The organism is Bacteroides rodentium JCM 16496, assembly GCF_000614125.1.
Lineage (GTDB): Bacteria > Bacteroidota > Bacteroidia > Bacteroidales > Bacteroidaceae > Bacteroides > Bacteroides rodentium.
On sequence record NZ_BAKJ01000005.1, the window covers coordinates 57,672 to 115,342 of the forward strand.

Consider the following 57,671-nt stretch of genomic DNA (forward strand, 5'->3'; position numbering starts at 1 on the left):
ACAAGCCAGGGGCCGGAGGTGAGTTGCTTCAGCAGTTCCCCTTCCGTATTGTATAGGTACAGATGGTTGAAGCCGTCACGCTGGCTTTGATAGATGAACTTGTGGCTGTCCCATGGCAGGAATAGAATGGGAGATTGCGGCTCCACATATTTGGGATGTCTCTCTTCGATGAGCACTTGTTGCAGCTCTCCGCTTTCGGCATCGTACCGGCACAGTTTGGAGTGGTTCTGGTCTCGGTTTAGCTCTATCAGATAGAGGCTTTTGCCATCCGGTGCCCAGGTGATGTTGGTGAAGTAGCGGTCTTTTGGGTCGCCCATGTCCAAGTAGATGGTCTTTTGAGTAGCCGGATTGTAGATACCTACCTTTACCTGATGGCTGAGCATGCCGGCCATGGGGTAGCGTATTTTATCCACCAGTGCTATTCTTGTCGTGATGTCAACCAATGGATAGGGGGTGACCATGCTTTCGTTCATTCGATAAAAGGCCAGCAGGTCTCCGGCAGGATTCCAGAAAGTGCCTTTTGAAATGCCGAATTCATTGCGGTGCACACTTTGTCCGCAGACGATACCTTCCGGTTCGTTGGTGACTTTCAGGGTTTGCCCGTCACTGGTCATCACATAGAGATTATTGCCGATAGTATAAGCCAAATGGCGGCTTACCTCGTTCCAATCCTCATTTGCGGCTTGGGCGGGGCAAGGCTGGCTCCAGATGACTTTTTTCTTCTTCCAGTCGACGAGGGCACGGTACTTGCCGGTGTTCAGCAGCAGGAGTGGGTCTATTTGGACTTGAATACCAGATGGACGCCTCGGGGTACGTTGACAGCCTTTGCAGCATGGAAGTGACTCAGTTTTCCAAGTTCTTTTTCTTCCAGCAGTGTATTGGCTTCTTCCAATGTGATGGCAGTGAATTTCTCTCCGGGCTTGGCACCTAATCCTTTGACAGCCCATGTACCTTCTATATTGTCGATGCCAAGTTCCAGACAAGCGGCATCGCCCCACCACTGGTACGATTTGTTTTCCGGTTTGTGGTAGGTCTCACCTCCGGGAATCAGATCTTCCAGGGTCGGCTTTTTCAGTTCTTGTGCCATAGCGTTTGTTGCAAGCAGAGCAGGTACTGTTATCAGCAGTGCAAGAATGCTCTTACTTATTTTCTTTGCATTCATTCTCCTTGTCATTGTTCGTGTTATTCTTCTTCCTTCTTTCCCGCCTCTCTTCTTTTTCTTTCCGGGTAAGACTCACCCGACCTTGTTCTGCGTTCTCCACCGAATTCACGTCTTTCCCTCGGCTTGAACTCCCGTTTTTCCCCGCCTTTGAACTCTCTTCTTTCACGCGGACGGAATTCGCGCTTTTCGCCGTCCTTGAATTCTCTTGGTCTGCGTTCGCCGTTGAACTCGCGTCTTTCGCCACCGAATTCACGTCTCTCTCCGCTGAATCGGGGACGGAATTCACGTCTTTCTCCGGGCTTGAACTCCTTCCGTTCTCCAGAAGCCGGACGAAACTCTTTGCGCTCCTTGCTCAACTCCTCGCCTTCGGCACGGAATTCCTTGTACTTTCCATCGAAGATTTCGTACTGGCGGAATTCGCATTCCAGCGCACCATTAAATAAAGGTATCTTGGAGGTGGCTTTTAGCCCGATTTGGTCGAAGCACTCTTCGCGGTAAGATAGAATCCATGCGGTGTTGCCCGTGAAAGCGTGTTTCAGACGCTCGCCAATCATGGAGTAAAGGCCCAGCAGGTCGTTGGTAGAGATACGTTCGCCGTAGGGAGGATTGGTGATGATGATGGATTTCTCCGCAGGTTGCTCGAATTGCTGGAAGGGTTGCAGCTTCAATACTACATCCTTGCTTACGCCGGCAGCCTTTATATTGTGTGTGGCAATTTCGTTTGCCTTCGGACTGTTGTCGTAACCGTATATCTTATGCGTAAATTCGCGTTCCTGGCTGTCGTCGTTGTATATCGTGTCGAACAGTTCCTGGTCAAAATCCACCCACTTCTCGAAAGCGAACTCCTTGCGGAATACGCCCGGAGCGATGTTGCGTGCAATCAGCGCCGCTTCGATGGGAATGGTCCCCGAACCACACATCGGGTCTATCAGGTCGCATTCGCCACGCCATCCGGTCATCAATATCATGCCGGCGGCCAGCACCTCGTTCAGCGGGGCCTCTACTGCTTCCTGGCGATAACCGCGGCGGTGCAGCGATTCGCCGCTGGAGTCGAGAGACAGTGTACATTTGGTTTCGGCAATGTGTATGTTCAGCAGCACGTCCGGTTTGTTGACACGCACGCCGGGACGTTCGCCGGTCTTCTCGCGGAAATAGTCCACGATGGCATCCTTCACCTTGTAGGAAACGAACTTGGAATGACGGAACTCCTCACTGAATACAACCGCGTCCACGGCAAAGGTCTTGTCCGTATCCAGATAGTCTTCCCATCGGATGGCTTTAATCTGTTCGTAAACCTCGTCGGCATCCTTGGCTGTGAAGTGTTTGATGGGTTTCAGTATCCGGATGGCTGTACGCAGGCAGAAGTTGGCCTTGTACATCATTTCCTTGTCACCGCTGAAAGATACCATGCGGCGGCCTATCTCGATGTCGTTGGCGCCCAGTGCGGTCAGTTCTTGTGCCAGTACCTCTTCCAGTCCTTGGAAGGTTTTGGCAATCATTTCAAAAGATTGTTCGCTCATCTGTTATTTGCTATATTGTTGTTTATCAGTTATTTCCTAAATTGCTTGCAGGGCGTTTGTCAGAGTCCGGTGTCTGACGGCTCAGAGTCCGGTGTTTGACGTGTCAAAGTCCGGTACCTGACACGTCAGAATCCGGTGTCTGACAAACGGGGTTTATTATCCTCAAATCATCCTTCTTTTTTCCCTCACCTCTTCGCTTTTGGTTGTACGATTCTTGCTCCTGCGGGCACATCCTCTGTCACCCAGATATTGCCGCCTACGGTGGCTCCTTGTCCGATGGTGATGCGTCCCAATATGGTGGCGTTGGAATAGACTATCACATTGTCTTCCAGAATAGGATGGCGGGGAATGCCCTTGATGGGCTTGCCGTCTTCGTCCAGCGGGAAGCTCTTGGCACCGAGGGTCACACCCTGGTACAGCTTCACGTTGTTGCCGATGATGCAGGTCTCGCCGATTACCACACCCGTACCGTGGTCGATGGTAAAATAACCACCTATTTCCGCTCCCGGATGGATATCGATTCCCGTTTCACTGTGCGCCATCTCGGTGATGATGCGGGGAATGAGGGGAACACCCAACCTGAGCAACTCGTGTGCGATGCGGTAGTTGCTGATGGCGCGGATGGCCGGATAGCAGCTGATGACTTCGCCGAACGACTGTGCGGCGGGGTCACCGTTGTAGGCGGCTTCCACATCAGTGGCGAGTGTACGTCTCATTGCCGGCAGGTTGCTGATGAACTTGGCAGCCAATAAGGCGGCTTCTTCCCGTTGGAGCTCGGTACAACAGTTGCATTCGCCGTCGCCTGCGAAGCAGAGGCCGGCAAGGATTTGCTCGGTCAGCAGGTCGAACAAGCGTTCGACATTGACACCGATATGGTAAGTCACCGTACGGCTGTTGACCGTAGAATTTCCGAAATATCCGGGGAAGATGATGGCTCGCGCCAGTTCGATGATGTCGTGCAGCACTTTTGCCGAAGGCAGCGGGTTGCCGTCCGTATGCTGGTGAAACAGTCCTTTGTATGATTCGCTTTCCGATAGCTCATCGACTGCTTGTGTCAAAATGTGGGTAAAGTTGAGTGGACTCATTATGATATCCTTAAGTTTAAAAGTGGCAACAAAGATAGGAAATACTCGTCAAATATCCTACATATCCCTCATTTATAGTACGTATTTACCATATTTGTGGTATTTTCTACGAACCAATTTTGCGTTACTTTTGTCTTGTAAGAAATAACATACCTCGTTCCACTCCGGATTGTCAGTCTTTTCCCTTAGGGGAATGAGGAATTAAAAAATATATGGATTATGAAGAAGATAGCAGAACGCCTTACCGACCTGGTAGGCAACACTCCCTTGCTGGAGTTGAATAATTATAACAAGAATAAGGGTCTGAAAGCCCGTGTTATTGCCAAATTGGAATATTTTAACCCTGCCGGCAGTGTGAAGGATCGCGTGGCGCTTGCCATGATAGAAGATGCCGAGGCAAAAGGGCTGTTGAAGCCCGGTGCCACCATCATCGAACCTACCAGTGGGAATACGGGCGTAGGGCTGGCTTTTGTGGCGGCCGCCAAAGGTTACAAGCTGATACTGACGATGCCCGACACAATGAGCCTGGAACGCCGCAACCTCTTGAAAGCCCTCGGTGCGGAATTGGTACTGACTCCGGGTGCCGACGGTATGAAAGGCGCCATAGCCCGTGCCGAAGAACTGAAAGCCGCCAACCCCGGCTCGCTGATTCTACAGCAATTTGACAATCCTGCCAATCCGGCAATGCACGAGCGTACTACCGGACAGGAAATCTGGCGTGATACAGACGGTCGGGTGGATATTTTCGTGGCCGGTGTAGGGACGGGAGGCACAGTGAGTGGTGTGGGTGCAGCCTTGAAAGCCAATAACCCGAAGGTAAAGATTGTGGCTGTGGAGCCCGAAGATTCTCCCGTACTTTCCGGTGGGAAGCCCGGTCCCCATAAAATACAAGGTATCGGTGCCGGATTTGTGCCGAAGAACTATAACAGTGCCGTAATAGACGAAGTTCTGCAGGTATCCAATGATGACGCCATACGTACGGGCCGCGAACTGGCGAAGTATGAGGGATTGCTGGTCGGCATCTCTTCGGGAGCTGCCGTTGCTGCAGCTACCCGCTTGGCACGGTTGCCCGAGAATGAAGGAAAGACGATTGTAGCGTTGCTGCCCGATACGGGAGAACGGTATCTTTCGACGCTGTTGTATGCGTTTGAGGAATATCCGTTGTAAAAGTAAATATTTCTGCCGGTTATCCGCTCCATCAATGTGGAGCAGGTAATCGGCAGATGGTATTTATAGTTCGCTGGGTCTTAACCCGAACGACCGGCAACTCATTTTCTCTACTTTCACTGCCCATATCTTGACATTGCGTACGGCTGGTTCGGCATATTTGCAGTCATTTTCCGTATATTGCTTCATCAGCATGTCGAGTACGCGTCGCTTCTCTTCCATGTCTTCCACGAAGTGTACTTTCCCACGACAAATAACACTGCGCGACTTCATGCTGTAGCTGCATGCCACTTGCCGGTGCATATAAACCAGCTCGTGTCCTTCGCAGAAGGTGATGCAAACTTGCGGGCACTTTGTTACCATCTCCACTTTACTGCCTTCCGGGCCGGAATGCAAGTATATTACTCCGTCTTGATAGGCAAAGTTCATGGGAACTGCATATGGGTTTCCTTCAAGGTCTGTGATGCCCACTATGCAGTATGGGCATTTACGGATAATTTCCTCAATCTGTGTAGGGTCTGTAATAGTAATTGTCTTCATGTGCAAAGTCTCGCTCCCGGCCCCTTTCTTCCAGAGAGGGACCGGGGATGGTTTTAAATTATAGGGTTGTTCTATACCAGTGCAAAATCCAACTGCTTCTTTTCCAAGTTAGCACGTGCCACCTTAATGGTAATGGCATCTCCCAGACTATAAATTTTATTTTTGCGGCGTCCGCGCAGGCAGTAGTTCTTTTCATCAAATTCGTAATAGTCATCGTCGAGGTCGCGGATGGGAATCATGCCTTCGCATTTGTTCTCATTCAACTCCACGTAGAGTCCCCATTCCGTTACGCCGGAGATGACGCCGTCGAAGGTCTGTCCCAGGCGTTCGGTCATGAATTCCACTTGCTTGTACTTGATGGAGGCGCGTTCCGCGTTGGAGGCTATCTGCTCCATGTTGCTGCTGTGCTCGCAGAGGGCTTCGTATTTCTGTTCGGACACGGTGCGGCCTCCCTGGTCCAAGTACTTGGTGAGCAGACGGTGCACCATCATATCCGGGTAGCGGCGGATGGGCGAGGTGAAGTGGGTGTAATAATCGAATGCCAAACCGTAGTGCCCCACGTTATGCACGGAGTAGCGTGCCTTCTGCATGGCGCGGATGGAGACGGTTTCAATCAAGTTCTCCTCCTTCTTGCCTTGGATGTCGTCCAGCAGGTGGTTGATGGACTTGGAGATGTCGGTCTTTGTGCCGCTGGTGCGCAACTTGTAGCCGAAGCGGGCGATGAACTGTGCCAGGTTGTCCAGCTTCTCCGGGTCGGGGAGGTCGTGAATACGGTATGGCAACACTTTGGCTTTCTTGCCTTTGGGCACGCGGCCTATCTTTTCGGCTACGGTGCGGTTGGCAAGCAACATGAACTCCTCTATCAGCTTGTTGGCATCTTTCGACTCCTTGAAGTAGACGCTGACGGGTTTGCCCTTCTCGTCAATTTCGAACTTCACTTCGTAGCGGTCGAAGTTGATGGCTCCTGCCTTGAAGCGGTTCTCACGCAGTATTTTGGCAAGCTTATCCAGTTGGAGCACCTCTTCCTTGAAGTCTCCTTTGCCGGTTTCTATAATCTCCTGGGCTTCTTCGTAGGTGAAGCGGCGATCGCTCTTGATGACGGTATGTACCACGCGTGAGTTCTTCACTTCGCCTTTTTCCGTCATTTCGAAGATGACGGAGTAGGCCAACTTTTCTTCGTCGGGGCGAAGTGAACAGATGAAATTACACAACCGTTCGGGGAGCATTGGGATGGTGCGGTCCACGAGGTAGACGGATGTGGCACGCTTCTCGGCTTCCTTGTCTATGATGCCGCCCTCCTTCACGTAGTGGGTCACGTCGGCAATGTGTACACCTACTTCCCAAAGTCCCCCTTTCAGTTTGCGGATGGAGAGAGCGTCGTCGAAGTCCTTGGCATCCTTGGGGTCGATGGTGAAGGTGGTCACACCCAGGAAGTCCTCACGTCGGGCTATTTCCTCGGCGGAGATTTCGGCGGGTATCTTGTCGGCGGCTTTCTCTACGGCAGCGGGGTAGACATAGGGCAGGCCGAATTCCGCCAGGATGGCGTGCATCTCGGTGGTATTGTCTCCTGCGCGCCCCAGGATGTCGATTACCTGGCCGATGGGGTTCTTGGCTTTGTCGGGCCATTCCACCACCTTTACGATGGCTTTGTCGCCCGTCTTGCCGCCTTTCAGTTTCTCTTTGGGGATGAAGATGTCGTTGGCAAGCGTACGGTTTTCCGTTACAAGGAAAGCGTATGACTTGGCAACTTCCAGGGTACCCACGAAGGTGTCGTTGGCACGTTCCAGTATCTCGATGACTTCTCCTTCGGCTTCGCGTCCGCGACGTTTGGCATAGAAGGCGATACGTACTTTATCATTGTTCATGGCGTGTGCGAGTTGCGTTCGGCGATGAATATCGGGTCGCCTCCGCCTTCGGGGATGAAGGAGTTCTTGCCGTTGCTTTTGCGCTGGAAGGTTCCGGACATCTCTACGCCATGGGTGTTCAGCTTATATTTGTGTTTGTCCACTTCTGTGATGTAGTCGTCCATCGACAGTTCGGACAAGATGTCCATGCACAGCATCTTCAGCGGATGTGTGGTGAGGCGGAGTTGTTCAAAGATGTATTTCAGGGAGAGTACTTCGTCTTGTTTTGTGTGGAAGAATTCCAGCAGTACTTTGACGAGCTCTTTCTTCTTCATGCGTTTGCCGGCTTTCTTTTCTTTCTTTTTGGCCATAATGTATAGGGTTAAGTTGTTGTAGGGTTCACCACAGAGGACACAGAGGCGCACAAAGTTTTTCTTTCTTCCTTGTGGATTCTAAGAGCTTTATCTCAGACAGAAGGACAAAAGAAACAAAAGAGAAAAATATGTTCTTATGTTCTTCTGTCTCCATATAAAAACTCTGTGCGCCTCTGTGTCCTCTGTGGTGAAGAACTCTTTTGCAAAGTAAACAAATAAATACGTTCCTTCGTTCACTCAGACTTCAAAATATTATCATTCTATTGAAAATAATGAAGGAACGACAGCTTGTAATGGATTTATGTACTATATTTGCACAAAAAGTGAAGATAGGCTGTACCTTAGACGAAAAGCAGATGGAAATGCAAACTCTGGATAAAAAAGCAGATGCCACACGGGAAAAAGACATTTACCGGGTGACGGTTGTGGGAAGTGTGGTAAACTTTCTCTTGCTTGTCTTCAAATTCTTTGCAGGTATTGTAGGCCACAGTGCCGCCATGTTGGCGGATGCGGTACATTCTTTGTCGGATTTCATTACAGATATTATTGTCATTGTTTTTGTGCGTATTTCGGCAAAGCCCGAAGATGAAGGACACGATTACGGTCATGGCAAGTACGAGACGCTGGCAACTGCCATTATCGGTATTTTTCTGTTGTTTGTGGGATTCGGCATTTTCTGGAACGGGGCTTCCTCCATTTACCGTTTCCTGCAAGGCGGCTCTCTGCAGGAACCCGGTATACTGGCACTGGTGGCTGCATTGGTATCCATCGTTTTCAAGGAAGTGCTTTATCAATATACCGTATTCAAGGGCAGGAAGTTGAATTCGCAGGCGGTTGTTGCCAATGCCTGGCATCACCGGAGTGATGCACTTTCGTCCATAGGCACGGCAGCGGGTATAGGTGGCGCCATTCTTTTGGGTGACCATTGGCGGGTGCTGGACCCGGTGGCAGCGGTTATTGTCAGCTTCTTCATTATGAAGGTGGCCGTGCAGTTGTTGGTACCGTGTGTAGACGAACTGTTGGAGAAATCATTGCCTGCCGAGGTGGAGGATGAGATACTGAAGACGATTCTCTCTTTTCCCGGTATCAGCTCGCCGCATCACCTTCGTACGCGCCGCATCGGCAGTTATTGTGCCATCGAGGTGCATGTGCGTATGAATGGCAGCATCTCGCTGGAGGAAGCCCACGAGACGGCAACGGCGGTGGAGAACAAGTTGAAAAGGCAGTTCGGCAAAGGAACGCTGGTCAGCATCCATGTGGAGCCGGTGAAGAAGAGTAACGAGGCGACAGAGTAACACAAGGAGCGTCAAGGTGACGGACCGGATGAAAAGTAATTAGTAATTTGTAACTGAAGAAGTGGAATCGATTTTAATTACAGGAGCAAGCGGATTTATCGGAAGTTTCATCGTGGAGGAGGCGTTGAAGCGTAAGTTCGGTGTGTGGGCGGGTGTACGTTCGTCCAGCAGCCGCGAGTATCTGCGTGACCGCAAGATACATTTCCTCGAACTGGACTTTGCGCACCCCAATGAACTGAGGGCACAGCTCTCGGGACATAAAGGGACCTACAATAAGTTTGATTATATTGTCCATTGTGCCGGTGTGACGAAGTGTGTGGACAAGAACGAATTCGATTTGGTGAATTATCTGCAGACCAAATACTTCATTGATACACTGAGGGAGCTGAACATGATTCCCAAGCAGTTTATCTTCATCAGTACGCTGAGTGTGTTCGGCCCGGTACGCGAGAGGACCTACGACCCGATTATGGAGAGTGACCCTCCTTCACCCAATACCGCCTACGGACTCAGTAAACTGAAAACAGAACTTTATTTGCAGAGTATTCCGGGTTTCCCCTACGTCATCTACCGGCCGACGGGTGTATACGGGCCGCGTGAGAAGGATTATTATCTTATGGCAAAGTCCATCCGGCAGCATACGGACTTTTCTGTGGCTTCCGCCGCCAGGACTTGACGTTTGTATATGTAAAGGATATCGTGCAGGCCGTCTTCCTCGGGATAGAGAAGCAGGTGTCCCGCCGCGCCTATTTCCTGGCTGACGGGAAGGTGTATAGCAGCCGTGCTTTTTCCGATTTGATAAGGAAAGAATTGGGCAATCCGTTTGTTATTCGCCTGAGATGTCCGTTAATTGTATTGAAAGTCGTATCTTTGCTCGCTGAATTCTGGGCGAAGCGGCAGAACAAGACCAGTACGCTCAATTCGGACAAGTATAGAATAATGAAACAACGCAACTGGCAGTGTGACATCACACCGGTCGTCGAGGAACTGGGCTTCAGTCCTGAGTACGACCTGGAACGGGGTGTAAAGGAAACCATTGCCTGGTATAAGGATAAGGGATGGCTTTAGATTTATTTAAAAGGGTAGAAACCCGTAAGGGGCTTTTTGCGGTAGAGAAGATTACGCTGATATACAATTTGCTGACTTCCATTCTCATTCTGTTTCTTTTTCAGGAAATGGATCATCCGGTGCAGATGCTTGCAGACCGTGTTGTCATTGCGGGTATGACGTTCCTGCTGATGTATCTTTACCGGCTGGCACCCTGCAAGTTCTCTGCCTTTGTGCGCATAGCCATCCAGATGTCACTGCTCTCCTATTGGTATCCCGACACCTTTGAGTTCAACCGGATATTCCCCAATCTCGACCACGTGTTCGCGTCGGTGGAGCAATGGATGTTTGGCGGACAGCCTGCTGTGTGGTTCTGTGAAAGGTTTCCGCAGATGTGGGTGAGCGAGCCGTTCAATATGGGATACTTCTTCTATTATCCGATGATTCTGCTGGTGGTGGTGTGGTATTTCCTTTATCGTTTCGACCTTTTCGAGAAGGTCTCGTTCGTCATCGTCACCGCTTTCTTCATCTATTACCTTATTTATATCTTCGTTCCCGTTGCCGGGCCGCAGTTCTACTTCCCCGCCATTGGAAGCGACCATGTGGCGCAAGGTATCTTCCCGTCCATCGGTGACTATTTCCATCACCATCAGGAACTTCTTCCCGGTCCGGGCTATGAGCACGGCTTCTTCTACAACCTGGTGGAGAGTTCCCAGCAGGTGGGTGAGCGTCCCACGGCTGCTTTTCCCAGTTCGCACGTCGGAATGTCTACGGTACTGATGATTATGGCATGGCGTGGCAGCAAGCGTCTGTTTGCCTGCTTGTTTCCTTTCTATCTGCTGCTGTGCGGGGCTACGGTCTATATCCAGGCACATTACCTGATAGACTCTATCGTGGGTTTCGTATCGGCTTTCGGCATTTATATCCTGGCCACGTGGATGTTCAAGCGATGGTTTGCGCAGCCGATGTTCCGCTGACGGTTATAAGGTTTCGTCCAGCATCCATCGCCATACGGGAAGCACCTGGATGGTGTAGTTATCATTTTTTATTTCTTCTTCTTCTTCCAGCGTGAGGATGAGCAGATTGTGGCATCCGGTGGCACGTGCGGCTTCAAGAATGCCTTCTATCTCGCGTGTACGTGTATCTTCATCGTGGAGAGAGTACGTGACTTGCAACAGGCGGATTACCTCTCCGCGTGAGGTCTGTACAAAATCACATTCTTTCTTGTTCTGATAATAGTGCAGACCTGCTTCGGCCGACAGGTTTCTGCGTAGATGCAGGTAGACGGCATTTTCCAATAGCTTTCCGTTATCTTCGCTTTGGGGATGGAGCAGGATGGAACGTAGTCCGTTGTCTATGCAATAATACTTTTTATCCCCGTTGTTTTCTTTGACAAGTGAGGGAGAGTATTTGGTCAGGGAGAAGAACAGGTAGATGGATTCTGTTTGTACTATCACATCGTATAGGGTGTTTTTGCCTATGCTGACTCCTTGGGATTTCAGTTCGTTGTAAATGCGGTTGATGGAAGTGGGTTTCGTCAGATTGCTCATTACCCGTTTGATAAAGTAACGTACAGGTTCCGGATTCTTTATCTCATACCGTTCCACCAGGTCTTTGTAAAGCATCACAAAGAAGTACTCCTGCAAAATACGTTCTTTTAGCAGAGGGGTACCGAGAACCACTTCGGGGAAGGCGCCTTGATGAAGGAATTCCTTAAAGGCATTGAGGATACGTGCCCGATTTTCGGGGAGATAGTATTGGGTGTCGATGTTCTTGAACAGGCAATATTCCTTGAAGGAAAGCGGAAACTCCTCGTATTGCAGGGTTCGTCCCCTTAGAGAGGTGGAGAGTTCGGACGAAAGCATGCGTGAGTTACTGCCGGTGAGGAAGATGTGCCTGCATTCTTGCTCGTAAACTCTGCGTACGAATTGCTCCCAGTCATCTGCCATCTGTATCTCGTCAAAAAAGATATAGGCGTCTTTTAGGGGGATGTCGGGGTATAGTTCGCGGTAGGCTTGCAATATTTCATCCAAGTTGTCGGCGTTGAATTGCAGGCGCTCGTCATCGAAGTTCAAGAATAGAATCTGTTCCTTGCGGATGTTGCTTTGTGTGAGCAGTTGGTTGATGACCAGCAGAAAAAGAGAGGATTTGCCGCAACGGCGTACGCCGGGCACGGTGATTATCTTTCCGCTGTCTGTGGGCAATACTAATGTACGCGGATAAACTTCTGCCGGAAGTGAATGCTGAAAGTTTACGATGAGCTGTTTGAGTAGTTCTTTCTTTTTCATAAAGACATATTTACGGGATTCTTTCTTTCTTGGAAAGACAAATATAGTGATTTGTTTCTTTCTGCCAAAGAACAATGGCTTTTTCTTCGTGGTTGTTTATTGCCAGGGTTTTGTCTCTATATTGGCAAGGGTGTGGCAATGGATTGGCAAAACTGAAGAAGTTTGAAAGTAGGTTGAATGCGGGAGAATACGCATGCGCTTCGGTTTATCTGTACGATGGGGATTTGCCTTCATTCTCCTTTTTTGTAATGAGTTGAGGGAGAAAAATCCGAATCTTCTGTTCTACTATAATTTGCCTTATTAATGGAGTGGTGCACCTTAAGTTTATGCAACTTCATTACTATACAGAAAATCTGAATTTTTCTTGAGAAGATAAATATAGGGATTCTTTTTCGTCAAAGAAATAACGGATAGCCTTCTAATTAGGTTAAAGTATGCGTTTTGCAATCCTTACAAATGAGGGACTGAAAATAGGGGGATTGTAAAGTGTTCCTATCTCCCTCACTGACTGAGGGGGCTTAGTCGTATACAGAGATAGCCTTAGTCGTATATTGAGGTAGCCTCAGTCGTATACTGAGTCTACCCCCTTTCAGAAGTTATTCTGGAGGGGGGTAGGAGAGTGATTGGTCAATGACACATATTGTCGGTAAAAATAAGTGATAATCCGGCTATGGCAGCAACGGCTCTATCTCTTCGAAGATGCGGTACAGTTCCTCCTTCGTCTCTGCCCGCAGCATGGCTATGCGCGTGTCGCGGAAATTGGGAATCCCTTTGAAGAGCGGGCTTGCTGCCAGGTGGCGGCGCACGTGCAGTATGCCCCGTCGTTCATCCAGCAGGTTGACGCTGTCTTCCACTTCCTGGCGGAGTACGTTCAGCCGCCATTCGGAACTCAGCGGAGGGAGTTCTTCGCCCGTCTCCAAATAATGCTTCACTTCCTTAAAGAACCACGGGCGGCCGAAGCTGGCACGGCCTATCATGATGGCGTCCACACCGTAGAGGTCAAAGCATTCTTTGGCCCGTTGGGGAGTGGTGATATCACCGTTGCCGATGATGGGAATGTGCATGCGTGGGTTCTTTTTCACCTCGCCGATAAGTGTCCAGTCCGCCTCGCCGGTATACATCTGGGCGCGGGTACGGCCGTGGATGGTGAGGGCGGCAATGCCGCAGTCCTGCAACTGCTCGGCAAGGTCTACGATGATTTTACTGTTGGCATCCCAGCCAGGCGGGTCTTCACGGTGACGGGAATCTTTACGGCATCTACCACGGCACGAGTGATTTCCAGCATCAGCGGAATGTTCTGTAGCATACCGGCACCGGCACCCTTGCCGGCAACGCGCTTCACGGGGCAGCCGAAGTTGATGTCCAGCGTGTCCGGATGTGCCTGCTCCACAATGCGGGCGGCTTCTACCATGGTGGCGGTGTCCCGTCCGTATATCTGTATGGCTACGGGCCGCTCTTCATCGCTGATGTTCAGTTTCTGCTGGGTCTTGCCTACGGAGCGTATCAAGGCATCGGCAGAAACGAACTCGGTATATACCATGTCTGCTCCGAAGTGCTTGCACATCAGGCGGAAAGCAGGATCGGTAACATCCTCCATCGGGGCGAGGAATACGGGGCGTGGACCCAGGTCTATATCTTTAATCTTCATAATCTAAGCGGATTTGTCCGCAAAAGTACAGAAAAAAGCCTACCTTTGCATACTCTAATTCAAAAAGAAATGATGAAACACTCAATCAGTGACTTCGAAATCATGGCACCGGTAGGCTCGCGCGAATCTCTTGCAGCAGCCATACAAGCTGGTGCCGACTCCATCTACTTCGGTATAGAGAACCTGAACATGCGTGCCCGTTCGGCAAATACCTTCACTATCGACGATTTGCGGGAAATAGCCCGGACGTGCGACGAACATGGCATGAAGAGCTACCTCACCGTCAATACCATTATATACGACCATGACATTCCGCTGATGCGTACCATTGTAGATGCGGCAAAGGCGGCAGGCATCTCGCAGTCATTGCCGCTGATGTGGCAGTGATGAGCTATGCCCGGCAGATAGGGCAGGAGGTACACCTCAGCACACAGCTCAACATCAGCAACGTGGAAGCCTTGCGCTTCTATGCGCAGTTTGCCGATGTGGTGGTGCTGGCGCGTGAGTTGAATCTGGAGCAGGTGGCAGAAATCTACCGCCATATCCGTGAGGAGAATATCTGCGGACCCAACGGAGAGCAGATACGTATAGAGATGTTCTGCCACGGTGCCCTTTGCATGGCAGTCAGCGGAAAGTGTTATCTCTCATTGCATGAAATGAACCACTCCGCCAACCGCGGTGCCTGCATGCAGGTATGCCGCCGCAGCTACACGGTGCGCGACAAGGAGACGGATGTGGAATTGGAGGTGGACAACCAGTACATCATGTCCCCCAAAGATTTAAAAACTATCCACTTCATGAACAAGATGCTGGATGCAGGTGTTCGTGTTTTCAAAATAGAAGGACGTGCCCGCGGACCCGAGTACGTGCGCACGGTAGTGGAGTGCTACAAAGAAGCCATCCGTTCCTATCTGGACGATACATTCACCGATGAGAAGATTGCCCGGTGGGACGAACGCTTAAAGACTGTCTTTAATCGTGGATTCTGGGACGGCTACTACCTGGGACAACGCTTGGGCGAATGGACCAAGAACTACGGCTCTGCCGCCACCGAGCGTAAAATCTACGTAGGCAAGGGCATCCGCTACTTCTCCAACATCGGTGTAGCAGAGTTCCTGGTAGAAGCAGCCGAAGTGAGCGTAGGCGACAAGTTGCTGATTACGGGTCCCACAACGGGTGCCGAATTCGTCACTTTGGATGAGGCACGCGTCGACCTGAAGCCCGTGCAGACCGTAAAGAAAGGCCAGCATTTCTCGATGAAATCGGTGAAAATACGTCCCAGTGACAAACTCTACAAGCTGGTCAGCGTAGAGGAACTGAAGAAGTTCAAAGGCTTGGATGTGGAGAAACAACGTGGCTAAGTATCAAATAGTAAATAGTCCAATAGTAAATATGAATTATATCTATGAACTCCCCATGAAGGTGCGCGACTATGAATGCGACCTGCAAGGCATCGTCAATAATGCCAATTATCAGCATTATCTGGAGCATACGCGCCATGAGTTTCTGTTGAGTGCCGGCGTCAGCTTTGCCGGACTGCACGAGCAGGGGGTAGACCCGGTAGTGGCACGTATCAATATGGCTTTCAAGACTCCCCTGAGGAGTGGTGACGAGTTTGTCTCCAAACTCTACATGAAGAAGGAGGGCATCAAGTACGTCTTTTACCAAGATATCTTCCGTGCTTCCGACGGCAAAGTCTGTCTCAAAGGCATAGTCGAAACCGTATGTGTGGTGAACGGACGGTTAAGCGACAGCGAACTGTTCGACCGTCTCTTTGCCCCTTATCTCAATCCGTGTGAATCTGTGTAATCTGTGGTGGAATGAACAGTGACGAACGGATTTGCAGCATAGCTCTCACACTTTGCCCCGGTATAGGACATATCGGGGCAAAGCGTTTAATAGAGGGTATGGGCAGTGCTGCCGAAGTATTCAGTCGGCGGAAGGAGCTCCCCGAAATCATGCCCGGTGTGAATCCGGGGGTAGTGACGGCCCTTGATTGTCCCGCTGCCTTTCTGCGTGCCGAGCAGGAGATGGAGTTTGTAGAGAAGAACCGTCTTTCCTGCCTGACGTTGAAGGATGAGGCTTACCCTTCGCGCTTGCGTGAATGTGAAGATGCGCCGATTGTACTTTTCTTTAAAGGAAACACCGATTTCAACCGCCTGCATGTCATCGATATGGTAGGTACACGCCGTGCTACCGATTACGGCAAGCAATTCTGTGCCGACTTCCTGCGCGATTTGGCCGTTCTTTGTCCTGATGTGCTGGTAGTAAGCGGACTGGCTTACGGGATAGATATCCATGCCCATCGGGCCGCTTTGGCAAATCATCTCCCTACCGTTGCCGTGCTTGCTCACGGACTGGACCGCATCTATCCGTATGTTCACCGGAAAACAGCCATTGACATGTTGGCACAAGGCGGACTGCTGACCGAATTCCTTACCGGGACGAATCCGGACAAGCATAATTTCGTCAGCCGCAACCGTATTGTGGCGGGTATGAGTGATGCTACCATTGTGGTGGAATCTGCCGCAAAGGGAGGTTCCCTTATCACTGCAGAGTTGGCGGAGGGATATCATCGTGACTGTTTTGCCGTTCCGGGGCGTGTTACGGATGAATCTTCCATCGGTTGCAACCGGTTGATACGCGACAACAAGGCCGCCCTTATCCAGAGTGCGGAAGAGTTTGTGCAGATTATGGGCTGGGCCGTAGCGGAGCAGCCTGCCCGGACAGAAGGTATTCAGCGTAATCTCTTCCCGGAACTGACGGAAGAGGAGGAGCTTGTTGTGCGCATCCTTATGCGGCAGGGAGACCTCCATATCAATGCGATGGTGGTGGAAGCGGACATACCCGTCAACCGGATGAGTGCCTTGCTTTTTGAACTGGAGATGAAGGGAGTGGTCAAGGCAATGGTGGGCGGTGTCTATCACTTGCTGGCCTGAGTGCGGCAGGTCTCTTGCCTTATATGGACGGTTTCCCGTATTTCATGATGAACTTTTCCGGATGGTCCGTCGCTATGATGTCTACCCCCAGGTCGACAGCCTTCTGGTTCTCTTCCGTCTTGTCGTCCGGTCCCAGGACGAGTGCCAGTACCTGCAGATTGTGCTCACGGCATCTCTTTACGAATTGCGGGGTAAGGGAGTCAATCCAGACGACAGCGATGTCGGGATGCAGTTCCTTTACGACATGCTCTATGTCCTTTTCACTTTTGATGTAGGCTTGCAGGGTTCTTACCTCGGGTGCCATCTTTCTGAAGCATTTGGCATGTTGCTCCTTGCTGAAGGTGAAGTTGCAGTTTTCCAGCATGCCTTCGTCCTTTATCAAGTTCAGTAATTGTTGCAGACTGCCGTTGCGGTAGTCGATGGTGATTCTTAAACCGTGCTCTTTGGCCTTGCGTAGCAGGTCGGTAAGGCGTAGTACCCGTTGTCCGGCAAATCGGGGTGCAAACCAAGAGCCGGCATCCAGGGTATCGATGTCGGTGGACAGCCATTGGGAGATGGCACCGGTACCGTTGGTGGTACGGTCGAGGGTGGAATCGTGCAGTATGTAGAAGACACTGTCCTTACTGATGCAGACATCGCATTCTATATTGCCTACACCGTATTTGATGCACGAATCTACGGATGCCATTGTGTTTTCGGGAGCGATGGTGGCTGCACACGGTGTGCGCTGGTCAGGGGTATCTTGGTGGTGGCGGCAGGCTGTTGGGAACATCCTGCGGTAAGTAGGATTATGGAAAGCAATGCGAGTACCGGTTTTTTCATAATGGGCTCAAGTGGTGATGTTTTCTTCTTTAACAGTTATAAAAGCCATCGAAGATAGCTATTTTTTGTCATTCGGAGAAGCGTATGGGCATAAAAAAAGGAGTACCGCTGTACTCCAACCTTTGTTAACCTTAAATCTAATACTATGAAAAAAATCACATTGCAAATGTAAGGTTCCCATTGTTATCTTCCAAATTTCAGGAGGTATCTGCTACTTCTTTTGTGTTTCTTTCACTGAATTTTACTGTTTCCGCACACGGATTGACTTTTTGGGATGCTATAAGGATTACTTTTGTCTATATGACACTCGCTTTGGGATTGTATCTGGTCTTGGAAAAATCCGTTGGTAGCATTCAGAAGAAAGTATAAGTTGCAAATCTGTTTCAATCGTTTCACAGAACCTTTCAACCTTTGAAAAGAGTGATGGAAAGTGGGTTTTATTCGGTAATTATCTTCTACTTTTGTTTGTATACAACGCGAAATTATGGGAAAACGCATTTTTATATATGTCCTCTGGCTACTCCTTTTTTGCATGATGTCGGGGCAGGTAATAGGGCAGAATAAGTCGGCAGAATCCCATAACCATACTTGTAAAACGGTGCTGGCGTTAAAAAATAATTTGCTTTACGACCTGGCCTTGGCTCCGAACATAGAAGTGGAGCTGCCATTGGGAAAGAGGTGGTCTTTGAATGTTGAGTACAAATGCCCTTGGTGGTCTGACAGCAGACGTGGTTTCTGCTATCAGCTCCTTTCGGGAGGGGCAGAGGCGCGTTACTGGTTGGGAAACCGCCATACGCACGGAAGATTGTCCGGACACTTCCTGGGAGCATATGCCGAAGGAGGTACCTATGATTTTCAGTTGAAAAAGGAGAAGGGATACCGGGGGAAGTATTACGCAGCTGCAGGAATAACTTATGGATACGTGCGTCCACTGGCTCGGCATCTGGCGATTGAATTCAGTGTGGGCATTGGATACTTGGATACGGAGTACCGGAAATATACTTCTTATGGAAATGACTTGGTTTGGGTCAGCAGTGGAAAGTATCACTTTATCGGGCCGACAAAAGCAAAAGTTTCTTTGGTGTGGCTTCTAACATCGGGGAGATGAGTGGTATGAAAGAAGCACGGCATATGATTCTCTGGCTGCTCTTCGGACTGTTGCCAATGCTGGGAAGCTGTGACTTCCGCGATATGCTGGATGATTATCCCGTTAGCGGAGTACAGATTAAATTGGATTGGAAAGGGGTGACGGATAAGCTGCCGCAGACCATGCGGATTGTCTTCTATCCGAAAGATACTCAGGGGAAAAAGGTTGAAAGCTATCTGCCTGCCGGAGGGGGTGAGGTGAAGGTACCGCCGGGAAAGTATGCGGTGGTGGCCTATAACTTCAATACGGAGAGTATACAGATACGGGGCGACGAGAGTTATGAGACGATTGAGGCTTTTACGGGACACTGTACGGGGCTGGATGTGCACGAAGATATGGTTTGGTCGCCCGACCCTTTGTATGTGGTGGCTTTGGACGAGGTGGAAATAAGGCAGAGTGATGTGGCGCTTCCGTTGGACTGGAAGCGGAAGCGGTAGTGGACCATTATTCCTTTGATATAAAGGTGGAAGGATGGGATAGAATATCGAGCATCATCTGCCATGTGGATGGTTTGAACGGAAGTTACTTTATAGGAAACCGTGCTTGCCATTTGAGCGAGGTACCTATATGTGTGGATACAAAGCGTGAAAACGGGCTTTTATGGGGGTATTTCTCCAGTTTTGTATTACTGAAAGATGCCAAGACCCGTGCGGATAGTCCTATGTTGCTGACACTGAAGATTGTGAAACGAGATAAAACGGTTCAAGAGGTGAAGGTGGACATCACGGAAGTGATTGAAACAGCTCCTCCCTCGGGAGGAGGCGAAGAAGAACCTGATGTGGACGTTCCTGGGTCGGAAATCCATATCGAGGTTCCCGTACCGGAGGACAAGGTTGTGGTGGATGATTTGGAACCGGGAACCGATGAAGGAGATGGAGGAATTGGTGGCGATGTGGATGATTGGGATGATGAGACGGATGTGGAGCTACCGGTGAATTGATAGCAAACAGACAAATAAATATATATATTAACTTTAATAACAGACAATTATGAAGAAGGTCTTATTTTTGGCTTTGGCTGCAGCAGCAGTAATGAGTTGCTCGGAAAGTGAGGAGATAGAGAATGCCGGACAAAAGGCGGAGATTAAATTGGGAACAGTAGTGGGTAACACTACGAAAGCCACAGTGACTGATTTGCCGGAATTGCAGAAGGTAGGGTTCACTGTGTATGCTTATAATACGGGAGCAACAGCAATGGCCTCCGTTGCGACTTTTGATGCGATGAAGGAATTCATGGCAGATGTTAAGGTAACCTATAGTGCTCCCGACTGGAGTTTGACTGGGGGGACATATTATTGGCCCATGACGGATAAATTGCAGTTCTTTGCTTACGGGAATCCGGGTACCGGAGCCTTGACGTACAATCAACCGGCTGCTGGTGCTATATATCCTTCCATTACTTATACGGTAGCAGATGTAGCTACCCAAACGGACTTGGTAGCCGCGAAAGTAACGGATGCAACCAAGGCATCAAATGCCAGTGGGGTATCTTTGAAATTCGGCCATATACTGACCCAAATAAATTTCACTGTCAAGGCAGCCGACGCTTTGACTTATAAACTGAAAACACTTACAATATCCGGCGTGCACAATAAGGGAACTTATGATTTTGATGGTTCAACATGGAAGTCACAAGAAGGAACAGCCACTTATGCGCATACGATTGCCGGCGGTGCATTGGAGGTGAATACAACGGCTGTGGAAGTGAATGCAGCCTGGATGTTGATGCCTCAGACGTTGGACGCGAATGCCAAAATCAATGTTGTCTATGATATAGAGAAGGATGGTACTCTTCTTGATACTGTAACTTCCGCCATTGACTTGAATGATACACAAGCCTGGGGTGAAGGTAAAAAGATACGTTATACGCTGACGCTGGCCAATAAGGCGGCAAAAGTAACCTTTGCACCTGAAGTTGGTGCATGGAGTACGACTGATGATACGAACGTGGAAAAATAAAACGGCACTGTTCGCAATAAAAACCTGAATTACTTCTATTTTATTCATTCCCCGAAACTTCTTTATGAAAGTTTTCGGGGAATGTTTCTTTTATGAGTATTATTTATCTATTTTTGTCACTGCAACAAACAAACAAATCTACTTGCCGATGCCCAACTCTTCTGCTTGCAGAGGTAAAAAACAATGCGCTCAATGTCCCAAGGCTGTGGACAATGCAATAATATATGCTTCTCATCCCAGGGGATTCCATCTGCCGGCACGGAAGTGTGAGGAAAATATTGTAATTTTCCTGCTGAAAGGAGAAGTGCTTGTCAACAGTAAGGAGTATGCGGGAACTGTGTTGCATGCAGGTGAGTTCATCCTTCAAGCCATTGGTTCCAAATACGAAATACTTGCCATGACGGATGTGGAATGCGTTTGTTACCGGTTCAGTAAGCCTGAATTCTTCTGTGAGGACCGGTATGACTATATTATGAAAGAGGTTACTCCTCCGTTGATATTCTATCCTTTGACCATTACTCCCGAGTTGCGGCTCTTTCTGGAAAGTTCCAAGGCCTATTTGTCCGAGGAGAAGATTTGCCGGGAAATGCTTTGTTTCAAACGGAAAGAACTTGCTTTCATTCTTGGAAATTACTACTCCGACTATGAGCTTTCCATGCTGATACATCCTCTTGCCCAGTATACTAATTCCTTCCACTACTTTGTCTTGCAGAATCATGCCAAAGTCAAGACAGTAGAGGAACTTGCCCAGTTGGGAGGATATACAGTAGCTACTTTCCGGCGTATATTCAATTCTGTTTTTCATCAACCGGTGTACGAGTGGATGATGGAACGGAGGAAGGAAAGCGTGGTTTATGAACTTCGCTATACGGATGCTTCCATATCAGAGATTTGCTATAAATATGGCTTTGAATCGCTGCCTCATTTTTCCAATTTCTGCAAAAAGAATTTCGGGGCTTCTCCCCGTAGCTTGCGTGCCGGCAATTTATCTGAAGTAAACGGCATGTCATAAAAAAACTCCTCCGGCGGTTTCCCGGCAGAGGAGTCTCTTGTGATATTAATCAAATATAGTGAAAGCTGAGTGATAAATCTGAGCTTGCTCAAAAGGTTTATCCGAAGCGCATCCTATATTATTTGCAGAAAGACCGGATTAGTCTTTCAGTTTCGCAATGATAAAGTCGCGGTTCAGGCGGGCAATGTTGCTGATGGAAACATTCTTCGGGCATTCAGCTTCGCACGCACGAGTGTTTGTACAGTTACCGAAACCGAGTTCGTCCATCTTGCTCAACATAGCCTTGGCACGGCGCAATGCTTCCGGTTTGCCTTGGGGCAGCAGGTTCAGCTGGCTCACCTTGGCAGAAACGAACAGCATGGCAGAACCGTTCTTACAAGCAGCCACACAAGCACCGCAACCGATACAGCTGGCAGCATCCATAGCCTCGTCAGCGATGGGCTTCGGAATCAGGATAGCGTTGGCATCCTGGGGAGCACCGGTACGTACGCTGACGTAGCCGCCTGCCTGCATAATCTTGTCGTAGGCCGTACGGTCGACCATCAAGTCCTTGATAACCGGGAAACCGGCAGAACGCCACGGCTCAACGGTGATGGTATCGCCGTCGTTGAAACGACGCATATAAATCTGGCAAGTCGTAGCGCCGGTTGCAGGACCGTGGGGGTGTCCGTTGATGTAGAGCGAACACATACCGCAGATACCTTCGCGGCAGTCGTGGTCGAATACAACCGGTTCTTTACCTTCAGAAATCAGCTGTTCGTTCAGGATATCCAGCATTTCGAGGAATGAAGTATCGCCCGGGATATCTTTCATTTGGTATGTTTCAAAAGCGCCTTTTGCTTTCGGACCCTTCTGGCGCCATACCTTGAGCGTAAATGATATATTTTTATCCATTTTCTTTAATTCTTTAAATGTTCAACTTCCCGATTAGCTCTTGTAGTTACGAGTCTGTACCTTGATTGCTTCGTAAACCAGCGGCTCTTTCAGCAATACCGGTTCCTTTTCGTCAGAACCCTGATATTCCCAGCAAGCCACGTAGAAGTAGTTTTCATCGTCACGCTTGGCTTCGCCTTCTTCAGTCTGATATTCTTCACGGAAGTGACCGCCGCAGCTTTCGTTACGGTTCAGTGCATCGTAAGCAACCAGCTCGCCCATAGTGATGAAGTCGTACAGACGGATAGCTTTGTCGAGTTCTACATTCATACCTTCCTTGTCGCCCGGGATGAACAGTTCTTTCTCGAACTCCTTGCGGACTTCTTTCAGCTTCTTCAGACCTTCCTTCAAGCCTTCGGCCGTACGTCCCATACCTACATATTCCCACATAATGTGGCCCAGTTCCTTGTGGATAGAGTCTACAGACTTCTTACCCTTAATGTTCATCATCCAGTCAATCTTCTCCTGAACGGCCTTTTCTGCAGCTGCAAATTCGGGCAGGTCGGTAGAGAAACGGGGAACTGTAATCTGGTCGGCCAGGTAATTCTGGATAGTGTAAGGCAATACGAAGTAACCGTCGGCCAAACCTTGCATCAGCGCAGAAGCACCGAGGCGGTTTGCACCGTGGTCGGAGAAGTTACATTCACCGATGGCGAACAGACCCTTGATGGAGGTCATCAGTTCATAGTCAACCCAGATACCACCCATGGTGTAGTGGATAGCCGGATAAATCATCATCGGGTTGTGTTCGGGGTTCACGTCAGTGATTTCTTCGTACATGTCGAAGAGGTTGCCGTAGCGCTGACGAACTACGTCAACACCCAGACGGTTGATAGCATCGCCGAAGTCGAGGAATACGGCCAGACCGGTATTGTTCACGCCATAACCCTTGTCGCAACGTTCTTTGGCGGCACGGCTGGCAACGTCGCGCGGAACGAGGTTACCGAATGCCGGATAACGGCGTTCCAAGTAGTAGTCGCGGTCTTCTTCGGGAATATCTTTTCCTTGCAGTGTACCTTCCTGCAGTTTCTTGGCATCTTCCAGCTTCTTTGGAACCCAGATACGACCATCGTTACGCAGAGATTCGGACATCAAAGTCAACTTAGACTGCTTGTCACCGTGAACCGGGATACAAGTGGGGTGAATCTGTACGTAAGCAGGGTTGGCAAACCAGGCACCTTTACGGTAGCAAGCCATGGCTGCAGAGCAGTTACATGCCATTGCATTGGTAGAAAGGAAGTAGGCATTGCCGTAACCACCGGTAGCGATTACCACAGCGTGGGCGGCAAAACGTTCCAATTTACCGGTAACGAGGTTCTTTGCAATGATACCGCGGGCACGTCCGTCAATGAGGACAACGTCTTCCATTTCGTAGCGGGTATACAGTTTCACAGTGCCTACGTTCACTTGGCGGCTCAATGCAGAGTATGCACCCAGCAACAGCTGCTGTCCGGTCTGACCCTTGGCATAGAAAGTACGGGATACCTGAGCACCACCGAAAGAACGGTTGTCCAGTGTACCGCCGTATTCGCGGGCGAAAGGAACACCTTGTGCAACGCATTGGTCGATAATATTGTTGGATACTTCAGCCAGACGGTAAACGTTGGCTTCGCGGGCACGGTAGTCGCCACCCTTTACTGTATCGTAGAACAGACGGTACACAGAGTCACCGTCGTTTTGGTAATTCTTAGCAGCATTGATACCACCTTGTGCAGCGATGGAGTGTGCACGGCGCGGAGAGTCCTGGATGCAGAAGTTGAATACTCTGAAACCCATTTCGCCCAGAGAGGCGGCAGCACTGGCACCGGCAAGTCCGGTTCCTACTACGATGATGTCCAGACGACGTTTGTTGGCAGGGTTTACTAATTTTTGGTGAGCCTTATAATTGGTCCATTTCTCAGCCACCGGTCCTTCCGGTATTTTAGAATCTATCTTAGTCATAATGCAATTTACAATTTAGTCATTTACAATTTGAATTTAGCAAGCGCCGCACAATGATTTTGCAAAGAATACGACAACTACCAGAGCGAAGCAGAGGACAACGATAGTAGAATAGATGTTGGAGATACATTTCCAACGGTTAATCCATACTTTGTTGTTCCAGCCCAAAGACTGCATGGAGCTCCAGAAACCGTGAGTGAGGTGGAACACAATGCGCCCAGCCAAACAAGGTAAAGCACTACGAATACAGGGTTGCTGAAGGTGTTCTGAATGTGATAGACACCGTTGGCTGCATATGCCAGCGTGAGGGTGTCGGCATGCATGCCCATGTTGTGCATCAACTCGGGAAGCTGCATTTTAGCCCAGAAGTTTACCAGGTGCAGGCCCAGACCTACGATTACGATGATACCCAGTACGAGCATGTTCTGAGAAGCCCATTCCACAGTTTTGGGCTTTTCCGTAACGGCATATCGTTCGCTACCACGTGCCTTACGGTTCTGCATAGTCAGCCAGAAAGCGTAGATGATGTGGATGACGAACAAGGCAGCCAGACCTACCGTAGCCACCAATGCGTACCAGTTTGCTCCCAGGAACTCACAAACCATGTTGTAGCCATTAGCCGAGACTAATGCAACCAGGTTCATCGCCATGTGAAATGTCAGAAACAGGACAAGGGCGATACCGGTAACGCTCATCACCACTTTCCTTCCTACAGATGAATTACTTAACCACATAAATGATTGAATTTAAGTTATTTAATAGTTTGAAAAATTGTTCTGTCAAGACACTGATGTAAATGTTTCGCAAAAATAGGAGAAATCCAGCGATAAAGCAAGCGATTAAAGAAATAATTCCGTAATCCGGCAGAATGCGAAGTTTACGGACAAGTAAAAGGTTTACTCATCCTCCTGGTCTTTGCCTTGCTCTTTGCAGATAATGGAAATCTTTTCTCCGTTTGCCGAGCGTTTTCTCAGGGCGCGGGGCGTGTCTCCGAAAGAGTCTTTGCAGAAGTGGGCAAAGTGTGATAGGGAATCAAAGCCATAGCGGGCGCTGATGACTGATATGCGTTGCTTGGTGTATTGCAGGTCGTTCAGAATTCCTTCACGTTTCTTGTCCAGAATCCATTCATATACCGGGACCCCATACATATTTTTAAACAGACGGCGGAATGTGGTGGTGGTATATCCGCCGAGGTGGGCAAACTCTTCCACATTTCTCACCTTGTCGTAGTTCTGCATGACGAAATACTGGAAGCTTTCCGTATAAGTGCTGATGGGGTAGAAGAATGTACTGATTTGGTGTAGCGGATAGTAGCATGTCAATATGTATACCAGCTCCTGGCATTTCATTTCAATGTATTTGCTGCACGCATAGGGTTGCTCGTTGAGGTAGCAGACAAGACTTTTCAGGAGCCTTCGAGCATGGAAATTGCGGTAAGCGGGGTGTAAGTCAAGGGGGCTTCCGAGCGTTTCAGTATCTCCTTGTAGCGCTCTTCGCAAATCAGAGGAAGCTCGGTGAACCAATAGACAATGTATTCCACTTCGGTCAAAGCCAGGAGTTCTACTTTGGAGCCGATGGCTTGCAGGATGAGCTGGCGGCTTTGGAGAGTGGTGCCCGGGTATTCGTCACTGTTTACAAGTAATTCACCTTTCAGCATAAATATCATGCAGTTCTGTGTGCACTTTTCAGCAGAGAAATGTTGTCCCTTGGGATAGTGGCGGTAAACCAATACTCCTTCTGATTTTTGGGGACATACCATACAATCAATCTGTCGGTTGCAGCAAGTTTCCAGTCTCATGAAATGATTAGCGAATTATTATAAATGTGGCAACAAAGATAGAATTTTTTTGTGAAAACTCTATCTATTTGTCCTATCTTTGCGTCAAACTAATATAAAGGACTTATGAAAAAGGCTATTTTTTTTGTATATTTTATCTGCCTTGTTGTATCCGGTCTTTCGGCACAGAATTGGGATATCAACACTTTGCATCGGGTGAACAGTTGGGATGGCAAGTTTGTCCGTAACTATAATAAGATAATTTCACGTTCGGAGCCCTATGTTGCTGTCGGTGTTCCGGTGGCGATGGCGGTTGCCGCTTGGATAAAACATGATAAGGGTTTGCTGAAAGATGCGGTCTACGTAGGTACAAGTGTGGCGGGGGCTTTTGTTGTGACTTATGGAATGAAGTATCTGGTGGACCGTGAGCGTCCTTATGATAAATATCCCGACAGAGTGCATGCATATAGCCGTGAAAGCAGTCCGTCTTTTCCTTCCGGACACACGGCGACGGCTTTTGCCCTTGCCACCTCGCTCAGTGTAAAGTATCCTAAATGGTATGTGATAGCTCCGTCTGCTTTGTGGGCTTGTTCCGTGGGAGTTTCCCGTATGAACGAGGGAGTGCATTATCCGTCGGATGTGCTGGCGGGGGCTGCAATCGGTGCTGGATGTGCTGTGGTCAACATCTACGTCAACAAGTGGCTGAATAAGTGGCTGTTCGGAGAATGATTTTAGGCGCGGATTACGCGGAATACGCGGAGTTAGATAAACTAAATCCGTGAAATCCGCGTAATCCGCGCCTAAGTTTGTTTCAAGTCGGCTATTGGATAATAGTGCTGTAGATGTCTTCGTTCAGCACTTTCAAGGCTTGCTGCACGCTCTGGTTTGTGCTGTTCATCACCTGGAAGTATTCGTCCATGTCCCATAGGTCACGGGCTATCAAGGCTTTAAGTTGTGTCTTGATGAGCGGTAGGGATTGGTTGTACTGTTTCTCGTCAAACTTGATTTTCTCCTTGTCGGCAAGCGCACGTATTTCGGCAAGGAAGTTATCGTCTATCTCGAACTTCTCGTTGAAGGCTTCGAATTTCTTGTATTTGTTCTGCAACTCCTTCCGGTGCTTCTCGATGTAGCCGGTAGTGGCTTTGATAACCACGCCTTTGGCTACGAGGTTGCGGTGATAGTCTGTGTACTGGGTAGTGTCGATGGGGACGAAGAAGTCGGGCATGATACCTCCACCTCCGTAAACGGTACGTCCCATACGCTTGGTCTGTGCTTTCAGAGAGTCGGCAAAATGGATACTGTCCGCATGAATCATTTCTCCATGATTGAAGCGGTCTATCAGTTCCTGGTTATACTTATCCTGACTGTTCTCGCCGGTCAGACGACCGTCGAGGTTGGCGGTACTGTCGTAAGGCTTCTGGATACAACGACCCGAAGGAGTATAGTAGCGGGCGATAGTGAGGCGAATCATGGAACCGTCCGGCAGGTCGATAGGACGCTGTACCAGTCCCTTGCCGAAGGTGCGGCGTCCTACTACCACGCCTCTGTCCCAGTCCTGGATGGCTCCGGTCACGATTTCACTGGCAGAAGCGGAGTACTCGTCCACCAATACGATGAGACGACCGTTCTTGAAGTTGCCCGTACCTTTGGCAAAGAAATCACTGCGGCGTGCGGCCCTTCCTTCGGTGTAGACGATGAGTTCTTTTTGCTTCAGAAACTCGTTGGCAAGGTCGATGGCGGCATTCAGATACCCTCCTCCGTTGCCTTGCAGGTCGAGAATAAGGTCTTTCATTCCTTTCTTTTGCAGGCTTTTCAGAGCTTCTGCAAACTCTTCGGCGGTGGTTGCCCCGAAGCGGTTGATGCGGATATAGCCGGTTTTGGGTTGTATCATGTAAGATGCGTCCAGGCTGCGGATGGGAATTTTGTCACGCTTCACGGTGAAGTACAGCTGGTCGTCCACGCCGCGGCGCACGATGGTCAGTTTCACCTCCGAGTCTTTCGGTCCGCGCAGGCGGCTCATAATATCTTCCGTGCTCATTTTTACTCCGGCAATGGCGCTGTCATTGACGGCTACGATACGGTCGCCGGCGAGGATGCCCACCTTTTCGGAAGGGCCGTTGCTGACGGGCTGTATTACAAGCAGGGTATCTTCTATCATCTGAAATTGTACGCCGATGCCCTCGAAATTGCCTTGCAACGGCTCGTTCATCTTCTTCACTTCTTCGGCATTGTTGTAGGTGGAGTGTGGGTCGAGTTGTGCCAGCATCTTGATGATGGCTTCTTCCACCAGCTTGTCTTCATCCACCTTGTCCACATAAAGGTTGGTGATGGCAAATTCTGCCATTTGCAGCTTGCGCAGGGCCTCGTTATTCGGCTTTTGCGCTTGCGCCGTCACCGCGCATATACATATTATAATAGTAAATAGTTTCTTCATCATTTCCATTTTAATTCCTAATCCTTTATCCCTAATCCCTAATCTCCATTCCTTCCGGTATGAACATACTGATGTCCTTGCCGTATTGCAGCAGTTCGCGCACGGTGGTGGAACTGACGCAGGTAAGTTCCGGTTCGGTGAAGAGCAGGATGGTTTCTATGCCGGTCAGTTTGCGGTTGATGTCGGCAATGGTTTCCTCGTATTCGAAATCCTTCACGGTGCGTATGCCGCGTATTATCAGACTGGCGTCTACCTGCCGGGCAAAGTCGATAGTCAGGCAGTCATAGGACTGCACAATGATGCGCGGCTCGTTCCGGTAGTATTCCCGTATCATTTGTTCGCGCTTTTCCAAGGGGAAATACGTATTCTTATTTTCATTGATGCCGATGCCTATGACGATTTCGTCTATAAAAGTCAGTGCACGGCTCACTACCGAAGAGTGTCCGATAGTAAACGGGTCGAATGTTCCCGGAAAGATAGCTCTTCTCATGATGCCAAATCTTCTTCTATAACCAAGTTGTTGATAATAAAGTTTTGTCGTTCCATGGTATTCTTACCCATGTAGAATTCCAGCAGTTCTTTTACGAGTCTGTCTTGCGCAGGGACACTTGTTCCAGACGCATATCCTTGCCGATAAAATGCTTGAACTCGTCGGGCGAGATTTCTCCCAGACCTTTGAATCGGGTGATTTCGGGGTTGGGACCCAGTTCTTCAATGGCTTTCACACGTTCCTCCTCTGTGTAGCAATAACTTGTCTTCTTTTTGTTGCGCACGCGGAAGAGAGGGGTTTGCAGGATATATACATGCCCTTTCTTTATCAGGTCGGGGAAGAACTGCAGGAAGAAGGTGATAATCAGCAGGCGGATGTGCATGCCGTCCACATCGGCATCGGTGGCTACGATGACTTTGTTGTAACGCAGTGTCTCTATGCCGTCTTCTATATTCAAGGCTGCCTGTAGCAGGTTGAATTCTTCGTTTTCATAAACTACTTTCTTGGTGAGTCCGTAGGAATTTAGTGGTTTACCACGAAGGCTGAATACTGCTTGGGTATTCACGTCGCGGCTCTTGGTGATGGAACCGCTGGCGGAGTCTCCCTCGGTAATGAAGATGCAGGATTCGGTTTCCTGGTCTTTGCCTTTACCGTCACTCAAGTGGTAGCGGCAGTCGCGCAGCTTGCGGTTGTGCAGGTTGGCTTTCTTGGCGCGTTCGCGGGCCAGCTTGGTGACGCCGGCAATGGCTTTGCGCTCTTTCTCGGAGTCTTGTATCTTTTGCAACATCACTTCGGCCACAAGCGGGTTCTTGTGGAGGTAGTTGTCTACTTCCGTCTTGATGAAGTCTCCTACGTATTTGTTCACTGTGGGGCCGGCGGGCTTGTGTTCCTGCGGCGCGGCAGGCCACATGTTGTTGCTGCCCAGTTTCGTTTTGGTCTGGCTCTCGAACATGGGTTCCTCCACGTCGATGGCGATGGCGGCTACCAGTCCGTTGCGGATGTCGGCATATTCCTGGTTCTTGTTGTAGAACTCCTTGATGGTACGGGCAATGTGTTCCTTCAAGGCAGTCTGGTGTGTACCGCCTTGGGTGGTGTGCTGCCCGTTGACAAAGGAGTAGTACTCTTCGCCGTATTGGTTGGTGTGAGTGAAGGCTATCTCGATGTCCTCTCCTTTCAGGTGGATGATGTCGTAAAGTCCTTCGCTGGTCATGTTGTCTTTCAGCAAGTCCTCCAGTCCGTGGCGGGAGACGATGCGCTGGCCGTTGTAAATGAAGGTGAGGCCCGTATTCAGGTAGGTGTAGTTGCGCAGCAGGGTTTCTACGAACTGGTTCTGGAAGGAGTAGTTCAGAAAGAGTGTGGCGTCCGGTTCGAAGAAGATATAGGTTCCGCTTTCTTCTGTCGAGTCTTCGGTCACATCACTCAACAGCGTTCCTTTCTCGAAGATGGCGGTACGTACTTTGCCGTCGCGGTAGCTGCGTACCTCGAAACGGCTACTCAGCGCATTGACCGCCTTGATGCCCACACCGTTCAGTCCGACGCTTTTCTTGAAGGCTTTTGAGTCGTATTTACCTCCGGTATTCAGCTTGCTGACCGCCTCTACGAGTTTTCCTTGCGGAATGCCTCGTCCATAGTCGCGTACGCTGACACGCAGACTGTCTTCTATAGTCACTTCTATACGCTTTCCGGCACCCATCTTGAACTCGTCGATGCTGTTGTCCATTACTTCTTTCAGTAGGACGTAGATACCGTCGTCGCTTTGTGAACCGTCGCCCAGGCGGCCTATGTACATACCGGAACGGACACGGATGTGCTCCATGTCGTCCAGGTGGCGGATGTTGTCGTCGGTATATTCTACAGACGGTTCGCTGAATGGCAGGCCGTCATTGGTATTTTGTTCTTCTTCCATCTCCCTTTTTTTAGTTTCTTGCAAATATATAGCTTATATATGATATATACAAGGGGGTATTTTGTTTATTGAAAGTTCACATACCTTCATATAGTCTGCTCCCTGCCAACTCTCTGTTATCTCCGTATCCAAGCGGAGGGAGCGGGTAGGGAGCAGGTAGGGAGCAGGCAAAGGGAAAGAAGAAACTCATTTTATTGTGGTATGCTCGGGCATCAGGTACATGTCCGGCAAGTCCTTGCTGAAAAGAGTCAATTCATTGTTATAGAACTTCATGAAGTCGGCTTCACTGGCGTGTCCTTTGAAGACGGAGAAATAGTGCATGTCCTGTTCATTTCCACCTACAAACTTGTTGCGCCACATTACAATCATGCTCACTTTGTGACCGGTGGCCGGAGTCAGGATTTGTTTGCTCCAGTAGTCTTTGGCTGTGAAACCTTCCACGCCGGTTTCCGTTACTCCACAAGGTTTCCGTTTCTTTTGGGACAAGTCGGAAATGGCTTTCAGATTATAGGAAAAAGTAGTAGGATTCAGCCCGTGGTAACAATCCATACCGATGAAGTCCACATAGTCGTCGCCCGGCCAGCGGAAGAGAAAGTCATCTTCGCTCTTCACGGTGTCCATTTGTGGGGAGATGGCGTAGATGAACTGGTGTATGCCTTTCGTGTCGCGCAGGTAGTTTACCGTAAACTTCCAAAGGGCGATGAATTCGGTGGCTGTAGTACAACCAGCTCCCCACCACGACCATGTTTGCGTATGTTCGTGGAAAGGACGGAAGATGATAGGGATGGGCTTTCCCTCATCATCTTTCAGTTCTTGGCAAAAGACAGCCAGACGGTCGAGCCAAGTCTTGAACTTGTTTTGTATCTCGCTTCCTTCGTCCAGAATTTCGCTGACCACATGGGCATTGGAGTTATCCCAGGAATCACCGCCGGTCAAAGGATTGTTCAGATGACAGCAAGCCATAATGACCTCTCCACGGCGGCGTGCCTCAAGGATGCAGCGTTTGCGGATGGCATTGGCTTTGTTTCCTTCGTGGCGGTCGTCCATAATTTCGGCAAAGTCCAGGCTGAATACTCCCGGATAGTCTCCGCATACATCTTTTGTATCCGAATTTCCGGATACATCATACCATTTGCGACCGTAAAACAAGTCATCGTGATGGCCGAACATGAATCCTTTTTGCTGTATTTCCCATAGGTTGGCATACAGTGCTTTGGCCTCTGCGGTGGCATTCTTGTCCACCATGCTTAGTTCTGTGTTTTCGGCAACGGGCGGTTCCGGCTTAGGGTTACCGGGGGTGTCATTGCTTTCGGAACAAGCGGAAAAGCTAACCCATCCCGTAAGAATAAGGATAAATAATTTTTTCATAAATCCGGCATTCATAGAGAGTGTGTTAGTTAATATTTGATATCAGTCAATAACTGGAAAGTCTGTGCTTTTAAAGTTGTCTCATAGTCTTTTGTCAACTTCAAGCCGTCTTTTGAGGGAATCGGGAATCCATCACTGTCCTTTGCCAAGTTGTTTTCTTCATATACATAAAGAGAGGCATTATCCATTGGCTGAGGAAGAGTTATGCGGATATTTTTATCTTTCTCTCCGACGTTTACTAAGGCTACAGTTAATTTGCCTTTGTATGTACCCGCTACCACATAAATATCTTGATTTGTTGATGTTACCGAACTGTGCAAAATATCTGTTCCTGTAGGGAAATAGCGGCACATAAGTGACCAGGAATAGAACCAAGGGCGAATTTCTTCCTCATCCGGTTTATTGAAGACTTCTTTGCCTAATATATTCCAAAATCCCCAGATTTTTACGTCTTCCGTTTTGCCGGAGTCACCGTTGCTGTGCATGGCATCGTCTAACATCCACACTGCCATGCCCGAATAGCCGGCATTCATTACTTCCATTGCCAATAAAGGCATGTCAAGGCCATAGAAATAATCGTAACAGAGCATATTGCAGTCACTTCCTTTGGTGAAAGGATGTTCTTCTACGCGGCGGTTGTACTCTGCCATCAGCAGGGAGTCGGCCTTGCGCCAGTATTTATATCCAGCTTCGCCTAATACGATTTTCTTTCCTTCGGGAAGGTGCTGTTTGTAACGGGCCAGTATTTCTGGATATTTACCGTTACGTACTTCATTTTGTCCGGGATAGGAGTGTACGTCATATATCCCGATGATGGAGTCAGCATCAAGTACACTTTGTTTTACCCATCCTTCAGCATCATGGTTGGATGCTTTGTTGCGATAATCAGCTACTACGTCCGGACCGGCAAGTGTTACTTTCTCTGTCAGTCCGGGATATTCCTCCATCTTTTTGTGGAATCGGAAAAGCATCTTTTTCCACATTTCATAATCTCCATTAGTGGATGCCCAGCTCCCGTCAGGTTCGTTGAAGATGACGAAATGCTTGATGCAGGAGAAACCGAGATCATTGACCAGATAGTTGAGGTAATCAACAGACATATCTACCCATTTTTGGTCTTCTTTCATGTCCCATGTGGGCGGGTTATATTCACCGTAAATAACGGTAATTCCTTGCTTTGTGCAATATTCAAGTAACCGGGAGATAGACTCTATGTTTCGGGTCTTATCGTATTTCCCGCTTTCTGAATCATAATAGCGGTAAGGACTGTTTATCATGCAGCGCACGTATTGCGGCTTCATGAAGTCCAATCGCTTATATAGCGTTTTCCAGTCTTCGTCGGAGATAGATGAGCCCCACGCTTCTGCTTCGTCGTAGGGGTCCCATTCGGCACCGTTGCTATGTAGTCGGCGTTGATGACTTCCGGTGATACGGTGATTTCTGTCACCTCTTTGGGTGTACAGGCTGCTGCCATGCCCAAGAGCAGGCCGTTCAGCAGGATATTTATCTTTTTCATCTATTTTTAATATGGATGGTTAATAATCGAAATTGGTATATACGGTCAATGATTCTCCGGGCATCTGTATAACCTCTCCCTTGTCTAAGCGTAAGGTTACTCCCCGGCGTAGGGGAAGCAGCTGGCTGTCACCCTCCTTTTTCAGTTTTCCATCTGCATAGAGGTACTCTTTCACTCCCTCCAGCACGGGAAGGGTGGAGCTTTTCAGCACGACCGATTTTTCTTCTTTGGCTACGTTGACCACGGCAAGCATGTAGTTCCCCTCCTTCTCCACGGCAATGGCTTTGATGCTGGAGTCTCCCTCCACCTCTACCCGGTAGGCACGCGAGCCGGTCGGCATGTAGCGTGTCAGCAGTGACCAGGCATAGAACCAAGGGCGCACCTCCTCCTCTTCCTTGCCAAACCGCTCTTCGCCGAAGATGTTCCAGAATCCCCATATTTTCAGTTTGTCCGGGGCTTCCTTGGAGTGCATGGCATCGTCGAGCATCCACACCACCGAGCCTGAGAATCCGGCATTGACAGTCTGGAAAAGTGCATCCGCCATATCTGTGCCATACATGGAGTCGTACACAAACATCTGTGAGTCGTCCATGGAAGCATGTTGCTTTGCCTCGGCTCTGCGGAGGTTCTCTTGCAGGAAGAGCGAATCTTCCGGCGCCACAAATTTGAATCCTATTTCTCCCATTACGATTTTCTTGTCGGCGGGAACGCTTTGCTTGTAGGCACGGATAATGTCGGTATAGGCACCACTGTTTACCGTCGACTTGGAGGGATAGGTATGGATGTCGTATAGCCCTATCTCCTTGTCCAGGTGGATGGCGCAACTGTCTACCCACCAAGATTCGTTGGCACTCCAGATGGCCGCATCGGGACCTACGATTTGCAGCTTGTCGGTCAGCTTGTTTTCCTCCAACTTTTGGTGGAAGAAGCGGATGGCGTTCGCCCACAAGGAATATTTGCCGTCTGTGGAAGACCAGTAGCCGTTGGGCTCGTTTATCAGGTTGTAATATCGGATGCAGGAAAAACCTTTCTCTTCTATCAGGAAGCGGACATATTCGGCAGCGGTCGTGAGATTCTTTTCATTGATGGTTTCTTGCTGTGAGTCTACCATCCCTCCTCCCCAGTCACCGAACATCACGGTTACATTGCGTGTCTGGCAATAATTCAGAATATGAGAGAGGTGTTCCAGTCCTTGTTCGGGATGGAGTACGCCATCTTTCATCACTGAGGTGGTGTTGGTCATCACCCGTATGAATTGTGGGCGCATGAAGTCCAACCGCCTGTACATTTTTTCCCAATCGGCTTCTGAAATCTCCATTCTCCCTTTGCCATAGTCTAATCGATAGGGGTCCCACTGGGCACCGTTTCCTATGTAATCTTCATTGACAATCTGTTTCGTATCAATGGAAACGATTGTTTGTGCTGTTTCTGTGCATCCACATAAGAGCAGCAAGGAGCATATTATGTATATGAAGGATGAAGAACATTTACATTGAAATTCTTCATCCTCCATTCCTATTCTTTTTTTATTCTTCATCTATGTGTACGGATTATTTCGGCATGGTCTTAGATTCTTCGGGTATGACGAAGCCGTCTTCCTGTTTGGTAATCATAACAAAGAACTTGCGGGGGCTGGAGGCGAATTTATTAAAGTCGGTGTAGATACTGCCTTCCCAGTTGTCCTTGCCCGCTACATCGAATGCGAAAGCTTGATTCTTTACCACAACATCCTTGCCTTCGTACATGGTGTAGGTTCCGGCTTCCAATAACATAGACGTGGAGGATTGGGTACCATCCGGTGTGGTGAAGGTAATGGTATTTTCTGCATAGTTGCGTACCCAGATGCTTTTGCCTTGGGGTATGCGGCGGTAGAAGGAACTGAGGTCAAGGTCGCCTGTGCCCCATTGGTTCTGTGCTGCTACAAAGATGCAGTCCCAATAGTTACCGTCACGCCCTCCATAATTGATACATTCGCCTGTGGTGTTTCCGTTGGGCAGCACTTCGGTAAGTCTCAACTCAAGATAGTTGTCATATTCTGACGCGGGCTTGGTAGCTCCGGTGGTCCAGCACCAACTTTTGGAGTCCACTTTGACTACTGCCGTTCCACCGTATGAAGGACCGGTTCCACCATAAACATAGAACTCGTTGATGGAATACACACCGGTGAGAGACTCAATGAACGGCGTCATATCCACCGTGTAGGTACGACTCTCTCCCATCTCGGATGTCACCGTGATGGAGGGAGAAGAAGAGGAAGAGAGGTCAAGGGTCTCGCCTTTGGCAAGGGAGGACTCGGCTTGATAAGAGAGAGTAAGTTTCTCAATACGGACTTGCGAAAGGTCTTCCACCATATCTGGGGATACTTTCAGGTGAATGACTCCGGTGGTTGCATCTGTATTTTCTATTTCTGCTACTCCCACTTGTCCTTCGAGTTTGATGTCAAGGATAGTGCGTTCGTGGTTCCATCCACCGTCTTTCACGTTGTCCCAAGGATCTTCTTTACAAGAGTTGAGGGTAGCCATGGCTACAAGGGCTATGGATATATAATTGATGAGTTTCATGTTGTCTGTTTTTTTAGAGGTTAGGATTTAAGTCTGTTTCCATGGAGGGTATGGGATAGAACACCATCTTCTCCGCTGTGAGGCCTTGTTCGCGAGCGGCTTGTATGTCTGTATGCAGGCGGTTCCAGCGACGCAAGTCGTAGCACCAGTTTCCTTCGAAAGCGAGCTCATACTTGCGTTCATTCAGTACAGCTTCGCGAAAGTCCTGGAGCGATAGGTTGGGGTCTAGCTGGCTGAGCCCGGCACGTTGACGGATGTAGTTCACCAAGCTGTAGGCAAGCGGTGTGGGGCCTGCGGCTTCGGCATAGGTGAGTGCGATGTCCGAATAACGGATGAGGTAGGGGCGGGTGGAGGTCTTGTCTCCTATGAATTCCGGGTCAATAAACTTACGGCAGAAGGGGTATGACAGTTTGTTGTCTTCCACAGAAGCTATGACTTCTCCGTCCTTGTTGTACACTTTGTCTACGATGAGCCAGTCGTGGCGCAGGTCACCCAACTCGAATGATTTGTAGAATTGAAGGTTAGTACGGTATTCGCTCCATCCATCGTGTGTGGCAATCATCTTGTCAGAGTCGCCTTGCTTGATGTAGATGGTCCCACCTGCCACGTAAGGAATATACATCTTGGATATTTTGGAGTATTGCCCTTCGTCTACTCCGGTGCGATCCATGGACATCATGAAGATATGCTCGCGTCCTTCGGGCTTAGACACATCGAAGATGTCGAGCAGATTGGGCTCGAAGCCAAATTGGGTTTGTTCGGGGTTATCCACTACTTTGGCTGCATATTCCGCAGCTTTGGCGTAGTAGGTATTTACATCGAAGCTCATATCGATGTAGCGCGGAGTGTTGTGGTCCTTGGCCGATGCCAGATAGATGTAAGCCTTTGCCGCCAACGAGTAGGCTGCCACTTTATCAGCTCTGCCTAATTGAGGTTTCTCATAATAGGGTATGAGATTGCAAGCTTGTTCTATGTCGGACAAGATGATTCCCCACAGCTCGTCTAATGATTTTGCTGCCCCCACGGTAGATTGCTCTAGTGTTTCCACAGGTTCCAAATGGAGAGGGACGAGACCGAAGTTGCGTGCCAGGTGGAAGTAGGCGTATGCGCGCATGAAGTAGGCTTCGCCCATGTAGCGGTTTTTGTATTTCTCGTCGATGTTCATGCCCGGCACTTTTTTCAGCACGGCATTGGCACGGTTGATGGTGATGTAGCAATACTTGTAGAAGTTTCCCAGGGAAACGTTGTCCTTGAAACTTTCCAAAGTCCATTCGTCCAGCTGTTGGTTGTCGCTGTTGGTGGTGCTTGTCTTGGGGTCGAGCACATCGGTGGGCATGTCTCCCAGAAAGACGATGGCACGTGAGAACTCGATGTAAGTGATAGCATCGTAAATATAGTTCACGGCGGCCTGGGCGTCAGCTTCCGTCTTGTAGAAGTTGTCTTCCGAGTAGAATCCGTAAGGAGTTTCGGAAAGGTCGCACGAGGAGAGGGCTGTCATCCCCATGATGGCTGATGAAATCAGTGCGAGTGTATTCTTTTTCATGTCTTTAGTTTCTTAATATCTGAATAAATTAACGACTAACCATATTGAAAGGCCTTAGAACGTAAAGTCGGCACCTATGGTCCATTTTCTCAGGCGGGGATATCCACCGCTATATATACCGGTCATCCCTACTTCGGGATCGTATCCTTTGAATCCAGTAAAGGTGTGCAGGTTGTCCACGTTGAGGTAGAGGCGTACCTTGCGTGCCGAATTTTTTTTGGAGATGGGGATGGAGTAACCTACCGTCAGGTTCTGTATACGTACAAAGGAACCGTCTTCTATCCACCAGTCGGAGAATTTGGTCTGTCTGCTTTGGTTCAGTCGCGGGTAACTGTTGGTGGGGTTGTCCATCGTCCAGCGCAAGTGCGAGTTGTTGGGTTGATTGAAGCTTGCCATGTTTACCACGTCTCCCCCGAATACTCCGTTGAAGAAGATGCTGAAGTCGAAATGCTTCCATGACAGGTCGATGCCAAGTGATGCCGACCAGTCGGGGTTGGGGTCGCCGATGATGCAACGGTCGTTCTCGTTCCAGGTACCGTTTCCGTCCACGTCCACATACTTGAACTCGCCCGGTTGCGCGAAGTTACCGGTCAATCCGGCATCAATGCTTCATTGACAGTTTGTACAATACCGTCCGTCTTGTATCCATAGAACACGTACATGGGTTTGCCTACGGCCAGAATGTTGGTGTAGGCCACGAAGGTGCTGTTGGAATCACCGTAATTCTCATAAAGCATTCCGGTGCGCGGGTCGGTGGTGAGTCCTGCCTCTATCACATTTCCCAAGCTGACTACTTTGTTGCGGTTCCGTGAGAAGACCATGGTTCCTCCCACTCTCCAGTCCTTGTCTTGGTAGGCTGTGCCGTCAATGGTAAGTTCCACTCCCCGGTTACGGATTTTCCCGTCGTTCACCCACATTTTGTCATAGCCTGAAGAGGGAGCGATGTTGCGTTGGCGCAAGAGGTCGGTGGTATATTTGTCATACCAGTCGAAAGTAATGTTCAAGCGTTGGTTGAAGAAACTCATGTCGAGTCCGAAGTCCAGTTGTGAAGTAGTCTCCCATTTCAGTCCTTTGTTCGATACTCCACTCCAGTATTTATATCGGTTGTCTGCTCCGTAATATCCCGAGATATATCCCGGACCTATCACGGTCTGCCACTCTCCATCGTTGTAGTATTTGTGCGTTCCATATCGGCTCAGGGTCTGATAGGCACTGATGCCCTGGTTTCCAGAGATACCGTAGCTGGCACGCAGTTTCAGAACATCGAATACGTTCAGTTTTTTGATGAATTCCTCTTCGTGCAGCTTCCAGCTGAGAGCACCCGAGGGGAAAAAAGCCCACTGGTTATCTTTACCGAACTTGGAGGAGCCGTCCATACGCGCGGTTAAGGTTGCCATATATCGGTTGTTGTACACGTAGTTCAAGCGGGCCATACCTGAAACGAGCCTGGTCTTGTAGAACCCGTTGCTGATTTCGTAGCTCTGCGCGTCACCGGCGGCAAGGTTCTCGTTACCCAACGACTCGTTTACGAAGTTCTTTGCGGCGAGTGACGAGCTGCGTGACTGGTATTCTTCGTAAGAGTAACCACCCATGGCGGTGAAATGGTGCTTCTCGTTAAAGGTCTTGTCGAAGGTGGCGTAAGTCTCGAATACGATGTTGTCGCTTTTTGAGTTGGTGATTTTACCGTAGCCGTTGTTGCGTACACCGCTGGAGGTGTATTTCTTGGGATAATACTGGTCTCCGGTGCTTTCTCCGTGCTTATAGTTGAATTGGGTTTTCAAGTTGAGGCAGGGAAGCATCTGATAGTCCACCAGTACGGACGAGATGACATCAAATCCTTTGCTCTCGTTTTTCTGCAGGTTGGTAATGGCTAGTGGATGGTAATAGTCCGTCTCGCTGTAGAGCCAGTAGTTCCCGTTTTCGTCATACACGGGGAAGATGGGATTACGGCTATATGATAGATAGCCGTTGTTGTGGCGTTTGCTGTGTATGATGTTGGCGTTGGCTTTCACGGAGAGGTTGTCCAGTACCTTGTGTTCCACGGAAAAGTTTCCTCCGAATTTGCGGTAATTGTCTTCAATATACATACCGTCTTCGGAGAAGTAGTTGGCACTGGCCATAAAGGAAGTGCGGTCGTTGCTGCTTTGCAGCTGCACGGTGGTGTTGTTTGAAACAGGTACATCGCGGAACACAATGTCGTCCCAACGCGTGTTGGTGGTCCAGGTGGTCTGCAATTCTTCGATGGAAGGATAGTAGATGCCGTTACCGCTCACCGCACCGGTGTAGAGGGGCGTCAGTCCGGCGTTGATATAGGATTCGTTGCTCAGCATGGCCATCAGTACGGGGTCGCGCCAAAGATTCAGCTCTGAGCCAAACTCGGAAAGAGTAGTCTGTTGCTTCACGTTGATGCGTGTCACGTTCTGCTTGGCCTGACGGGTGGTGATGAGGATAACGCCATTGGCACCGCGTGAACCGTAAATGGCACTGGCCGATGCGTCCTTCAAGACTTCCATAGACACAATGTCCTGTGGATTGATTTGTTTCAAGTTGCCCGCATCGCCAAAGGGAAATCCGTCTACCACAACGAGCGGGGCGTTGGAACCGTTCAATGATGAGTTACCGCGTATGCGCACCGTGGAACCTGCTCCAGGGTCTTGGGAAGAGTTGATTACTTGCACACCCGCAATACGTCCTTGCAGGGCTTTTTCTATGGAGTTGGAAGGTATATCAGCCAGTTTCTCCGTTTTTACGGAGGCTACCGAACCGGTGAGGTCGGACTTCTTCATTTGTCCGTATCCCACAACAACCACCTCGTCCAGCAGTTCCGAATCTTCGGAGAGTGTGATGGTCAATTTTCCTTTTCCCGTAACTTTCACCGTTTGGCTTTTGTAGCCGATGAATGAAACCGTCAACGTCTGGCCAACCGTAACTCCGTCAAGTGAGAAGTTTCCGTTGGCATCGGTCACCGTTCCTTTAGAGGAAGCTTGGGTGACTACTACTGTTGCCCCGGGGATGGGGTACTCTGTCTGGTCGTTCACTACTCCGGTAACGGTAATCTTGTTTCCGGTTTTCTGGGCCATGACTTCAGAAACCTGAAAACAGATTATGATCATCAAGAACAGTGAGAAAGACCAAAATCTTGAAAATGATTTTGCTTTCATAGCTGATAAATTTATTGATTATTAATTGTTTTTATTTAGTATGACAAAGGTATGTACATTTTTGTCAGCGATGTTTTAAAAAAATATCGAATTATTGTACTTTTTTGAATAGGGCTGAATATTATATATGAATATAATGAATTACCAATTGTCTGTTCGAAAAGGAACGATGGGGAGTTCCATCTGATTACCTGTATTTCCGGTCATTGAGTTGTGAAAACAATATCGGACAGCTATCGGTTCGGTCACTTTGTCCGAAGAGAGCTGTAGCTTGCGTTCGGCATACAAGACCTTCACTTGTGCGGAATGGAAAATGCTGTCCTTTCCGGCTATTTCAAATCCTTGTATTCCTTCCAGTCTGCTGAATCCCTCTTCGGCATGGTGAAATGCCAATATCACTTTTCCATCCTCAATCTTCATGGTCTTATACTCGGGTCCCCGGCTGTAGAAACCTCTGATTCCATAAGTCTCTTTCAGTGCCATATAGGCGAACCGTTTTCCTACATCTTTTTTGTTCTTGGGGTGGATATTTCCTAACTCATAGGGTTCAACCAAGTCGTTGGTACAAATCATTCCGCTGCTGGGAATCATGAATTGTGCTTTGTATTGGGCTTCGCGGAAACGTGCTGCATCTAATCTTTCTTCGTACCGGTAAGGAGCGATTTCGGCAAAATAGAATGGAAATTGAATGTCCCATTCTTTACGCCAAAGTTGCACCATGGTGGCCAATCGCTCTGCATATACCTCGTATTTGTCGACATTGGACTCGCCCTGATACCACAAGACACCCTTAATGGTGTATCGATGCAGAGGATGTAGCATTCCATTGTACATAATCATAGGACGCAGGCATGGCATTCCTTGTTTTTTACGGGCTTTATCCAAGTCTATATCGGCATAATCTTTCAAGACGGTTTCCGGAAGCCATCCTTCGATTGTGGAGCCTCCCCATGAACAGCTTATGATGCCTATGGGCACATCAAGTACTTGGCAGAGCATTGTGGCGAAATGAAAACCTATTGCACTGAACCATTGTGCGTTTTCCGGTACGGATGTCTTCCATCTGCCCGGACAACTCTCTTGAGGGGTGAGCTTTTCAGTCCACGGGATGTTGACAAAACGGATTTTCTGTTTCCACAAGCCACTGGTGGCTATGGTCTCATTACCTCCGGCCACCGGGCAATTTTGATAACCTTTCAGCGGCATTTCCATGTTGGACTGTCCGGAGCAAAGCCAAACCTCTCCAATCAGGATATTGGATAGTATTACCTTCTCTCCGTCTGAAATTTCTATGGTATGGGGAGCATAGCTGCCTTTTGGGGTAGCTATGCTGATTTCCCAATCTCCTTTTTTGTCACTTAGGGTAGTGACTGTGTGGGAATTCCATGATGCCGTTATTTCAATCTGCTTGTCTGGCAAAGCCTTGCCCCAAAGCTTCACTTGCGTGCTTTGCTGTAGCACCATGTCGTTGCCGACAATTTCGGGCAAGGTAATCTTTGCCATGCTTGTGGAAGCATGTAGCAGAACTGATAAGACAATTAGAATCTTGTGTTTCATAAATCTTTAATAGGAGATTCTACATTCGTCAGACAAGAGATAATCCACCAATTCATCTACTTGGCAAGTTGCTACACATACATATTTGTCAGCGGCCCCATAGTACACGAAGAGCGTGTTACTTACTATTACATTACCTGTGGGGAATACACATCCGTTGTAATATCCTTTGGTCTCAAATTCAGTCTCTGGTTCCAATATCGGTGACGGTGTTTTGCCGATGATATGTGTGGGGTCGTTGCTGTCCAACAGCATCGCTCCTACGCGATAATATCCCAGACCTCCGCTTTCCACTCCATGATAGAGCATCAGCCATCCTTTATTCGTTTTGAGTGGAGGTGTGCTTCCGCCTATTTTCTCTTCCCAGGTGTCGTCACGACCGGCCAGCAGTAAGTGGCTTTCCTTGTCTTCCCAGTTCAGCATGTCGTTTGAGAACTTCATCCAGATGGAGGGATATTTTACACCGTACTTTTCACCGATATATTCCTTGGGGCGATGGAGCATCACGTATTTTCCCTGCACTTTTTCGGGAAACAGAATGACGTCCCTATCGTCAAGTACGGGTGAGGTGAGCCTGCCTAACCTCCTGAATTTGCGGAAGTCAGTAGTCATGGCCAATCCGGTATTGCCCAAACTCTTGCGAAGTGCTAATGGGGCATCTTCGCCACATTCCGGAAGCAGAATTTCATCGTGTCCGAACGTCCAATATTGTCCGGGAGCGTATGGGCGATAAGCATAAGTAATATAAAATTCCTTACCATATTTAATGATACGGGGGTCTTCCACGCAACCGGAATCGGGACCGTCTTCGCTGGGGCCGAACGCCGGCTGGTTGGAGATACGTTCAAAATGGAATCCGTCTTTACTGATGGCCAAACCAAGGCGAATGACATGTTCGGTATCATTGCCGGCGGCTCTATACAGCATATAGAATACTCCATTATCGTAAATTACTCCCGGATTACAAGTAACCAGTGATTCCCAATCGTTTGTTTCCAAAGGGGAAAGTATCGGGTTCCCTTCAAACTTTTTTAATTTCATCTTCTTATGTTTAATGGTTTATATGACGACTAATTGAATACAATCCATATCAATGCACTCGAAATCAACAATATTGCTGCCCATGAGTAGTAGTTCTTGTACCAAGCAATGCCTGGTTCGCCTTAAAGTCCGCTTTCAGGTCGGCAGGAGTGAACACGGTGTCTTTCAGCTTTTCGAGGGCGGGTTTGGGGTAGCACAGACTCACTACGCAGATAATGATTCCGCTTGCCAAGAGCAGGAAGGGTACGATGAGCAGGAAGTGCATATTTCCAAAAATTTCATTTTTTAAGAAGAGCATGCCTATGGCCATAACCAAGCCACCCAGTAATCCGGCAAAGGCTCCGTTTCCATTAATTCGCTTGTTGAACACGCCCAATAGGAAGGCGGCAACTATAGGAGGGGCGATGTAGGAGAGCATTTCTTGATAATATTTCAGCAGAGAGCCGAACTTGCCGATTTGTGGCGCCCATAAGGCGGCAATAACAATGATAACACAAGAGGTGATTTTACCGATGAAGACCAGTCTCTTGGAATCGGCTTTCTTGTTGAACTGAGCGTAAAAGTCCATGGTGAACAGAGTGGAGGTGGAGTTCAGAATGGCACTGATGGTAGAGGTCAAAGCCGAAAGCAGTGCCGCAAGCATGATGCCGAGCAATCCGGTAGGGATAAGTTGGAGCACCATGTTAGGGTAAACCATATCGGGCTTTTCCAGTCCGGGAAACAGATGGCGGGCAATGACTCCCGGCATGGCGATAATGAAGAGGGTCAACATGGTCAGGGATCCCGTGAAAAGGACACCTTTGCGTCCTTCGTCTATTGTTTTGGAACTTAACACGCGCTGCACGAGTGTCTGGTTGTTAGCCCAGAAGTAGATGCCTAAAATGGGCATACCTACTATCAGACCAAGCCAAGGGGTGGCAGTATCAGTCAGCGGACGAATCAGTTTGGTCAGCATGTCATCGTTGCTGAACAGCTGGAAGAAGTAGTCGCCTCCTTGCTGGAAACAGAAGAATGTCAGCATGACAGAACCTAATATAAGTATGACAGCTTGTATCAGTTCGGCATTGATGGCTGAAGATAATCCTCCGGGAATGGTATAAGAAGCTGCGATGATGGCAAATATGATGATAATTGACTGTAAATCGGCATCGGGGAGTATCAGTTTGATTATTAATGCTGCGGCATATAGTGCGCCGGCGGCATCCAAGAAGATGTTGCCGATGATGCAGATGCCCGAAAAATAATAGCGTGAACGTCGGTCAAAACGTTTCTCCAAGAATTCGGGGATGGTGAAAATGCCGGATTTGATATAAAGAGGCAATAGGAAAACGGCGAAAAATACCATTACTATGATTCCCGTCAGGTTGTAATTGAATACAGCCAGCCCCGTATGGTAAGCATCACCTGATTGCCCGATTAATGTAGTGCTTGAAATACTGGCGGCAAACAATGATAGTCCGACCACCCACCAAGGCATGGAGCGTCCTGCGAGAAAATAGGATTGCGAGTCTTGGCTTTTGCCGTTTTTCAGTCCCCACCATACAATGACAGCCATATAAATGAGTACGATTATAAGGTCTAAAATACTGATTGAAAATGTTTCCATGGTTTAATCTTTTTGCGTTTCTTAATTTACACCGCAAAGGTAGAGCTGATTTCAATAATACACTTATAGTATTCTGTTTATCAATTGTACTTTTTTGAATACTTGATTATGTTTTCATTAGAATGCATATCTTTGTATCAGCAAAATTTATACTGCCATGAAAGATATACAGAAAGAAATTACTCCTATCGCTGCGGAAGATTTGTTTATTGTCCTTAATCATCCGAATGCCAAATTTGATTATCCGGTTCATTACCATTCGGATTATGAAATCAATTTGGTGATGGACACGTATGGCACTCGTACGGTAGGTGATTCAGAAGAGGAATTTGATTCTTTGGATTTGGTTATGATAGGACCTAATGTGCCTCACGCATGGAAGGGGAAAGTGGTGTCGGGTAACCATGTGGTTACCATTCAATTCTCTGATCAATTACTTAATTTCCCTATTTTGGGGAAACGATTGTTTTTTTCTATTAAGCAGTTGCTGATTGAATCGCAACATGGTATTAGCTTTTCGGAGCAAACACAGTTGCTGATGAAGGATAAGATTCTGAAACTAACAAAAATGCAGGGATTTCATACAGTATTGGAGTTCTTTTCCATTCTCTATGAACTTTCCATAGCTGATCGCCGTATACTGGTAAGTAACCAATATGATACAAAAGATACCGTACGTACCTCTAAAAGCAGACGTATAGCTAAGGTATGTGAGTATATTGAAGAGAATATTGAGGAACCCATCCGTTTGGGAGACGTGGCACAATTGGTAAGTATGTCCGAATCTGCTTTCAGCCACTTCTTCAAGAAAAAGACTAATTGTACGTTTATTGATTATGTTACCAACCTAAGGATAGCTCGTGCTTGCCAGCTACTGTCGGAAACTACTCATACGGTAGCCGAAATCTGTTATACTTGTGGCTTCAACAATCTCTCCAACTTCATACGGATATTCAAGAAAAAGAAAGGTAGCACACCGCAGGAGTATCGCATGTTTTTGCAGCAGATGTTGATAAAATATTGACAGGAATGTTCTATCCTATTATATATATAGGTTTTATTTGTCTGTTTCAGAAAAAGCATGTATTTCTTCGGCACAGAGGAGTGAGGGGGCGGCATCGGGGAACTCCAGCCTTCCCCGGTACTGGAGAAATGTCGCTGCATTGTTCCATAGTTCTTTCATTTAGTTTATATTATTCACGGGAGTTAGGGCTTCGTTTGGAATTAACCTGTCTCACTCCCGTTAACTCTTGTTGTGAATTAAGTAGGTTAGAAGAAAGCTGAAGTAAGATTAAAGCAGTTTTGAGGATTTTGGGTTTAAAATAAAAAAGATTTTCAAGTCACAGCTAACTGATATGTAATAATAAAGAGGGTGTGTCTAAAGGAGAGAAAAGAACACAAATTACACGATTTTTTTTATAGAATATTTATTATCAGCATATTATCTTTCTGCAAATTTGTGTAATTCGTGTAATTCGTGTTCAAATATTCATTACGACACACCCCCTTTTATGCCTTTATTTTGAAGTTAAATGAAAGAGCTGTGGAATCTCGATGATGCTTTGTCCCGGCTGACGGGCTTCTTCTTCCTTTCAATTTCTGGCAGTGCCACTTGTTCTTTATCTCTCCATGCCATGTTTTGTTAGTAAGGAACAAGGCTGATGAAGATGGATATATGACATACATGTAATGGTTCTCTCGGTTTTTTAAGCATGTGCGGCGTTTTAGCTGATATGGGAAATGGTGTGTATGTAAATAAACTGTTTTTACGTATCTATTTTATGCTTAAATATAATTTTATTTTAGCAAGTGATGTAGATTCTTTTTGCATGTATGTAATATAAAAAAAGAATGGGACTGATTGTTAAATTGACATAATCTCTTTTTTTATAGCTTCCCGTGCTATATTTGCCAAAGGATAGAGAACCTAATGTTAACTAAGATCTTATTCGCTTAATCGGAATATCTGATATATGACAACATTATTAACCCAAAAAATAAGAGTATGAAAAAACATTTCTTGTATCGATGTGCCTTGATAACTTGCTTGTGCGGTTTGCAGGTACCTGATTCAGTAGCTGTTGCTCCTGCGGCAATCCCATCAATGCTCCAACAGCAAGTGCGGACAATTACCGGACGTGTGCTGGACAAAGCCGGAGAACCTATCATTGGAGTGACGATTGTTGATAAGAACAATGCCGGCAATGGCACTATAACGGATTCTGATGGAAATTTTACTATAAAAGTAGGTGGAAAAAGTACTTTGCTGTTCAGCTATATAGGTTATAAAAATGTTGAGCTCACTCCTGACCGGGCAGATGGTAACATTATCCGGATGGAAGAAGATGCGCTTAGTTTGGATGAAGTGGTTGTTACCGGATATACCACACAGAAGAAGGCGGATTTGACCGGTTCTGTTTCTGTTGTTAAGGTCGACCAATTAAAATCCGGTTCATACGGAAGCGCTATGAAAGCGGCACAAGGCAAGGTGCAGGTATGTCTGTCTCGGCCAATGGTTCTCCTGCTCCCAATGCCACCATCCGAATCAGAGGTGAGGGCACGTTGAACAATAATGACCCGTTGTATATCATTGATGGTACGCCTACAACCCGCTCTATGGCCGAATTGGCTTCTATGGATATTGAGTCGATGCAGGTTTTGAAAGACGCCTCTTCCGCGTCCATTTATGGTTCCCGTGCGGCCAATGGTGTCATTATTATTACTACACGCAAAGGAAAGAAAGGTACAACCGTAGATTTTAGTGCTTCTTATACGCTGGTAAGCAAGAAAAAGCCTTACGAATTGATGAATACGGAACAAAGAGGTATCGCGCAATATTGGGCCATCAAGAATGACAATCCGAATGCCGACCCTACCCAGATGGGCATAGGCGGGCTATACCAATATCAAGACCATCAAGATGCTAATGGAAACTGGGTGTTGGATAAAGTGACTTGGCGCGAATACCTTGACGATGCCAAGACCATGAAATCGGCTGATACGGATTGGCAAAAAGAAATTCTGCGTACAGGCCAGGTACAGCAATACAGTGTCACATTATCTACCGGTACGGATAAAGGGCACTCTGTGTTTGCTTTGGATTACTATGACAACAAAGGGACCATTGACGGAAGCTTCTATCGCCGTTTCAATGGCCGTATCAATTCAGATTATTCATTCTTGAATGGAAGGGTGACCATTGGCGAAAACTTTACGGTTTCCAAATGGCGCGAAAGCGATAATATCGGCGATGGCAATTTGGGTGGATGTAAATCATTGATGTCTATAGTCCCCGTTCACACGGTAGACGGTGGATGGGGTGGTCCGATTGGCGGTATGAGCGACCGTCAGAATCCGGTCCGGCTGATTGAGGACAACAAGCAGAATCATCACGATAACCTTAGAATATTCGGGAACCTTTATGCAAATGTGAATATTTTGAAAGGGCTGACTTTCCGTTCCTCGTTTGGTGTAGACGGTGTAGGTTCCTGGAAGCGTACGATGGACTATAGGTATAAATCCGGATTCCTCAGTGAAGACCGGAACAAGGTGTACCAGGAATCATATTTTGACTTGACCAGTACTAACAGTAATGTACTTCAATACCTCTTCGAGCTGGGCAAGCATAATTTCGATGTGATGGCCGGCCAAGAAACCATTATCCATACTTACCAGCAACATTGGGGAAGCCGTCGCGATTTTGCATTGGAAAATGACGATTATATGTGGCTGGGTGCTGGTGAATCGGAAAAGGATAATGGCAGCGGCTCCGTCAAGAACACGATGATTTCCTGGTTTGGCAAGTTGAATTACAATTATGATAACCGTTATCTGGCTTCGGTGACGTTGCGCCGCGATGCCTCGTCGGTATTTGGCAAGAACAACAAATGGGCTACATTCCCGGCTTTTTCATTGGGTTGGTCAATCAGTAATGAGGCCTTTTTTGAAGAGCTTACTTCTGTGGTTCCTTTGCTGAAACTACGTTACGGATGGGGGCAGAACGGTAATTCCAGTATCGATGCATACGCTTCTTATCAATTTTATGAGGCTGCGTATGATGGCAACAATTTGTATGATTGGAACTGGGGAACTGCATACGACTTTACAGGTATGGGAGGTTCTCTCCCATCAGGTTTCCGCCGTACACAAAGAGGTAATCCGGATTTGAAATGGGAAACGACGTCACAGCACAACTTTGGTTTGGATTTTGCCCTCTTCCATTCCAAGCTGAGCGGATCATTCGATTATTATCTGAAATATACAAGAGACATCTTGATGAAGCCCGGCACGGTTGCCACTTTGGGCGAAGGCGCCCACATGTGGTTGAATGGTGCAGACATTGACAACAAAGGTTTTGAATTGACATTGAACTACAACGACAAGTTTGGAGATTTGGGCTTGAATATCAGCGGTGTCTTTTCCCACAATAGCCAGACCATTGTGAAAGTGCCGGATGACGTTATTAACAATTTTGCCGGCAATGGTAAAGAAGACAATATCTTGGGCCGACCCAGAAACTCCTTGTATGGTTACATTGCCGACGGATTGTTCCAAAGCCAGGAAGAGGTAGATGCACATGCCAAGCAGACGGGAGCTGCTCCGGGACGTATCCGTTATCGTGACTTGAATAATGACAATGTCATCAATTCGGAAGACAGGACATGGATTGGCAACGAAAATCCTGCGTTGGAATATGGAGTAACAGTCGGATTGACCTATAAGAATTTTGATTTCAGCCTGTTCTTTAACGGTGTATGCGGCAAAGACCTCAATGTGTCGGGTTGGAAGAGCTGGACAGACATCTATGCCTTGAGTACTTCCGGTGAAAACTATGGCACTCGCCTATTGGATGCTTGGACTCCTACCAATAAAAAATCCACCATCCCCGCACTCTCTATCAACAACTATAACGATGAAGGCAGGATGTCCACCTACTATGTGGAAAGCGGTTCTTATCTGAAATTGAGAAATGCAGAGCTCGGCTATTCCCTTCCCGAGTCAATCACTAAAAAGCTCAGCATGCAAAGAGCCCGCATCGCTTTGAGAGCCGACAATATTGCTACCATTAAAAAAGGCTGGGGCAGCAATGCCTATACCGGGCTCGATCCGGAAACTCCGGGTAACGGCTATCCGCTGCCGTTCTCAATGACTATGTCAGTAAACGTAACTTTTTAAATCACATTCGTATGAAAAAATTAAATACTATAGTTTGTAGCCTTGCATTGGCTATGTGTGGCACCTCTTGTACCTCATTGTTGGACCAAAATCCGCAAGGAATCATATCGGATGCCGACCTTAATACAGTTGGCAGAGTAGAGCAGATGGTGAATGCGGCATACTCTTTTTGCGGACAGAACCATTTCAACAAACAGTTTGGCATGCCTTACGAAGAAGGTTCCCTTCGTGGAGGCGAAGCCTATAAAGGCGCATCGGGCACCAATGACAATGCGGAACGCCACTTGTGGGAGACATTCGTTTATATGCAGCCCACAACGACCGGTGATTTGGATAACCTGTGGTGGGTACATTATGTCGGAGTGGGACGCGTGCACGATGCCCTGAGACGTGCGCAAGCCCTTACGATGGAGGAATACCCGTTGAGAGACCAACGCATTGCCGAACTCCGTTTCTTGCGTGCACATATCTACATGTATATGAAACTCTGCTTCAAGCTGTTTCCGTGGATTGACGAAAACACCCCTAACGACCAATACGATAAAGTGAGCAATGACGATTTGACCGACCAACAGTTGTGGGACAAGTTGATTGACGATTTCCGCTATGCAGCTGCTACTCTGCCCGAAACACAAAGTGAAGTAGGACGGCCGACCTGTTTTGCTGCAAAGGCCTATCTGGCCAAGACTCTGCTGTTCTCGGCTTACGAACAAGATGAAAAGCACAATGTGGTAAATATCAGTAAAGAAAAACTGCAAGAGGTGGAAAGTTTGTGCGCGGATGTCATGGCTCACGCCGGAAAGCAGTTGGTAGGCGATTTTGCCGAGAACTTCTTGTGCGAGTATGAAAACAACTCGGAGTCGATATGGGCGATTCAATATTCGGCCAACAACGACGGATCTCCGGTAGGACGCAACAATTCTTGGCTGGTTTATCCCATCAATGATGAATACGGTTGCTGCGGAGCCTTCCAGCCCTCTGTACACATGATGAACTGCTTTAAGACAGTGAATGGTCTGCCCGATTTTGAAAAATTCAACGAAGGAAAGACATTGGATAACAAGGAGGCATTTGCGACAATCCCTATGGATCCGAGATTGATGCACACTGCTTGTGTCCCGGAAATGCCTTGGAAATACGATCCGGAATATGTCATGGAAAAAAGCTGGGCCAGAACTCCGGAAGTGTATGGCTACTCCATGAGCCAGAAACTGATTGTGCTCCCCACTTGCGATTGCTTCAGAAAAACCAACCCGTTTATGGGTAGTGGCCTCAATTGGGACGTGATTCGTCTGGATGAAGTCATGTTGTGGCGTGCAGAAGCTCTTATCCAATTGAACAGAGACTTGGATACAGCCCTCGATTTGATTAACCGGATTCGCCTTAGAGCAGCCGGAAGTACGGGCAGACTTAAATTTGCCGATGGAACACCTACCGGAAAATTTGATGTTGATGTGTATAAGCCTGGAGTGAATTGCCCTGCCCTTACACAAGAATTTGCTTTCAAGGCATTGCAGTGGGAACGTCACCTGGAATTTGCAACAGAAGGGAAATGGTTCTTTGACCTGGTGCGTTGGGGCGTCGCAGACGCTATATGAATGATTATTTCGATGTGGAAAGAACCAGACGCACTTATCTGAAAGATGCCAAATTCCAAAAGAACAGGGATGAGTACTTTCCCATCCCGCAAACGCAGATTAGTTATGTAAAAGGTTTGTATACGCAAAATTATGGATGGGAATAGCTCCTGCAAACTGTAGCAAAGGACTGAATCGTAATCCATATTATTTACAAACGATGTAAAATGAAGAATCAGTCGTATTTTGAACCTAATTCAGTCGTATACTGAATGCCATTCAGTCGTATATTGAATAGGGCTCAGTCGTATACTGAATGCAGTTGATTTGGTTGCTGTTGATAATCATCGATTTGTGAATAGTTGTTATGCTTTCGATAAATTATTACAAATTGTTCGAATATAGTTCGTCTGGTAGCGGCAATGGATTAATTCCGCCAATGGGTAATTTGTAATCAAATAATAGCTATCTGCCTATATGAACCGTTTACTTAGTTATACTCTGATTGTTTATTTGTTGTCTGTAATTTGTGCATGCGGTGGTGGGGTGGTTTATGAGCCCGATAAGCCGTTGGTGCATTTCTCTGCGGATATGTTTTGGGTGGGCGAGCCTACGGGATTGTTGTTTTATAAAGGAGGCTACCACCTCTTTTACCAGTATAATCCGACAGATTCTGTATATGGAAACATCCATTGGGGGCATGCTGTCAGCAACGACCTGTATCATTGGGAAAAGAAATCGATAGCTTTGTGCCCGGATAGCATCGGATATCTGAAATCGGGAAGCGTGATTGCAGACGATAAGAATCTGTCCGGATTGGGCTCTGCTTCTCAAACGCCTTTGATAGCCTATTATACCTATCAGTCGGAAGAGGCAACCGGTGTGTATCATGCTTATAGCCTTGACGGAGGAGAGAACTGGATTAAATCGGGCAAAATTCAGTTGGAAAACGAGCCCGGTGTGAAATTGAATAGTCCGCAAGTGAAGTGGAATATTGACATGCACTGTTGGTTGATGACAGTTTCCACAGGATATTCGGTGCTGTTTTATAAGTCGGATGATGGTAAGCGATGGAGCTATCAGAGTGAATTTACCGTGGATGACAATAGCGGCTCGAATATGGAAAGAACGGATTTCTTTCGTATAAGAGTTTCGGGGCAAGATTTATATAAATGGGTATTATTGGTTAATATGTTAAACGGGCCGGCCAACGGTGCGCCGGCCACACGTTATTTTGTCGGAGATTTTTCGGGTGGGAAGTTCATCCCTACACAAAATAAGAGGTTGTGGGTAGATTACGGTAAGGACAACTATGCAGGAGGAACTTTTGAAGGATTGCAAGAGGAAGATAGAATCTTCTTAGGCTGGATGAATTGCTGGGAATATGCCAATAGTATTCCCAGCCTGAATGGTCGTGGAGGCATGACAACGCCGCGAACGTTGAATCTGGTAGAAGAGGGCAACCACTATGTCTTGCAATCAAATCTCCAACGCAATGTCGAAAAGCTGTTTGGGGGAAAGTCTGGGTTAGTCCATGGTAAGCGACTCGAATCTGACGTAATGCGCATAAGCAATCCGTATCGGAATGAGCCGTTTATCCTGCATGTGAATTACGACAATAGGGACAACTTTGCATGGTGGAAAGCCAACGATTACGGAATCAGACTCATTACGAAAAGCGGAAAATCCATTTCAATAGGTTATCAAAACGAGCTTAGCTATTTCTACATAGACCGTTCCGGTTGTATAGTTCCGGCACTGTCTGATTGGATGGGGCAGATAATGGGAGGCAGTTATCGGCCTTCCATGGATGCAATAGACTGGTATATACTATACGATTATAATTCAATAGAACTGATTGCCGCAAATGGCCGGATAAACATCTCTTCTTTATGCTACCCGAGAGGTGATATTGAAGTGATTGAGTTTTTTTGCCGATTCAGGTTCGGTAACTATCAATGATTCGTCGATTATTCAATTAATTAAGTAATATAATAGAAATATGAAGAATAGATTAATGACTATGGCGATGATGTTGGCCACTGCCGCATCATCGTGCTTTGCCCAATTTTCAGTGAAATACAATCCGGAAGAACAACCGGAAGGGAACATACAATATTTCACCCCGGCAGGCGGAAACCAGTTTGTGGGTGACTGTATCCCTTTCTTCAGGGACGGGACATTTTATTTGTATTGGCTGCTCGACGAGGGGCACCATTCGGCGCTGAACGGCCTGGGAGGGCACCAGTGGTGTGTAAGTACAAGTACCGACCTTAAGAACTGGAAACATCACCCATAGCCATTGGGATTGACGAAGATTGGGAGAAATCCATCTGTACAGGTTCTGTCGCTTATGACGGGAAGAAGCATTATGCTTTTTATGCAACCCGGCTCATACTGGATGACAACAGCGTAAACGAACAGTTGAGCTATGCCGTCAGCAAGGACGGGTTGAAATACACCAAGCAAAAGCCGAATCCGTTTTATACTTCGGCACCGGGGTATAGCAAAAGGCATTTCCGGGATCCGAAGGTTGTTATAGATAAAGACGGTGTTTTCCATTTGTTTGTATCTACCGAAGTAGATAATTATGTAATCGCCGAAGGACGTGGTTGCTTGGTGCATTTGACTTCGAAAAACCTGAAAGATTGGAAAGTGGAAGCACCGTTACTGACCGGGCAAAGAGATGTTCCGGAATGTCCGGACTATTTTAAATGGAACGATTGGTACTATCTGGTTTATGGGCAGGCCGGGGATACTTACTATGTGAAATCAAGACAGCCCTATGGCCCTTGGGAATATCCGGAATCGCAAGCTTTGCTGGAACAGTGGGTAAACGTGGCCAAAACAGCCCGGTTCAATGGAAATAGAAGAATTGTGGCAGGGTGGATTCCCAGTAAGCAAGATAATAAAGACTACGGTTGGGAACGCTTTGGAGGCAGTATTGTGCTTCGCGAGGCCATTCAGCTGCCTAACGGGGATTTGGCGACCAAATTTGTTCCGGAAACGAGCTTTCATACAGTAGCAGCTTCAAATATCAAATTGGAAAGCGGACAAAATGCAGAGATTGTGGCGGGCAATACGGTGGTGATGAAGGCCCAGGGTGCAATGGGTGGTGCATATATTAAAGATATGCCATACTCCTGCAGGGTTACGTTTGAAGTAGAACCGCAAAGTGTTTGTGATGAGTTCGGGCTGTTTATCCGTGCCAAGGAGAAGGCCAACGATGGATACAAGCTCAGCTTTAGCCCCAATAAGAGAACTGTGCGGCTGGGTGATGATGCGTTTATCGAGGCTGTATCGGGATTGGATAAGCAGATAAAGGTTGAGCTTATCCTTAAAGAGGACATCATAGATGTTTGCATCAACGATCGGCGTTGCATTGTGAACAGATTGCCCGAACGTAAAGGAAACTACCTTTGGTTCTATACGAAGCAGGGAAACCTTGAGTTTAAGAACATCCAAGTTGATATATTTGATTAGTGGTCGGTTTATGTAATAAGATTCGTTATGAAAAGCAGTATGGTTAGCTATAAAAGCATAATTCCTGTAATGCTTGCGTTCTTCACAATGGGGTTTGTCGACTTGGTGGGAATTGCAACCAATTATGTGAAGCAGGATTTTGCCCTATCGGACACGGCCGCCAATTCGTTTACGGTGATGGTCTTCTTGTGGTTCCTTGTTTTTTCAATCCCAACAGGCATGTTGATGAATAAGATAGGGCGGAAAAACACGGTGTTGTTGAGCATGGCAGTTACTTTTGTCGGTTTGCTTGTTCCGCTCTTGGTATATGATGCCATTTCGATGTTTTTTGCTTTTTCGTTCATCGGCATAGGAAATACCCTGATGCAGGTTTCACTGAATCCATTGTTGGCTGGCTTGGTTGTTGAGGAGCGGCTGCCAAGTTGCCTGACTTTAGGTCAGTTCATAAAGTCCGTCGCTTCGTTTGTTGCCCCGCTGATTGCCGTACATGCAGCTGTGCAAATGGATAATTGGAGATTGCTGTTTCTGATTTTTGCGGTGATAGATGTCATGGCAGTTCTTTATCTGCTGTTTACTCCGGTTGCAGAGGCTAAAGCTCAAAACAGCTCTTCGACGTTCAAGGAGTGTGTCTTGTTGTTGAAAAATGGGGTCATCCTTTTATTGTTTGTCGGTATATTGGTTCATGTAGGCATTGATGTAGGTGTTAATATTTCGGCTCCGAAGCTGTTGCAAGAGCGTGTAGGGCTTTCTTTGTCGGAGGCCGGTTATGCAACGAGTGTGTTCTTTTTGTTCCGCACATTGGGATGTTTTTCCGGTACAATCATCATGGCAAAATTTTCGCCAGTGAAATTCTTTGTCTGTAGCGTGGTGTCGATGCTTGTGGGAGTTGTGGGACTGATGTTCGCCTCTTCCGAGATGATGATTTATGCCTGTGTGGCAATCGTCGGCATCGGCAATTCAAATGTATTTTCTGTGATATTCTCGCGCGCATTGCTCTATATGCCTTCGCGTAACAATGAAATTTCCGGACTGATGATTATGGGCATAACCGGAGGAGCAGTTTTCCCGGTTCTGATGGGCATGGCTTCCGATTGCATGGGCGGACAAATCGGTACTGTCATTATTCTGGCAGTCTGTGTGGCCTATCTTTTGTTCCTGTCCGGTAAGATGGATAAGTGTTCTTAAAGAGGAGGATGTTATGGAATATATAGGAATCGATATTGGAACCAGTTCCATTTGTGGAATTGCTTACAACCCTTCTGATAAAAGCTGTAAGACGATAGTCAAAGAGAACAACGCAAACTTGGTTTCAAACTGTCAGTGGGAGAGAATCCAAGACCCGGAACGGATCTATCGCATCGTTGAGCAAATGATTGGCGATTTGCGAATTTTGTGCACAGATATAAAGGGCATCGGTTTCTCCGGACAAATGCATGGTATATTGTATGTTGATGCGAATGGAGTGGCAGCAAGCCCTTTGTACACTTGGCAAGACGGCAGGGGAAATCTTCCGTATAAAGATGGGGAGACTTATGCCGGCTATATGACGAAAGTGACCGGTTGGCCTATGGCGACGGGATATGGACTTGCGACACATTATTACAACCTGCAGAATGGCATTGTTCCTGAGGAGGCGGTTAAATTGTGCACAATCATGGATTATGTGTCTATGCGGTTATGCAAACAAACGGTTCCGAGTATTGAACCATCGAATGCGGCAGGCCTGGGATTGTTTGACAAACAGCAATTACGGT

35 protein-coding genes and 12 pseudogenes (2 of these 47 cut by a window edge) are annotated in these 57,671 nt (G+C 47.8%); 21 read left to right on the forward strand and 26 right to left on the reverse strand.

Going from position 1 to position 57,671, the window contains the following annotated elements; all coding sequences use genetic code 11:
• The 4 genes from JCM16496_RS03415 to JCM16496_RS03425 form a co-directional block, all read right to left on the reverse strand.
• On the reverse strand, positions 1 to 893 hold the start of the coding sequence (locus JCM16496_RS03415; protein ID WP_439644512.1) for a S9 family peptidase. The gene continues 1,063 nt to the left of window position 1, outside the view; 893 of the gene's 1,956 nt are visible here — the first part of the coding sequence; the start codon lies at positions 891 to 893; the stop codon falls past the left edge of the window.
• The gene (locus JCM16496_RS25205) at positions 776 to 1,162 is read right to left on the reverse strand and encodes a hypothetical protein (protein WP_439644510.1); all 387 of its coding nucleotides are present in this window, start codon (positions 1,160 to 1,162) and stop codon (positions 776 to 778) included. The genes JCM16496_RS03415 and JCM16496_RS25205 overlap by 118 nt, the downstream gene beginning before the upstream one ends.
• Positions 1,163 to 1,182: 20 nt before the next feature.
• Positions 1,183 to 2,682 (reverse strand): THUMP domain-containing class I SAM-dependent RNA methyltransferase, encoded by a 1,500-nt coding sequence (locus JCM16496_RS03420; RefSeq protein ID WP_025832330.1) that lies wholly within the window; start codon positions 2,680 to 2,682, stop codon positions 1,183 to 1,185.
• A 185-nt stretch (positions 2,683 to 2,867) separates the two neighbouring features.
• A complete protein-coding gene (locus tag JCM16496_RS03425; protein WP_025832332.1) occupies positions 2,868 to 3,767 on the reverse strand; it encodes a serine O-acetyltransferase in 900 nt (299 codons plus the stop codon).
• Between the two features lie 219 nt (positions 3,768 to 3,986).
• On the opposite strand from JCM16496_RS03425, the gene cysK reads away from it, so the two are divergent.
• A complete protein-coding gene (gene cysK / locus JCM16496_RS03430; protein WP_025832334.1) occupies positions 3,987 to 4,934 on the forward strand; it encodes a cysteine synthase A in 948 nt (315 codons plus the stop codon).
• A gap of 63 nt (positions 4,935 to 4,997) precedes the next feature.
• On the opposite strand, the gene JCM16496_RS03435 is transcribed toward cysK, so the two are convergent.
• Both JCM16496_RS03435 and rnr read right to left on the reverse strand, forming a co-directional pair.
• Positions 4,998 to 5,474, reverse strand: a complete 477-nt coding sequence (locus JCM16496_RS03435) for a pyridoxamine 5'-phosphate oxidase family protein (RefSeq protein ID WP_025832336.1) — start codon at positions 5,472 to 5,474, stop codon at positions 4,998 to 5,000.
• Positions 5,475 to 5,545: 71 nt separating this feature from the next.
• Positions 5,546 to 7,689, reverse strand: a pseudogene (gene rnr / locus JCM16496_RS03440) (ribonuclease R).
• A 359-nt stretch (positions 7,690 to 8,048) separates the two neighbouring features.
• Here rnr and JCM16496_RS03445 point away from each other — a divergent pair.
• The 3 genes and pseudogenes from JCM16496_RS03445 (at position 8,049) to JCM16496_RS03455 (ending at position 11,011) form a co-directional block, all read left to right on the forward strand.
• Positions 8,049 to 8,987: a cation diffusion facilitator family transporter gene (locus JCM16496_RS03445; protein ID WP_025832338.1), complete on the forward strand. Its 939-nt coding sequence runs from the start codon at positions 8,049 to 8,051 to the stop codon at positions 8,985 to 8,987.
• Positions 8,988 to 9,048: 61 nt separating this feature from the next.
• Positions 9,049 to 10,055: pseudogene (locus JCM16496_RS03450) on the forward strand (NAD-dependent epimerase/dehydratase family protein).
• A complete protein-coding gene (locus JCM16496_RS03455; protein ID WP_005830954.1) occupies positions 10,046 to 11,011 on the forward strand; it encodes a phosphatase PAP2 family protein in 966 nt (321 codons plus the stop codon). Before JCM16496_RS03450 ends, JCM16496_RS03455 begins: the two are co-directional and overlap by 10 nt.
• Before the next feature lie 3 nt (positions 11,012 to 11,014).
• On the opposite strand, the gene JCM16496_RS03460 is transcribed toward JCM16496_RS03455, so the two are convergent.
• Both JCM16496_RS03460 and dusB read right to left on the reverse strand, forming a co-directional pair.
• The gene (locus JCM16496_RS03460) at positions 11,015 to 12,322 is read right to left on the reverse strand and encodes an ATP-binding protein (protein ID WP_025832341.1); all 1,308 of its coding nucleotides are present in this window, start codon (positions 12,320 to 12,322) and stop codon (positions 11,015 to 11,017) included.
• A 668-nt stretch (positions 12,323 to 12,990) separates the two neighbouring features.
• Positions 12,991 to 13,970: pseudogene (gene dusB, locus JCM16496_RS03465) on the reverse strand (tRNA dihydrouridine synthase DusB).
• Positions 13,971 to 14,042: 72 nt separating this feature from the next.
• Between dusB and JCM16496_RS03470 the strand changes: the two are divergent.
• The 3 genes and pseudogenes from JCM16496_RS03470 (at position 14,043) to dprA (ending at position 16,909) form a co-directional block, all read left to right on the forward strand.
• Positions 14,043 to 15,331 (forward strand): annotated as a pseudogene (locus tag JCM16496_RS03470) (peptidase U32 family protein).
• A 31-nt stretch (positions 15,332 to 15,362) separates the two neighbouring features.
• Positions 15,363 to 15,779 (forward strand): acyl-CoA thioesterase, encoded by a 417-nt coding sequence (locus JCM16496_RS03475; protein ID WP_005834284.1) that lies wholly within the window; start codon positions 15,363 to 15,365, stop codon positions 15,777 to 15,779.
• 11 nt (positions 15,780 to 15,790) lie between these two features.
• Entirely contained in the window at positions 15,791 to 16,909 is a 1,119-nt protein-coding gene (dprA, locus tag JCM16496_RS03480) for a DNA-processing protein DprA (protein ID WP_025832344.1), read from the forward strand.
• 19 nt (positions 16,910 to 16,928) lie between these two features.
• Here dprA and JCM16496_RS03485 read toward each other — a convergent pair.
• A pseudogene (locus JCM16496_RS03485) lies at positions 16,929 to 17,731 on the reverse strand (glycerophosphodiester phosphodiesterase family protein).
• Between the two features lie 592 nt (positions 17,732 to 18,323).
• Here JCM16496_RS03485 and JCM16496_RS03495 point away from each other — a divergent pair.
• The 4 genes and pseudogenes from JCM16496_RS03495 to JCM16496_RS03510 form a co-directional block, all read left to right on the forward strand.
• Positions 18,324 to 18,839 (forward strand): annotated as a pseudogene (locus tag JCM16496_RS03495) (DUF3575 domain-containing protein); the annotation flags it as partial.
• Positions 18,836 to 19,818 (forward strand): annotated as a pseudogene (locus JCM16496_RS03500) (DUF5119 domain-containing protein). The pseudogenes JCM16496_RS03495 and JCM16496_RS03500, both read left to right, overlap by 4 nt.
• A 49-nt stretch (positions 19,819 to 19,867) precedes the next feature.
• Positions 19,868 to 20,836 (forward strand): fimbrillin family protein, encoded by a 969-nt coding sequence (locus tag JCM16496_RS03505; RefSeq protein WP_025832350.1) that lies wholly within the window; start codon positions 19,868 to 19,870, stop codon positions 20,834 to 20,836.
• Positions 20,837 to 20,984: 148 nt separating this feature from the next.
• A complete protein-coding gene (locus JCM16496_RS03510) occupies positions 20,985 to 21,848 on the forward strand; it encodes a helix-turn-helix transcriptional regulator (RefSeq protein ID WP_025832352.1) in 864 nt (287 codons plus the stop codon).
• Positions 21,849 to 21,986: 138 nt separating this feature from the next.
• Here the strand turns inward: JCM16496_RS03510 and JCM16496_RS03515 are convergent, their stop codons facing one another.
• From JCM16496_RS03515 to JCM16496_RS03530, 4 genes and pseudogenes are all read right to left on the reverse strand, one after another.
• Positions 21,987 to 22,742 (reverse strand): succinate dehydrogenase/fumarate reductase iron-sulfur subunit, encoded by a 756-nt coding sequence (locus JCM16496_RS03515; RefSeq protein ID WP_005830925.1) that lies wholly within the window; start codon positions 22,740 to 22,742, stop codon positions 21,987 to 21,989.
• 33 nt (positions 22,743 to 22,775) lie between these two features.
• Entirely contained in the window at positions 22,776 to 24,722 is a 1,947-nt protein-coding gene (locus JCM16496_RS03520; RefSeq protein ID WP_025832355.1) for a fumarate reductase/succinate dehydrogenase flavoprotein subunit, read from the reverse strand.
• Positions 24,723 to 24,799: 77 nt separating this feature from the next.
• Entirely contained in the window at positions 24,800 to 25,456 is a 657-nt protein-coding gene (locus tag JCM16496_RS03525) for a succinate dehydrogenase/fumarate reductase cytochrome b subunit (protein WP_439644511.1), read from the reverse strand.
• 162 nt (positions 25,457 to 25,618) lie between these two features.
• A pseudogene (locus JCM16496_RS03530) lies at positions 25,619 to 26,520 on the reverse strand (helix-turn-helix domain-containing protein).
• 105 nt (positions 26,521 to 26,625) lie between these two features.
• Between JCM16496_RS03530 and JCM16496_RS03535 the strand changes: the two are divergent.
• Positions 26,626 to 27,228: a phosphatase PAP2 family protein gene (locus JCM16496_RS03535; RefSeq protein WP_016272288.1), complete on the forward strand. Its 603-nt coding sequence runs from the start codon at positions 26,626 to 26,628 to the stop codon at positions 27,226 to 27,228.
• A 91-nt stretch (positions 27,229 to 27,319) separates the two neighbouring features.
• Here the strand turns inward: JCM16496_RS03535 and JCM16496_RS03540 are convergent, their stop codons facing one another.
• The 12 genes and pseudogenes from JCM16496_RS03540 to JCM16496_RS03595 all read right to left on the reverse strand — a co-directional run bounded on the left by JCM16496_RS03540 (position 27,320) and on the right by JCM16496_RS03595 (position 45,682).
• Positions 27,320 to 28,933 carry a S41 family peptidase gene (locus tag JCM16496_RS03540; RefSeq protein ID WP_025832360.1) on the reverse strand — a complete coding sequence of 538 codons (1,614 nt, stop codon included), beginning with the start codon at positions 28,931 to 28,933 and terminating at the stop codon, positions 27,320 to 27,322.
• A 31-nt stretch (positions 28,934 to 28,964) separates the two neighbouring features.
• Positions 28,965 to 29,423 carry a pantetheine-phosphate adenylyltransferase gene (coaD, locus tag JCM16496_RS03545; RefSeq protein ID WP_025832362.1) on the reverse strand — a complete coding sequence of 153 codons (459 nt, stop codon included), beginning with the start codon at positions 29,421 to 29,423 and terminating at the stop codon, positions 28,965 to 28,967.
• Positions 29,420 to 31,329, reverse strand: a pseudogene (locus JCM16496_RS03550) (DNA topoisomerase IV subunit B). Before JCM16496_RS03550 ends, coaD begins: the two are co-directional and overlap by 4 nt.
• Before the next feature lie 186 nt (positions 31,330 to 31,515).
• Positions 31,516 to 32,697 (reverse strand): glycoside hydrolase family 26 protein, encoded by a 1,182-nt coding sequence (locus tag JCM16496_RS03555; RefSeq protein ID WP_025832363.1) that lies wholly within the window; start codon positions 32,695 to 32,697, stop codon positions 31,516 to 31,518.
• A gap of 29 nt (positions 32,698 to 32,726) precedes the next feature.
• A pseudogene (locus tag JCM16496_RS03560) lies at positions 32,727 to 34,213 on the reverse strand (hypothetical protein).
• 19 nt (positions 34,214 to 34,232) lie between these two features.
• Positions 34,233 to 35,726 (reverse strand): hypothetical protein, encoded by a 1,494-nt coding sequence (locus JCM16496_RS03565; protein WP_410520142.1) that lies wholly within the window; start codon positions 35,724 to 35,726, stop codon positions 34,233 to 34,235.
• Between the two features lie 37 nt (positions 35,727 to 35,763).
• Positions 35,764 to 36,774, reverse strand: coding sequence for a hypothetical protein (locus JCM16496_RS03570; RefSeq protein ID WP_025832365.1), 1,011 nt, complete (start codon positions 36,772 to 36,774; stop codon positions 35,764 to 35,766).
• A 13-nt stretch (positions 36,775 to 36,787) separates the two neighbouring features.
• A complete protein-coding gene (locus JCM16496_RS03575; protein ID WP_025832366.1) occupies positions 36,788 to 38,317 on the reverse strand; it encodes a RagB/SusD family nutrient uptake outer membrane protein in 1,530 nt (509 codons plus the stop codon).
• Positions 38,318 to 38,371: 54 nt separating this feature from the next.
• Positions 38,372 to 41,478 (reverse strand): annotated as a pseudogene (locus tag JCM16496_RS03580) (SusC/RagA family TonB-linked outer membrane protein).
• Between the two features lie 141 nt (positions 41,479 to 41,619).
• Entirely contained in the window at positions 41,620 to 42,981 is a 1,362-nt protein-coding gene (locus tag JCM16496_RS03585; RefSeq protein ID WP_244440222.1) for a sialate O-acetylesterase, read from the reverse strand.
• A gap of 60 nt (positions 42,982 to 43,041) precedes the next feature.
• Positions 43,042 to 44,076, reverse strand: coding sequence for a glycoside hydrolase family 130 protein (locus JCM16496_RS03590; protein ID WP_025832368.1), 1,035 nt, complete (start codon positions 44,074 to 44,076; stop codon positions 43,042 to 43,044).
• Positions 44,077 to 44,105: 29 nt separating this feature from the next.
• Positions 44,106 to 45,682: pseudogene (locus JCM16496_RS03595) on the reverse strand (sodium:solute symporter).
• Between the two features lie 157 nt (positions 45,683 to 45,839).
• Here JCM16496_RS03595 and JCM16496_RS03600 point away from each other — a divergent pair.
• Positions 45,840 to 46,706, forward strand: a complete 867-nt coding sequence (locus JCM16496_RS03600; RefSeq protein WP_025832370.1) for a helix-turn-helix domain-containing protein — start codon at positions 45,840 to 45,842, stop codon at positions 46,704 to 46,706.
• Between the two features lie 33 nt (positions 46,707 to 46,739).
• Here the strand turns inward: JCM16496_RS03600 and JCM16496_RS24560 are convergent, their stop codons facing one another.
• Positions 46,740 to 46,865: a hypothetical protein gene (locus JCM16496_RS24560; RefSeq protein WP_262482753.1), complete on the reverse strand. Its 126-nt coding sequence runs from the start codon at positions 46,863 to 46,865 to the stop codon at positions 46,740 to 46,742.
• 822 nt (positions 46,866 to 47,687) lie between these two features.
• On the opposite strand from JCM16496_RS24560, the gene JCM16496_RS21335 reads away from it, so the two are divergent.
• The 8 genes from JCM16496_RS21335 to JCM16496_RS03640 form a co-directional block, all read left to right on the forward strand.
• Positions 47,688 to 48,248: a carboxypeptidase-like regulatory domain-containing protein gene (locus JCM16496_RS21335; RefSeq protein WP_128809422.1), complete on the forward strand. Its 561-nt coding sequence runs from the start codon at positions 47,688 to 47,690 to the stop codon at positions 48,246 to 48,248.
• A complete protein-coding gene (locus tag JCM16496_RS03610) occupies positions 48,179 to 50,857 on the forward strand; it encodes a SusC/RagA family TonB-linked outer membrane protein (RefSeq protein WP_128809423.1) in 2,679 nt (892 codons plus the stop codon). Before JCM16496_RS21335 ends, JCM16496_RS03610 begins: the two co-directional genes overlap by 70 nt.
• Before the next feature lie 11 nt (positions 50,858 to 50,868).
• Entirely contained in the window at positions 50,869 to 52,455 is a 1,587-nt protein-coding gene (locus JCM16496_RS03615) for a RagB/SusD family nutrient uptake outer membrane protein (protein ID WP_128809424.1), read from the forward strand.
• Between the two features lie 456 nt (positions 52,456 to 52,911).
• A complete protein-coding gene (locus JCM16496_RS03620) occupies positions 52,912 to 54,396 on the forward strand; it encodes a glycoside hydrolase family 32 protein (protein ID WP_025832371.1) in 1,485 nt (494 codons plus the stop codon).
• 40 nt (positions 54,397 to 54,436) lie between these two features.
• The gene (locus JCM16496_RS03625) at positions 54,437 to 54,733 is read left to right on the forward strand and encodes a hypothetical protein (protein WP_128809426.1); all 297 of its coding nucleotides are present in this window, start codon (positions 54,437 to 54,439) and stop codon (positions 54,731 to 54,733) included.
• Between the two features lie 32 nt (positions 54,734 to 54,765).
• Complete coding sequence (locus tag JCM16496_RS03630) at positions 54,766 to 55,917, forward strand: glycoside hydrolase family protein (RefSeq protein ID WP_244440228.1); 1,152 nt, start codon at positions 54,766 to 54,768, stop codon at positions 55,915 to 55,917.
• Positions 55,918 to 55,944: 27 nt separating this feature from the next.
• Positions 55,945 to 57,102: an MFS transporter gene (locus JCM16496_RS03635; protein ID WP_025832377.1), complete on the forward strand. Its 1,158-nt coding sequence runs from the start codon at positions 55,945 to 55,947 to the stop codon at positions 57,100 to 57,102.
• A 13-nt stretch (positions 57,103 to 57,115) separates the two neighbouring features.
• Positions 57,116 to 57,671, forward strand: the 5' portion of a protein-coding gene (locus JCM16496_RS03640) for a sedoheptulokinase (RefSeq protein WP_244440223.1). The gene runs 467 nt beyond the window's last position; only the first 556 of its 1,023 coding nucleotides appear in the window; it begins with the start codon at positions 57,116 to 57,118; its stop codon lies beyond the right edge, outside the window.

Bases quoted from the DNA above. Each gene is read 5' to 3' on its own strand.
- JCM16496_RS25205 (WP_439644510.1), bottom strand. From the start codon at position 1,162: ATGAATGCAAAGAAAATAAGTAAGAGCATTCTTGCACTGCTGATAACA.
- JCM16496_RS03420 (WP_025832330.1), bottom strand. From the start codon at position 2,682: ATGAGCGAACAATCTTTTGAAATGATTGCCAAAACCTTCCAAGGACTG.
- JCM16496_RS03425 (WP_025832332.1), bottom strand. From the start codon at position 3,767: ATGAGTCCACTCAACTTTACCCACATTTTGACACAAGCAGTCGATGAG.
- cysK (WP_025832334.1), top strand. From the start codon at position 3,987: ATGAAGAAGATAGCAGAACGCCTTACCGACCTGGTAGGCAACACTCCC.
- JCM16496_RS03435 (WP_025832336.1), bottom strand. From the start codon at position 5,474: ATGAAGACAATTACTATTACAGACCCTACACAGATTGAGGAAATTATC.
- JCM16496_RS03445 (WP_025832338.1), top strand. From the start codon at position 8,049: ATGGAAATGCAAACTCTGGATAAAAAAGCAGATGCCACACGGGAAAAA.
- JCM16496_RS03455 (WP_005830954.1), top strand. From the start codon at position 10,046: ATGGCTTTAGATTTATTTAAAAGGGTAGAAACCCGTAAGGGGCTTTTT.
- JCM16496_RS03460 (WP_025832341.1), bottom strand. From the start codon at position 12,322: ATGAAAAAGAAAGAACTACTCAAACAGCTCATCGTAAACTTTCAGCAT.
- JCM16496_RS03475 (WP_005834284.1), top strand. From the start codon at position 15,363: ATGAATTATATCTATGAACTCCCCATGAAGGTGCGCGACTATGAATGC.
- dprA (WP_025832344.1), top strand. From the start codon at position 15,791: ATGAACAGTGACGAACGGATTTGCAGCATAGCTCTCACACTTTGCCCC.
- JCM16496_RS03505 (WP_025832350.1), top strand. From the start codon at position 19,868: ATGAAGAAGGTCTTATTTTTGGCTTTGGCTGCAGCAGCAGTAATGAGT.
- JCM16496_RS03510 (WP_025832352.1), top strand. From the start codon at position 20,985: ATGCCCAACTCTTCTGCTTGCAGAGGTAAAAAACAATGCGCTCAATGT.
- JCM16496_RS03515 (WP_005830925.1), bottom strand. From the start codon at position 22,742: ATGGATAAAAATATATCATTTACGCTCAAGGTATGGCGCCAGAAGGGT.
- JCM16496_RS03520 (WP_025832355.1), bottom strand. From the start codon at position 24,722: ATGACTAAGATAGATTCTAAAATACCGGAAGGACCGGTGGCTGAGAAA.
- JCM16496_RS03525 (WP_439644511.1), bottom strand. From the start codon at position 25,456: ATGTGGTTAAGTAATTCATCTGTAGGAAGGAAAGTGGTGATGAGCGTT.
- JCM16496_RS03535 (WP_016272288.1), top strand. From the start codon at position 26,626: ATGAAAAAGGCTATTTTTTTTGTATATTTTATCTGCCTTGTTGTATCC.
- JCM16496_RS03540 (WP_025832360.1), bottom strand. From the start codon at position 28,933: ATGAAGAAACTATTTACTATTATAATATGTATATGCGCGGTGACGGCG.
- coaD (WP_025832362.1), bottom strand. From the start codon at position 29,423: ATGAGAAGAGCTATCTTTCCGGGAACATTCGACCCGTTTACTATCGGA.
- JCM16496_RS03555 (WP_025832363.1), bottom strand. From the start codon at position 32,697: ATGAAAAAATTATTTATCCTTATTCTTACGGGATGGGTTAGCTTTTCC.
- JCM16496_RS03565 (WP_410520142.1), bottom strand. From the start codon at position 35,726: ATGGAGGATGAAGAATTTCAATGTAAATGTTCTTCATCCTTCATATAC.
- JCM16496_RS03570 (WP_025832365.1), bottom strand. From the start codon at position 36,774: ATGAAACTCATCAATTATATATCCATAGCCCTTGTAGCCATGGCTACC.
- JCM16496_RS03575 (WP_025832366.1), bottom strand. From the start codon at position 38,317: ATGAAAAAGAATACACTCGCACTGATTTCATCAGCCATCATGGGGATG.
- JCM16496_RS03585 (WP_244440222.1), bottom strand. From the start codon at position 42,981: ATGGCAAAGATTACCTTGCCCGAAATTGTCGGCAACGACATGGTGCTA.
- JCM16496_RS03590 (WP_025832368.1), bottom strand. From the start codon at position 44,076: ATGAAATTAAAAAAGTTTGAAGGGAACCCGATACTTTCCCCTTTGGAA.
- JCM16496_RS03600 (WP_025832370.1), top strand. From the start codon at position 45,840: ATGAAAGATATACAGAAAGAAATTACTCCTATCGCTGCGGAAGATTTG.
- JCM16496_RS24560 (WP_262482753.1), bottom strand. From the start codon at position 46,865: ATGAAAGAACTATGGAACAATGCAGCGACATTTCTCCAGTACCGGGGA.
- JCM16496_RS21335 (WP_128809422.1), top strand. From the start codon at position 47,688: ATGAAAAAACATTTCTTGTATCGATGTGCCTTGATAACTTGCTTGTGC.
- JCM16496_RS03610 (WP_128809423.1), top strand. From the start codon at position 48,179: ATGTCTGTCTCGGCCAATGGTTCTCCTGCTCCCAATGCCACCATCCGA.
- JCM16496_RS03615 (WP_128809424.1), top strand. From the start codon at position 50,869: ATGAAAAAATTAAATACTATAGTTTGTAGCCTTGCATTGGCTATGTGT.
- JCM16496_RS03620 (WP_025832371.1), top strand. From the start codon at position 52,912: ATGAACCGTTTACTTAGTTATACTCTGATTGTTTATTTGTTGTCTGTA.
- JCM16496_RS03625 (WP_128809426.1), top strand. From the start codon at position 54,437: ATGAAGAATAGATTAATGACTATGGCGATGATGTTGGCCACTGCCGCA.
- JCM16496_RS03635 (WP_025832377.1), top strand. From the start codon at position 55,945: ATGAAAAGCAGTATGGTTAGCTATAAAAGCATAATTCCTGTAATGCTT.